The sequence below is a fragment of the Gammaproteobacteria bacterium genome (genome assembly GCA_013003425.1).
GTDB lineage: Bacteria > Pseudomonadota > Gammaproteobacteria > Steroidobacterales > JABDKV01 > JABDJB01.
Genome location: JABDJB010000088.1, coordinates 1 through 53,912 on the forward strand (window position 1 = coordinate 1; position 53,912 = coordinate 53,912).

The window sequence follows — 53,912 nt, forward strand, 5'->3', positions numbered from 1 at the left end:
CCGGTCCGGCGCCAGATCTGCACGCATGATTCCCCTGCACGACGACAACCCATCCGCCATCCGGCCGCTGTTCACCTACCTGTTCATCGGTGGCTGCGCGCTGACCTTCCTGTGGCAGCTGAGCCTCGGCGCCGGCGGCCAGCAGGCAGTGTTTGCCTTCGGCGTGATCCCGGCCACGCTGCTTGGCGATGCGGTGCTGAGCCCGGACATAGCGGTAATACCGGCTGAGCTGACGGTCATCACGTCGATGTTCCTGCATGGCGGCTGGGCCCACTTCCTGGGCAACATGCTCTACCTGTGGGTGTTTGGCGACAATGTAGAAGACAGCATGGGCCACGTTCGCTTCGTTTTGTTCTACCTGCTGTGCGGCACGGCGGCAGCTCTGGCCCAGGCGATACCGGAACCGGACTCCACCATTCCCATGATCGGCGCCAGCGGCGCGATTTCGGGCGTGCTCGGTGCCTACCTGCTGCTCTATCCCCACGCACGTGTTCTGGTTGGCGTGCCGCTGGGTTTCTACCTGCACACGATGCGCCTGCCCGCCGGCTGGATACTGGGCCTGTGGTTCGGCATGCAGCTGCTCAGCGAACTGATGAGTCCGCCTGGATCGGCCGGCGTCGCCTTCCGCGCGCACCTCGGTGGCTTTGTTGCCGGCGCCGCATTGATCCCGTTGTTCCGGCAACGCGGCTTTCCGTTATTACAACCCCGGGTGCGCTGATGCGCCTGGCGACCCTGGCGCTGCTGCTGCTGCTCACAGTCACCAGCCAGGCGCAGACTCCTTCGCAGGCAATCGAACAAACGCTGCAACTCAATCGCCAGGCGCTGTCAGCGCAACAGCAGATTGACCGGCTGTATGAACAACGCCGGCAGGCTACCGAAGAACTCAACCTGGTAAAGCAGACCGGGTCGGCCGGCGCGTTGCAGCAACAGCAGCTGCAGCAACAACTGTCCTTGCTGCGTGACGGACTCACGGCTGTCGAGGATCAGATAGCGGCGGTTAATGAAACACAAACAGGTTTGCTGCGCTTGTTGACGGCAATGGTGGGGGCGCTGGAACAATTTGTCGCTCTGGATCTTCCATTCGATCAGGACCAGCGCCGTGCGCGTCTCGTTGACCTGCGCGTGGCACTGCGCAGCGCCAGCCTGAGTGTTACTGAAAAATACCAGGCCGTTGTCGCTGCGTACCTCGATGAAATCAGGCTGGGCTCGACGAATGCGGTTTCACAACAGCTGATTTCCGGACCACGCGGAAGCCGGCAGGTCGAGGTACTGCGGCTGGGCCGCGCCGGACTCTGGTATGTCACGCCCGATGACAGGGATGCCGGCTACTGGGACCCGCGACAGGGACGCTGGATCGAGGGCAGTGCAGACCCGGGCCAGGTGCGTGCCGGCATTCGGGTTATTCGACAAACTGCCTCGCCGCGACCTGTCACCCTGCCGCTGCGGCTGGAAGACTCATGAAGCCGGCGCTCCTTGTATTGCTGATCCTTGCGTCATCGGTATCCGTTGCCTGGCAGGCTCCCGATGTGTCCGCGCTTTCAGGTAACCAGCAGGCACGCGATGCCGACCGGCTGGAGCAGCAACGCGCGCGACTGGCCGCTACTCGGGCACAGCTGCGCGCGGCAAAGCAGCAGGCCAGCCGCGACGAGCGGCAAACGCGCGAACTGGAGTCGCAGCTGGCAGAGCTGACTGCAACGCTGGAACAAAGACGCGCCGCGCTGGTGCAACAAACCGTCGCGGTCCGCGATGTTTACACGACGGCGCGGCAGACAGCCGGCGACCTGATTGGCATCCTGCGTGCCATTCCGACCCGGCCGCCCCCGCTTGAAACTGACCTGACGCAGCTGGCCACGAGCACCACGGCGCTAGATCTGGACGCGCTGGCCGGCCTGTGGGAAGCACTGCACGTCGCGCTCACCAGCTCGGCAACGCAATCACAGGCTGAGCTACCGGTGCAGACTGCGCCCGGTGAGTTGCAGACACTCGCGATTACACGAGTCGGCCATGTTCTGGGAATCGCGCCGGATGACATGGTCGAATACGACCGCCTGGCCGGTGTTTACCGGACGATATCGGACAGGCCCGATCGTCGCAGTACCGCGAGCACAGCGCGTGACGCAACGGTGCCGGTAACCTTCCTGCTGGCAACGCAATCCACCCTGCCCGATCATTCAGTACTCACCGCGGTGCGCTCATCGGGACCGATCGGCCTGGTCATCGTGCTGCTGGGCCTGCTGGGCCTTGTTGTACTGGCGCTGCGTCTTTTACGCCTGCAGTTCATTCTGCGGTCAGAACGTGTCGGTGGTGCCGGCAGCGCCAGCCAGCGCCTGCGCGCGGCGCTGCGAGCGCACCAGGATGAAGACCCCGAAAGCGTTGCCGGCTGGCTCAATGCCCGGGTACGGCGCGAGGCGCGTCACACCCAATGGGGCCACGGCATGCTGACCGTCATCATCGGCGTCGCACCGCTGCTGGGCCTGCTGGGAACCGTTACCGGCATGATCGTGACGTTTCATTCGTTGCGCATTTACGGCAGCGGTGACCCGGTGCTGATGGCTGACGGCGTCTCGCAGGCGCTCAGTACAACACTGCTCGGGCTGGCGGTGGCGATTCCGCTGTTACTCGGGCAGCGCTGGCTGCTGGCGCTGGCCAACAGCCACATTCACAAGCTCGACAGTACGGTCCCGGCTTTGATAGCCGAGCGTCACGGCGTCTGATCATGCAACGGCGGATCACATCAATATTGCTGGCCGCGCTGATCACGGTGATCCTTTTTCACCTGATGCAGCTGTTGATCGATGCCGGCACAACCCGCCCGCCAGCGGCGCAACCGGTAACCATGCTCGAGCGCGTCGTTGCGGTGGAGGAACCGCCACCTCCACCACCACCGCCGGTCACAAAGCAGACGGCGCCACGCCAGCTGACGCCACGGCAGGCCAGCACGCCGGCAATCTCAATCGCGCCACTGGAGTTTCCGACACCGGCAGCACAGGTGCCTCAGCTTGACCTGGCAATTGCAGTGTCCGGCCGGCTGCAGTCACCCGGCCTGGTCGCCGGCGTTGCCGGTGGCAACGCACTGGGCGCGTTCGCCGCCGGAGCCGAGGGGTTCGATGGCAAGGACCTGGTGCCGATCAGCAGCGCGCGACCACGCTACCCGCGTTCTGCTGCCGCGCGCGAAATCGAAGGTTGGGTCGAACTGATATTTGTTATAACCGGCGAGGGTCGCGTCGAGAACATCCGCATACTCGATGCCCGCCCGCGCGGCATATTCGAGGATGCCGCCGTCGCCGCCATGTCACGCTGGCTTTATCCACCCTACCGCGTCGACGGCAAACCTGTGGCACGCGAAGCGACCCAGCTGTTTCGTTTTCGACTTGAAGATATTCAGGACATTTATCTCTGGGATGATTAGCCGACTGTTAATTATCATCGTGTTGCTGAGCTGCCAGGCAGCGGCAGCACAGACCAGGTCCAGCGGCCGGGTGTCGACCGAGGGCCCGTACCAGTCGAAGGTACGGCTGTTGCAGGAAAAACCGGCCGAACAGGCTGATGCGCAACAGCTGCTGCAGGCAGGCGGCCTGGACAACTATGGCCGCGCCTTGTTGTTACGCCAACTGGCACAACGCGGTATCGCCGCGGGTGATACAGCCGCAGCGATAACCCGTTTCGAACAGGCACTGGCGCTGGATGGCCTGTCTCCCCTGGCAACAACCCAGATGCAGCTCAACCTGGGTCAGCTTTATGCGCTGACCGGCCGGCACGACGATGCCATCCCGCTGCTGCAGGCCGCCACCCGTGGTGACGACGCAGATGCCGAAGTGATCATGACACTCGCCGCGAGCCTGCTTGCCACCGATAACCCGCGTGCCGCCGCGCAGGCCGCGGCCCGTGCTGTTGCAACGGGCGATGCGCCCGAGCAATGGCTGCGCTTTGCAGTTCACGCGTTTTACAAAGCCGGGCAGCCCGGTGCCGCGGCACCGTTGCAACTGCGCCTGCTCGACCGGCAACCCGATGAAGTTGCCGAATGGGTGCAGCTTGCCGCCCTTTATCGCGCCGCCGGAGACAACGCTCGCGCGCTGGCGACCCTGCAGACCGCGGCACTGACGGGGCTGATAACGGAACAGGATGACTGGCTGCGCCTGATTCAGCTGCACCTCGACTATGGAACACCGGACCTGGCAGCCCAGTGGCTCATCCCGCTGGTGCAGCAGCAACCCGATTCACAGCATTGGCACTGGCTGGCACAGGTATTGCTGCGCGCCGGCGACGATCGGGGCGCACTCGATGCGCTGCGTGCCCGCGCACAGGTTGCCGACGATCCCGCAGCATGGCTGGAGTTTGCTGAACTGGCCGCTGTACTCGGTATCGACGACATGGCGCTCGACGCGCTGCGTCGGGCGTCATCACCGGGTGCCGAAGGCGCGGTGCGTGGTCGCGCGCTGTTATTGCTGGGCCAGTTACTGATTGCGCAAGGCAAAACCGCTGCAGCAAAACGAGCGTTCACTTCGGCGAGTGAATTTGGTGGCGTGTATCGCAGTGCCACCGAGTGGCTCGACTACCTTGCCGCCCGTCAGCCCACACTTGATACCCGACAAGGCGAGACAGCAACGGAAGTTGCCGAGACGATTGCGGACACCACCGATCCTGTAACTGTAACCACACCAGTCGACGTAAAAACGGTGCCAAGGCTGCGTGTGTATACGACCGTACGCACCACTACCGCCAACAGGCTCACCGAGACTGCGCTCGAAATGGTTGACAGGCTGGCGCGAATTACGCGGCGCGAACGGATTGAGTGGACCGGGCCGCTGCATGTCACCGTAACCGGCGACATAAGTGCGCCGGCCAACGCAATCGACGTTGGTGTCGCGGCGCCCATTCGGCGCACAACGCCAGCCAGGGCCGAGTTTGGTACCGGCACCCTGGATCAGTTCAGGTGCGTATGGCGGCGCTACAAAGGCCCCTGGAACGGTTTGCCCGATGCCTGGCAGCAGCTGCACCGCGACGCACTTGCGGCTGGTTACGGCCCCAGTGGTGAGGCGCGGCAAATCGTACTGCACCGTGGCAGCGACCGCAGTGATGCAATCATCGAGCTGCAAATAGGCATTCTGTAAACAAACGCATTGACGCCGGCAGGCACTACAAGCAACATCTGCGGCTGGCTTGCCGTGATTAGACAGATGTTCAAAAAGACAAACCTGATACTGATAGCAGTGGTGCTGGCTGGCGGATGCGCCACCGGCGGCAGCGGTACTTCATCAGCAGCAGCGGATGATGCCAACCCGGCAGCGACCGGTGCGGCGGAACTGCCACCGGAAAAACGGCCCTATGCCGGGCCGACCAAGATCGTGCCATCGAAGCCTGACATGGCTGCACTCAGTTTTGGCCGCGGCCTTGCCGCCAACGACGAGATAACAGTGACGTTTCGGTTCAGCGTTACGGAATACGCCAGCGGAACGATTGAAGGCTGGTTTGAGCACAGCGCCGATCTCGCTGCGGGTACCATCGATATCCGCGCCGAGGTCACCTGCGCCGTACTCGACAGCAGCGCGCAGCGTGCGTGGGTTGGCGGTAAAGTCGTTCGTAACGGATCGACAAACCCGCTTTATGCCGGCGCACCGGGCGCGGATATCTGGTTTAGCGCCGCCGCCCCGGTAGCCGAAATCGGTAATGGTGCGATCACGATGCCGGTGTTGCGCGACAAGGAGCTGGGCTCTGCCAGCGAGTTCTGCAGCCGCAAGCCATGGGACTCTGATGGCATGCTGACGGTTCGCCAGGGCGCGCTCGGCGTGTTTACCGAGGATCAGGCCACCCGATAGCCCTCGGACGCGGTCAACTGCGAGTACAAAGCCGCAATACGGGCGGTGACCGGACCGACTAAACCATCTCCGTAGTGCGTGTCATCGATACGCACCACCCCGACAACCTCGCCCATCGTGCCGGTGCAGAAAACCTCATCAGCGCCAGCAATCTCAGCCGCACTCACATCGCGCACCTCGTGCGGGATATCATGAAGAGCACACAACTCGAGCACTGCCGAACGGGTCACGCCCTCCGGACAGGAGTCAGTAGTCGACGTCAGCACCACCCCGTTGCTGACTACAAATACATTGGTGGCGTTGGTCTCGGCAAGGTACCCGCGCACGTCCAGCATCAACGCATCGTCCGCGCCGGCGTGATTGGCCTCGATCTTGGCCAGGATTGAATTGAGCTGATTGCATGAGTGAATTTTCTGGTCAAGACACTGCGGTGGAATGCGCCGTGTCCTCGCGGTAACAAAGAACAAGCCATCCTGGTCATAAACCGGAGACTTGTGCTCGGCCAGGATGATCAGCGTTGTGCCCGCATTGTTGACACGCGGATCCAGCCCGCTGGTGTACTTGATACCACGGCTGACGGTCAGCCTGATGTGCACGCCATCGCTCATGTTGTTGGCCGCCAGCGTGCGGCAAATCTGCTCGATTAACCACTCGCGCGAAGGATAGCCCTCATATTCCAGCGCCGCTGCTGATGCAGCCAGGCGGTCCAGGTGCTGTTCGAGGCGAAAGATACGACCACCGTAAAGGCGCAGCCCCTCCCACACGGCATCACCATTTTGTACCGCAGAGTCGAACGGGCTGATCGCGGCAGCCGCCCGCGTCACCAGTTCGCCATTGACGTTGACAATGATGTCCTCGTTACGGGAGTCGTTTTGTTGCAGCATCAGGTAGCCTCCAGCCTGTATTGCGCCATCACTTCATAGTGCTCCTCGCACTGCGCCAGCACATCGTTCTTTACCGGCGGAATTTCCGGTTCGGCTTGCCGGTACGGCGCAAAACCGGTTGAGCGTTCAACCGATGCATACCAGAAACGTGCCCAGACGCCGTCGCTGTCACGCGGTCCGGCGGGCCAGTGCAGCATTTTCTCGCTGAAGTCGACCGCCAGTGCCCGGCAAAGAGTGGCCAGCGTCCCCGCCGGGTCACGCAGCACATCGGCCGAGTCAATCACCGGCGGCACAACCCCGGTGGCGGCACGGACATGCTCGAACAGGCGGCGCTGCTGCGGCAGACCGGTCTCGTCGATACCGGCATCGGGTAGCACGCGCAGCAATGACGCCAGCATGTTGCGCGGACGGCGGATAAGGAAACAGTTTTGCACGCTATCGAGCCAGTCGAGCGAGACACTGTCGTCCAGGTGATGTGTCATCTGCTTCTGGTACTGGATTGTGATGCCATCCGGCAACGGAGATGCCAGCTGGCTGATCACCGTGCGCCAGTCGCATGACAGCGCTGCCATCACCTCATCGCGGCCGGGATGGTCGTGTCCGGATTGCGCCAGGTAGCAGGCATAAAACGGCTCGTCGACCACAATGGTGTCACTGCGGTTTTCCCAGGCCCGCATCATGGCGGTCGAGATATTGCGTGGCCCCGACCACATGGCGATCCGCTTTGGCGCGGCTGCGTGCTTCATGTTCTGCCTCCCGGCAGGCATGATGGCGCGAATCATGCGCCATGCAAACCTGTTGTCAGCCATCCTGCTGCTGCACGCCACGACGGCCGCGGCAGACCAGCTCGAAACCCTGGTGGTGACGGCCACCCGGGCGCCGGTGCCGCTGGCTGAAGCCGGTCTCGCACTGGCACACATCGACGCCAACACAATCGCCGCGGGCATGCACCAGCATCTGGGCGAACTGGCCTTCCATGCGCCCGGCACATGGATCAGCCGCGGCAGCGGTCAGGAACAGCTGACCGCTATTCGCTCGCCGGTACTGACCGGCGCCGGCTCATGCGGTGCATTCCTGTTCATGGAAGACGGGATACCGATTCGTCCGGCCGGTTTTTGCAACGTCAACCAGGCGTTCGAGCTCAACACCGGCCAGGCGCAGGCTATTGAGGTCGCGCGCGGGCCGGCCAGCGCCGTCTGGGGCGCCAATGCACTGCACGGCGCAATCAACGTGCGGATGGATACGGCGCGGCCTGACTCTTTGACGCTCGGCGCGGGGCCTGACGATTATTTCCGCACACGGCTGGAACACGCTTTGCACGGCAACGCCATGCTGTTGCTGAATGCCGAGCACGATGGCGGCTTTCGCGATGACTCAGGCTACGACCAGGCGAAGCTCAACTTCTTTGCCGGCGGCGGTGAGCTGCCGCGTCTGCGCCTGGCTGCCACCCGCCTGCAGCAGGAAACTGCCGGCTTTATAACTGGCGCAGAAGCCTGGCGAAATGAAACGCTGCGCACTACGAACCCCAACCCGGAGGCATTTCGCGACGCCGATGCGCAGCGCCTCAGCATGAGCTGGGACGGGAGCTGGCCGGTCAGCATTTATGCCCGCAATTCACGGATGCAGTTTCTGCAGCACTTCCTGCCGGGTCAGCCGCTGGAACAGAACGGACAGCGCAGCGCGGGCGTGACGGTTCAGCGTGTCTATTCCGCCGGCCAGTGGCAGGTCCGGGCCGGCGGTGATGCCGAGTACGCCCGCGGCTGGCTGCGGCAATCGCAGGGGGCAGCGACAGACGGGTCGGACTTTCTGCGTGAGACACGCCCGAGCGGAACCCACTACGATTACGACGCCGACTCATTCCTGGCGGCGCTATGGCTGGACGCAACCCGTGCACTGACCGCCAGCATGAATCTGCGCCTGGCGTTGCGCGCCGAGACGCTTGGCTACCGCTACGACAATCACGCCGCCGACGGCAACCTGCGCGACGATGGCAGCGCGTGCGGGTTCGGCGGCTGCCTCTACAACCGCCCGGCCGACCGAAACGACCGTTTTTTCAATGCGGCGCCGCGGCTGGCGCTCAGCGTTCGCCCCGCCGACCACCTGGTGTGGTGGCTGCAGGCCGGGCGCGGGTTTCGTCCACCCCAGGCCACGGAACTGTACCGCTTGCAGCGCGGCCAGGACACTGCAGAAATTGACAGCGAAGTAATCGATAACTTCGAAGCAGGACTGCGGGTCTCGGGCCGGCGGACGTCACTGGAGCTGACCGGTTACGCCAGCCGCAAGAAGAACTACATCCTGCGCGATGCAGACGGCTTCAACATCAGTGACGGGCGCAGCCGGCATCACGGCATCGAAGCGGCATTTGGCGCAGTGCTGCACCCGCGTCTCCGGCTCGATGCCGACCTGAGCAACAATCTTCACCGCTATGATTTCGACAGCGCCGCCGCACGCGGTGAAGTCATTCGCAGCGGCGCGCAAATCGATACGGCGCCACAACACATTGCGACGACGCGGCTGCGCTGGCAGTACCAGCCCGGTGGCGCATTGACGCTGGAGTGGCTGCATCTGGGCAGCTACAGCATGGATGCGGCCGGGTCACGTCGCTACCCCGGTCATGATCTGCTAAACGTCTATGCGCAGCAGGAGCTGGGAAACAACTGGATGCTGCGCGCCCGCCTGGTCAACGCCGGCGACACGCTATACGCCGAGCGCGCTGATTTTGCCTTTGGCACCGAGCGCTATTTCCCCGGTCGCCGGCGCAGCCTGTACCTCGACCTGCACTGGCGGAGCGAATAAGAAAGGGGCGGACCGCGCGGGCCCGCCCCAGGGGCAGCGGGGAACACTGCCAGAGAGAATCAGTCCTGTTGCGCGACCTGGGTGGCATCGTTGCCGGCATCGAACAGCCGTACCCGCACCATCCGTTCAAAAGCATAAGCATCAAGGTCGCCCGCACCGGAAACCGACGTTCCTTCACCATGAGCATGAAGCGCAATTCGCTCGGCGGCGATGCCGGCAGCAATCAGCGCATCACGCACTGCCTCTGCCCGGTGACGGGACAGGTCTTCGTTGTAACTGGCATCACCGCGCGGGTCTGCGTAGCCGTCCAGCCGGACAGTCATATCGGGCAACTTTTCCAGCAGTTCGGCCAGCCTCTGCAGCCGCGCTTTCGCGCTGTCTGACAGTTTGCTCTTGCCGGTCGGATAGAGCACTTCCATCTGCAGCCCTTCCACCGCGGCACGCTCGAGCAACAAACCGGACATTTCCTCACCCAGCTGCGCCAGTTCGGCACGGGTGTCGAACAGGCTGCGATTCAGGCGTGCAACGCGGGTGCGGGCCTGTTCGAGTTCGCCACTGGTTGCCGCGAGGTTGCTTTTCAGCCCGGGCACCTGGCCGGCGCGCTTTACGTTGTCGGCATAATGGGCACCAACGGCCGCACCGATAATCGCACCCACCGGACCGGCGGCTACGGCACCGACGACCATGCCGCTGCTGATGCCGATATTTTGCGCTGTCGTCTGTGAGACCTCTGCCTGTGCAGCAGGCAGGGCCATGCCCAGCAGGGCTATTGCTAAAAGTTTCTTCATTTGACACCTCTGTCGGGTTAGCGAAATTGCTTACGGCATCAATTTCAGCGTGACAAAGAGGCAGAACGGCACCCCAATCGTGGCCGGCCGGCGACAGATTGTGTGCAAATCTGGCGGAAGGCGATCAGCTCTCGTTGCGCTGCCGGCGCATCTCCTGCAGCGACCAGACGCGGATCAGGCCCTCCTGGGCCGTCGATGCGACCAGCCGGCCGTCGCGTGCGTAGACCTGCCCACGTGCCAGGCCACGGGCACCCGAAGCGCTGGGGCTGTCACAGTCGTACAGCAACCAGTCGTCGATGCGTGCATGGCGATGAAACCACATGGCGTGATCGAGGCTGGCCAGCTGTACATTGCCTTTGGGAAAAGAAATGCCATGCGGCATGGTCGCGGTTCCGATGAGACCGTAGTCAGACACGTACGACAGCAGCGTCGTATGCAGTCCGTGCTCATCAGCAACCGCCGCGGTGGTGCGAAACCAGAATTGCTGGCGCGGCGGCGCCTTTTCCTCGGTCAGAAAAGCCGGTGTCTGCACCGGGCGGAATTCGAACGGTCGCTGTCGCGACATGAAACGACTCAGCTTGTCCGGCACTTCGCCTTCCGGATGGTAGGAGCTGGCATCGGCAAGTTCCTCCGGGCCCGGCACATCGGGCATCTCGTCCTGGTGTTCGAATCCCTCTTCGGGCAGCTGGAATGATGCCGCCAGATGAAAAATCTGCTGGCCATGCTGAATCGCGACCACGCGGCGGCTGGTAAAGGTGCGTCCGTCACGACTGCGATCGACGTCGTACACAATCGGTGCATTGACGTCGCCGGCACGCAGGAAATAGGCATGCAGCGAATGTACCCGGCGTCCCTCCACTGTTTGCTGCGCGGCCGACAGCGCCTGACCCAGCACCTGGCCACCAAAAACGCGCGGGCTGCCAATATCGCGGCTTTGACCGCGGAACAGGTTTTTTTCCAGCCGCTCCAGTCGCAGCAGCTTTATCAGGTCTTCGAGTGCACCGGTCATTGCAGGCCTCGTACAGTTACTCGCCCAGGAACCCTACTGATTGTCGACCTGCGCGGCGGTGCCGTCCAGCGCCATGGTCATTTCGCGCGACCATTCGTCGTAGCGACGGCGCAGTGTGTGATTGTTTCGAGGACAGAATTGCTGCCGTTTTCCTGCCGGCCACCCGCCTGGTTGCCCGGCGGAAAGAAACGCCAGCCCGCGTGCCGTTGCCTCTGCCTCGTCCGGCCGCATGACCGCGAGCCCGGAAAGGTCCGCGAGCGCCTGGCACAGGTCATCGTGACCGGCCAGCCCGCCGCTGACCAGGGCGACATCCAGCGTCGTGCGCTGCTGCAATATCTCGATGTTTTTCTGCAGCAGAAACAGGATGCTCTCGACTACTGCCGCCAGCTTCTGCCGTTGACTCCCGCTGCCGATAAAACGACTGGTGAAGTGCTCGCGCCAGAAAGGTGAGCCGAGCCCGGACACGCCATTGAGAAAAAGCGGCAACTCGTCTGCACCGATTTGCCGGGCTGCCGTCGCTATCTCCGGCTGTGTTGCGCCCAATGACGCCAGCGCTGCCCCGGCACCGTTGACAGTTCCCTCCTGCACATAAAGCACGGAGCTGCCGTCACTCCAGGCAACGCTGTGCAGCAGCGGTGCTGCGCTCATGCCGGCAACCTGAGCCAGCACAAATGCACCGGTTCCGATATTGACGTAGGCGGTGCCCTGGGCTATCGCTCCGCCGGCGAAAATGGCTGCGTTCTGGTCGCCGGTGCAGACCCGCAGCGGTACCGCAGTGCTGCGCAGCACCCCGAATTCGTGCTGGCTGGGTACACAGCGTGGCAGCAGGCCACGCGAAATTCCGAACGCCGCCAGCAACTCATCTGACCAGTCGAGACTACGCCGGTCCCACAGCAAGGTGCGCGAAGCATTGGCAGGATCAGCGCAGGCGGGATGCTGCTGCAGCAAGTGAAACAGCAGAAAGCTCGACAGCGGCCCGATCATCAGCGTGCCGCTGCGCTGTGCCTGTCTGACGGCGGGGATATTGTCTATACACCAGCGCATCTTGCTGGCACCGTAATGCGGTGAACGCACCAGACCGGTTATCTCGCTGACGGTGTCATCCGGTGGCGCATATTCTGCCAGCAGCTTTGCAGCACGCCGGTCCTGCCACGAAATAACCGGAGTCAGCGCGACACCGCTGTTGCGATCCCAGCAGACAATCGATGAGCGCTGGGTTGCCAGGCCGGCGCCGGTTATTACAGCGCCACGACTTTCGGCATCGCGCAATGCATCGACGATGACCCGATGCATTGAATTGAGCACCTCGGATGCATCGTGTTCGACCCGCCCATCCGGACCACGCTGCGTTGCGACCGCGACGCGCGCCAGGAATACCTGTGTTCCTTCCGTAGTGAAGGTTACTGCCCGGGTCGACCCGCCGCCCTGGTCGATGGCGAGAATCAATTCGTCAGCCGGCATGATCTGCTGGCGGTGCCAGGGTCAATTCACGTGTCGACGCACGCCGCCGTCGCTCCGGCAATACCGGCCGCAATTTTTCAATGACTTTCTCGGCAGTCGCACGATATGCGGTCAGCTTGCCACCATAGATGCTCAGCACGCGCGGGTGTCGCGCGTTGTCGGCGTGCAAAATGGTCTCGCGCGGACGATGGAACGCATGACCTTTGCCCGCGGGTAACACCCGCAACCCGGCGGTGGCGCCGGTAATTTTCGTTGCTACCTTGCCACGCAACGCCGGGAAATAGTGCTCGACCACCGACGCCAGGTAACTGCGTTCCCGCGGATAGGTGACAACATCATCGGGATGACCGCGAAACGGAATTTCCGTGGTGCCGACCAGCGTATCGTCGTCACGCGGCATTACGAATACCGCACGTCCGTCACGCGGGCTTTCCAGGTAGTAAATGCCACGCTCGAAGCGATGGCTGATTACGATATGACTGCCCTGCACCAGCGCCACGGGAAAAAGCGACTGCACCGGCTCGACCATTTCCAGCACTTCGTTTGCCCACGGGCCGGCGGCGTTGATCAACACTGCAGCGTGTGCTTCAACCTCGGAATCGTCCAGCCGGTAGCGCAGGGTCACACCCGCATCGCCAATGGTCGCACCGTTGAAATGCGCCGGCATCGCAAGCTCCGCACCAAGATCCTGCGCCGAAGCCATCACCGCCCGGGTCAGCAGGCGGTCGTCAGTCTGCGCATCGGAATACTTCAACACTGCCTTGAGGTCATCGGTACGCAGGCCATCGAGCCGGTCCCAGCGATTTCGGCCCACTGACGTAAACCGGGTACCGGGCCCGAACCGGCCCAGCACCGCGTAGAGACCGAGCCCGATACGTACCAGCCACGGCGGCCGCCGGGTCTGCGTGAATACCGGAATATAAAAGTCGCGCAACCGCACCAGGTCGGGCGCCAGCCGCAGCAACAGGGCGCGTTCTCGCAGGCATTCGGCGACCAGGCCGAACTGCCAGGTCTCGAGGTAACGCAAACCGCCATGTATCAGCTTGCTTGAGCTGCTCGAAGTGCCGGCTGCAAGATCGGTCTTTTCCAGCAGCAACGTCGAATAGCCAGCGGCCGCTGCAGCCTGCGCAATGCCGGTGCCATGGATGCCGCCGCCGACTACAGCTACGTCGAAACTACGGCTCATCCGTGCAGCTCATGCTGCAAGCGACAGGCGTGCATGCTTTCAATCAGTGTTGCCCCGCGCACGCCGAGCTGGCGCGCGTGCCCCGCCTCGGTAACTTCGTAGATCACCCATTGCCATGCGCCGGGCCACAGCGCGCCCGGTTCAGCTGCAAGCCTGAGGTGATTGCAAAAGACAAATTCGGGCCGCAGTGATGCAACCTGCTCGCGCGTTTGCCGACTGACCTCTTGCAACACCCAGCCTATTGGCAGGTCGGACATTTGGCGCGCCTGTTCCAGCACCATGCGGTCGAACGAGATGAGTACGCATTCCTGCCGCGCACCGGCCAGCAGCGGCAAGACTGCCGCGAGCATGCGCCGGCGGCCGAAGGCGCGCAGGCTGTGCCGCTTCAACTCGATAAACAATCTCAGCCCTGGCGTGTCGAGCTGCTCCAGTGCATCACGCAGCAGCGGCACAGTCTCGCCGGTAAATCGGTCACCAAACTGCTGCATCTGCCCGACCGGCACCTTGCATACCTCCGACGCGACGGCGGCCGTGACCAGTCGATCGATCCCGGCGGTACGCAACAGGGACTCGTCGTGCAGCAGTACCGGCACCCGGTCAGCCGTCAGCTGTACGTCCATTTCAATGCTGCGCACACCACAGTCGGCTGCAGCACGCAGCGCAGCGAGAGTATTTTCAGGAAAGGCGGCCGCGGCGCCGCGGTGGGCCACCAGCGCGGGTACGACTCCAGATTCAGCAGATCCGACCATGCCGCCCGCAAACTAACATATCGACAGGCGCCAGACTGCGATCATCGCCGCAATCGCGGTATATTTGCTATTTATTATCATATGGTTAAGTGACTATTATAAACGTGATTCTACGACCCGTCGCTCGCCTCACAGTCAACTAGACTTGAAGCAACATGGCCACCAGCGGCAACCACGTGCAACACCGCAATCTCGTATCTCACGGCCTCCTGGCAGCACATTGCGAAGAACCCGACTGGGTGCTTCTCGACTGCCGCTACTCGCTGGCCGATCCGGCCGCCGGCCGCGCTCGATGGGAGCAGGGTCATATTCCCGGCGCCGTGCATGCCGACCTGGAAAACGAACTGTCTGCACCGGCGTCACCTCGTGGCCGGCATCCGCTGCCCGACCCGGTGGAACTGGCGGGGCATTTTTCCGACTGGGGTATCAGCATGGAAACCCAGGTCGTGGCCTATGACGACAGCCATGGCGCGTTTGCAGCGCGCGCCTGGTGGCTGCTGCGCTGGCTCGGCCATGATGCGGTTGCCGTGCTCGATGGCGGACTGCAGGCCTGGCGGCGGGCCGGCCTGCCGTTGACCAATGCCGTTCCCGATCGCAAGCCGGCTCACTTCGAGATCCGGCTGCGTGACCAGCTACGGGTCGATGCCGACGAAGTTGCACAAGCACTGAAAAGCGATGGATGTGTACTGGACGCGCGAGCTGCGGAAAGATTCCTTGGCGAGCAGGAGCCGCTCGATCGCCGCGCCGGGCACATCCCCGGCGCGCACAACTACCCTTTCACGGCCAACCTCGACCGTGACGGCCGCTTCCTGTCGCCCTCTGAACTGCGCGTTTGTTTTGACGCCGCGCGCCAGTCCACATCACCGAAAAAGATCATCTGCATGTGTGGTTCGGGCGTGACTGCCTGCCACAACCTTCTGGCGCTGGAGATAGCTCAGCTGCCCGGGGCACGACTGTTCCCGGGCTCGTGGAGTGAATGGTGCGCCGACCCGCAGCGACCGATCGCCAGCGGCCCGGACACGAATTGAATCAGTCGCTGCGCTGCGTGATTTCTATCAGGTGATAGCCAAACTGGGTCTTGACCGGTCCGTGCACCGCACCCACTTCACCGCTGAATACAATCTGGTCAAACTCCGGCACCATCTGGCCACGGCCGAACTGCCCGAGGTCACCACCACGCTGGCCGGATGGACACTGCGAATGCTGGCGGGCCATCTCGGCGAAGTCCGCGCCGCTTTCGATCTGTGTTTTCAGGTCGGAACAGGTAGATTCGTCTGCCACCAGGATGTGACGGGCGCTGGCTGTGCTCATTTGGCTTTCCTGCGTTGAAACCGAACCGATATGCTAAGCGTTTTCGGCCGGCTGCGCACTTGTTAAAACAGGCTGCGCTGCTCCGGTTGCCCTGCCTCCCGCAACAGCAGATTTGCGGCGAGACCGGATGTCCGCTGCGAAACCCGCTGGATTGCCTGGACCAGCGCCGTGCTGCTACCAAATACATTGACGCTGTTGCGCGCCCTGGTCACGGCGGTGTACGCCAGCTCACGCCCCAGCAGCTCGTTGTCCTGGCCGGGAACGACCAGCGCCACATCGTCGAACTCCGACCCCTGCGACTTGTGCACGGTCATAGCGTAGACGGTGACGTGCTCCGGCAGCCGCGGTGGCGACAGCAGCCGGACACCATCGGCCGAAGCGAAAACCACCCTGCTCTCCTCGCCAAGCCTGAGTGTCACACCGACGTCGCCATTGAACAGCTGTTGCTGGTAGTCGTTGCGGGTAATCATGACAGGCCGTCCGGCGTACCAGGTATCGCGCGTATCGGCCAATCCGGATTCGGCCAGTGACTGCTCGGCCAGTGCATTCATGCCGGCCACACCGGTAGACCCATGGCGCACGGCGCACAGCAGACGGAATTTTTCGAAACAGGCCAACGCCTCGGCGGGATCGGTGCTGGCGTCGATGGCTGACATGTAGCTACGCAGGTGGCTCAGCAGCCATGGCAGAACAGCATCCCGGACTGCCCGGGCGGTATCGGCTTCATGTAGCTGGACCGACGCCTGAGCCGGGTCGCGCAGCAGCTCAAGCGCCCTGGCCGAATCGCCGGCACGAACAGAATCGGCCAGCTGGCCAATGCCGCTGTCGGCTGAAAACCTGAAGCTGTGATCAAGAACGACCACGTTATCCTGCAGCGCGTGGCGCTGCTGCTCCTGAGCTGCAATCCCGATACCGACGCCAGCCAGCTGCTGCTGCAGGCGGGTGGAGTAAATATCGTTGCCGGAACAGATGTCGCCCAGCACTGAACCGGGTTCCACCGAGGCCAGCTGGTCTTTATCACCAAGCAATATCAGCCGGCTGTCATCAGCCAGCGCCTCAAGCAATTGCGCCATCAGCGCCACACCGACCATCGACGCCTCATCGACCACCACCACGTCGTACGGCAGCCGATTGTCCGCACCATAGCGGCTGTGCCCCGGATAAAGCTGCAGCAGACGATGCAGGGTCGCCGCCTCGTGTGGCAACTGTTCGCGCAATCCCTCGGTCGGCAGACCTGATTTCGCCTCACGCACCGCATCGCCGACGCGCATCGCCGCTTTGCCGGTTGGCGCAGCCAATGCAATGCGCAATCCCGGCTGCAGCCGGAGCAACAGCGCCAGTATTTTTACTACCGCCGTGGTTTTGCCGGTACCCGGTCCGCCGGTAACCACCGTCAGGCCGCGCATGGCGGCAATGGCTGCAGCAAGTTTCTGCCGCTTCGCACGCGGATCAGCAAAGAGTCTGTCGAGCTCACTGCTGAACAACTCTGTGTCGTGAGCTTTGATGTTTATGGCTGCGCGTTGTAACAGCGCATCAGCCACGCGGCGTTCGTAATCCCAATAGCGGTAAAGATACAAACGATCATCGTTGTCGAAAACCAGCGGCCGGTATTCGCCCGGGCGGCCAACTATCGCGCTGGCGTGCAACATTGTGCGTATCGCTGCGGTGTCACCGGAAAGACCAGCAATATCCAGCGCGATGTGTCCGGCGGCCGTACTTCTGACCAGCTCTTTTACGGTCTCCGACAATTCATCGCTGCCTGCAGCCCGGCACAGCAACTGCGACAAATGGCGGACGAGAAACTCTGCGCGATCAGCGTTATTCACCCGGGTCACCACAGAAAAGTTTTTCCAGGGTTTTCATCAAGTCTGCACCGGGGCGGTCGTGATAAACACCAGATTCCGGTCCGCTGTCCGGGCGCATCCCGCGCAGGAACAGGTAATAGACACCGCCAAAGTGTTGCCGGTAGTCGTAGTTCGCCACACAACGACGCAGATGACGGTTCAGCGCTACGCTGTAAATGAGGTACTGCAGGTAGTAGTCGTGCCTGGCGATCTCGCCGGCCAGCGCCGGCTGGCTGTAGTCCCGCTGCGCATTACCGAGCCAGTTCGATTTGTGGTCGGCCAGGTAATAGCGGCCATCCGCCTCGAAAACCAGGTCGATATAGCCGTGCATGAAACCACCGGCGACGCGGAAATTGAGCTGCTCCAGTCGTCGTTCGATTGGCCCGCCGGTGGCAAAATCACCAAGCGCGTCGGCGAGACCTGCTGCCCGCAGCGGCTTAAGCGGAAAATAGAATTCCATCTCGGTAACCCGCCGGGCATCCTCGACATCGCGCAGGCGCAGCGACCCGCCGCCATCGAGCGGCGTTGCGAGCACATCGAGCGCCATCTGCTGCAACACCGGCGCCAACTGCTCATCGAAACCATGTTCTGCCAGCGATTGCTGTGCCATCGCCAGAACCTGCGGTGGCGCGTCGCGGAACGATATGTTCTCCAGCAGGTGATGCATGCAGCGGCCGGCCCGGGCGCCGCGCGGAAAAGCGTAAATACCCTCCGGCTCCCGCGCATCAACCTGACCGGGGGAATGCACGGCATCGTAGTCATGCGGCTGCTCAACGGCATCGCGGGTCAGTGCGCTGAAGCTTGCTACGCGCCAGCCGCCAGGAACATCGTGGCTCAGGCTGCGAGCTTGCAGCACGCTGCCGGAAGCGACTCCCTGGTCCAGTCGGCGGCTGCTGATTTCAGGCAGCGCTTCGACGATAACGCCCGGCGCGGCCAGCAGCTGCAGGCGCGCCAGCAGCTCCTCGTCAGTCGCTGGCAGGCTGGTGCCCGCCGGGTCGCCGCGACCGTGCAACAGCCAGGTCAGCCCGGCCTCATTGGCAGTGTTGATACGACCCCAGACTACCGTGCAGGAAACCTCTGCCCGGGTCATTGCTACATAGGCCAGTCGCACGCGTTCGGCAAGATCCTCGACTGTCGCCCGGGCAAAACTCGAATCCTGCTCATCGCTGCCAAGGTCCAGAACCGGACGGTTATCGTTATCGTGAAATTCGATAACCGGGTTGCCACGCTTGCGGGTACGGGCGTTCCACAGGTACGGGCAGTAAACGACAGGAAACTGCAGCCCCTTGCTCAGGTGGATGGTAATAATGTTTACCAGGTTTTCATCGCTTTCCAGGCGCAGCAGCATCGACTCATCGTCAATACCCAACGTGCGCTGCTGTACCCGCATCCATTCCAGGACCTTGTCCAGCCTGCCGTGACGCAATGCAGATTCGCGCTGCAGCAGCTCAGCAAGATGCATCAGGTTGGCATAAGTCCGCTGGCCGTTTGGCCACTGCAACACGCGCTGCTCGACTGAAAAGTCGCGGCACAGGCGACGAAACATGCGGGCAAAACCATGCTGTCGCCACAGCTGCGGATAAAGCGAAAACCGGTCGAGCAATTCCTGCCATTGCTGCTCGTTACCGTCGAGCGCAACAATTTTCCCGGCGGTATATCCCAGCATCCGGGTAGCCAGCGCAGCCCGTACCAGCGCGTGATGCGCCGGCTCGACGACTGCCCGCAGGATCACGAACAGCTCATCCGCTTCCAGCGTACCGAAGACGTTTTCGGTGCTGCGTTGCATGCTGTCGACACCGCGCGTGGCCAGCGCGTCACGCACAAAGGCACCCTGCTCATTGGTATTGACCAGCACCGCGATATCCCGCGGACGCAGCTGATGGCCGTCACCAAAACCGGCCTTAGCAGCGAGTGTCTGCTCCAGCACGCGCACTATGTCGCTGGCAACGGCGGCCGCAATTTCAAGCTCGGCCGCCGGCTTGCCGAGGCGCTTTCCGTCGCCGGCCGGCACGTGCCACCAGCGCAAGGCCGGCTGGGCCACGCCATCGAAAGATAACCCGGGCTTTTTCTTTGCTGCAGCCGAAGGGCTGAAACCGATGCTATCGATCACAAAGGGATTAGCTGCAGCGGAAAATACGGCGTTGATGCCGGCGACCAGCTCGGGCGTCGAACGATAGTTGCGGTCCAGACGGTAGCGGCGGTCAGCGTGCTCACGCGCGTCGAGATAGGCATGCACATCGGCCCCACGGAACGCGTAGATCGCCTGCTTCGGATCGCCAACAAAGAACACGGGCAATTCATCCCTGGCGAACAGGGTCGCAAAAATTGCGAACTGCAGCGGGTCGGTATCCTGGAACTCGTCAATCAGAGCGGCTGCATATTGCCGGTGTGCCGCCTGCACCAGGCTGTCACGCCGTGGCGAATGCAGCGCCACATAAACGTCGCGCAACAAATCATCAAAATGACGCACGCGTCGGTCACGCTTGCGCCGTGGCAACTCTGTCTCGGCATAAGCGAGCAACCGGGCGCGAAAATCTGCCAGCCGCCGGCGCTGCTGCGCTGCCAGGCGCGCCGCAAGCTGCAGCACCTCGTCGAGCCGCTCGAAGCAGTTGTGCTGCGGCACATCGAAGCCTTTTTTTGTTTTGCCGGCAAGGGCCGATGCTGCCAGCGGCGCCAGCTTTTCCAGTCCGGCGGTTGGCCGGTCACCCCCGGACCACGTATTGGCTGCAGCCAGCAGCTCTGCGAGCTTTTTCTGCAGTGTCTTGTACAGGCCGGGGTGCCCGTTGAGCACCGCACAGATTTCGTCGTGGCCCTGACGCCAGTGTTGCTGCAGCTCGCCGGCTGCAACGAGCAATCTCTGCTCGATATCGTCGTCTTCAAAGTCGGCAGCCAGCACCCGGTGCAGCGGCGGACGCCCGAGATACTTGCCGAGCTGGCGCATCAGCCTGGCCGGACTGGCCCGATCCACGAGCACCTGCACCCATTCCGGGGTGCTGTCGCGCGCCTCGGCATGCCAGAAATCCTCGACTACCTGTCGCCGTAGCCCATCGTCGTCAGTGACCAGGGTGGCATCCAGTGGCAGACCGGCTTCAAAAGCGGCATCAGTCAGCAGGCGCTGGCAAAAAGCATGAATGGTGTAGATCGCCGCCTGGTCGAATGACTGCAGCGCCCTGGTGATGCAGCGAATGGCTGCATCACGATCGGTAATCGACTCCATGAATACCTGGTCGTCGTCATCAGCGTCACCGGTTTCGAGCGAGGTCCGTAAATGCTGCAGGCGGGACCGTATACGCTCGCGTAACTCGGCCGTGGCCGCCTCGGTAAAACTGACGACCAGTATCTGGTCGACGGTCAACTCGGCTTCCAGCAGCAACCGCAGATAGACCGCGACGATGTTATAAGTCTTGCCGGTGCCCGCATTGGCCTCCACCAGGCTGATGCCCTGCAGCGGCACGGTCATCACATCCAGGGCCTGGTAGCGGCTCACTGCTGTTCCTCCAGGTGGTCACGCAACGGCCGGTAAACAAGTTCTGCCAGTTCGGCGAACAGCGCCCAGTCGACGCCCCCGGCGAAAACCCGGTGGCGGTAGGGATCGGTGTTCTCGGTTCTTTTGTGATAATCACCTTCGAATTTTTTGCGTGCCTCGGCAAGGGCGCTTTCGGCGTCTTTTGTTTCGCGTGCGACCGCGTATTCCCAGCCTGATTCCGGAAAGAACGGCACTGCCTCTGACATGCCACGCTGATACAGCTGCAGTAGCGTATGCAGCAGCTCCCGGGGTTCTGCAACCGGTGCAAACCGTAAAGACATGTCATTGGCGCGCCAGTGCGACACGCTGGCAACGCCGCCCGGACGCTCGACGTTCAATATCAGGTGACGCAGCCACAACGCCAGGCAGTCACGACCCCGGGTTCGCCCGTAGCGCCAGGCAAAAAGGCCGTCCGGGTACAGGCCCTCCAGCCTGCCGCCAAGCCGGATGCCGGCGAAATCCCGGGTGAAATCGTGTACTGCGGGGGCTCCCGGTGGCAGGAATTCGACCAACGCCTGTTCCAGCCGCTCCCCCTGCTCCAGCAGCTTTTGCATGACCAGCCTGCCGGCCGGGCCCGACGGAGCCGGCGCCAGTTCCTGCAAAATTTCGCCGATGCGTTGTGGCTCAACCCCCGCGCGGGCCAGCCTGAGGTAACGATCGCCCAGGCTCCATGCAGCGAGCGGATCGAGGCTGATTGCGTCATCCGTGGCAATCGGATCGGCTTCCCCGTCATAACTGATACGCATCCGCTGCTTCAGCAGCGCCTTTGTCGGGTTGTGAAAAAAACCGAGCAGCGCAGGCAGCGTAATGCTGACAGCTTCCTCCGGCGACGCTAACGGCCGCTGCATGAACGGCTCTACCTCCACACGGCCGGATGCCGGCAGGATATCTGCGTAACTGAAAAACTCGGCCGCGGATTCATCAAAATAACGCGGACTGAACGGCTGTACCCGGTGCGTCGTGGTAATCGCGCGGGCAGCGTCCACACCATCGGGGTGCGCAAAGCTGCGGTCGCAATAATCGAGCAATTCGCTGACCAGCACTGAGGGCGGCAGCGGGGTGTCGTCGCGAACACTGCGACCAACGTAGCTGATGTAAAAAACCTCGCGCGCATTTAACAGGCATTCGAGAAACGCCTGGCGGTCGTCGTCGCGCCGCGACCGGTCGCCGCGACGCGGACTGCGCGCGATGAGATCAAAACCCGGCGGCCGCTCAATACGGGGGAAGGCGTTATCGTTCATACCGAGCAGGCAAATTACCCGGAAAGGAACGGTACGCATGGGCACCAGGCCGGCAAAGGTAACGCCATGCCCGAGATAGCCGCGACCGGACGTTGCGCTGTCTAGCTCACGCAGTACCCAGTCGAGCGCAACCTCGAAGTCGATTAACCCGCTATGACCGGCAACCTGTGCGTGCTGCGACAGCACAGCGATCGCATTACGCAGCAGCTGTGCTTCCTGCTCCTGCTCTTCACCAACATCGATGAACTGCTCAAACTGCTGCTGCAACCATTGCGACCAATCCGCCACGCTACGTTGCGTCGCCATCTGGACGTGCATGCGCCGCAGCCGTTCGAGGTATTCCGCCACGCTGCCCAGGGCACCGGCATCCGAACCGGCAGCAGCATCGCTGGGCAAGATGCCGGCGAACGTACCGGTGGATTCGCCGGGCAGGGCCACACCCAGCAACAGCCGGTCGAGCCCGTGCCGCCAGCTGTGACGCCCGTCGCTACGACCGAATCCGCTGCGTTGTGCTGCGTCCAGGCCCCAGCGCACACCAACGTCTCGAACCCAGTCATGCACCTGACCCAGATCGGTCTCGGACAGACCGAAGCGTCGCCGCACCGGCGGCGTCTCGAGCACCGCCAGCACCGCATTGGCGTCGAAGCGTTCCTGCGGCAGGTCGAACAACCCAAGAAAAGTATCGATGAGCACAGCCTTGCGACGGCGCTGGTCAGTTACGCTGAACGGAATACGCCCGGCCGTGGCAAAAACCGCATCAATCAACGGCGCGTAGGCATCAATGTCAGGCGTCATTACCAGAATGTCGGAAGCAGAAAGGCCGGTATCGGCATCGAACAATGCCAGCAGCTGGTCGTGCAGCACCTCGAGTTCACGTGTAATGCTGTGACAAACATGCACCTGGATCGAGCGATCACCAGGTGTCATTGCTACCGTCGCCGTCTCGTTTGCGCCCGGATCGACGAGGTTGAGAATCTGCGACTGCACTGCCCGCAACACGGTTGCATCACCCGGGTCGGAAAAATCTTCCAGGATTACCGCGCTACCCAGCTCCTCGATCTGGTCGGGCAAGTCGCGTCCCTGACCACCCCACGAGGCGAGCAATGCATTACCACTTTCAAGGTATTGCAGCTTCTCATCAGCCACGCCTGCCAGGCGGCCGAAGTCGCGTGCGGGAACGATATGCGCCCAGTGCTCGCGGCAGGGATTGGGTAACAGCACATTTACCTCGATGTGTTTTGCCAGCAGCTGCAGCACATCCAGGTAGGCTGGTGATAACAAAGAAATACCGAACATTGTTACCCGCTTCGGCATCTCGCCGCGTATCTGTCCGGGCGGCAGTGCTTCAAGGCGACGGCGCAGCTCCATCCAGTCCGGCTGCTCGGTCTCGGCGGCAAGCCGGCGCCATAATTCGGGTTGCCAGCCACTGCCTTCGCCGCAGCGCCACTGCTCGATCCAGTCCGGGCGAAAAACCAGGTACTGGTCAAACTGCCGGGCCAGCCGTTCTGCCAGTTCGAATCGCTGCCGGTCATCAGCGCGACACCAGTGGCGGATCTCCTGCAGGGCGTTGTCGTCGGCCGCTTCATGTAACAGCCGATGCAGACGCCACGCCATGACGCCTGGATCATACGGTGAGCTTTCCGGCACCGCGGGCAGCAGCCGGTGATAAACGCGCCAGACGAAGCTGCCCGGCAACGTAAAATCGAGATTAGCGCTCACCCCGTGCTGTGCCGCAAGCTGCAGCCACAGCCACCGCGCCAGGCCCTGGTTCGGGACAATCACTGTTTCCGGCTGCAACGGATCGCTTTGCTGCAGTATCCCGCTCAGCCGGTCGGCGAGCAGCTCCAGCCGGTTGCTGTAGACAACGTTCAGCACAGGTTGAGTCTACCTGATCACTGCCCTGCGACCCGGCCAGAAAAAAGGCCGGCGCAGAGGCCGGCCTCGAGCGATGTTTTGTGCCTGACTAGCGAATTGCTGTGCGCAGCAGGTCGAATACAGGATCCGGCCGCGCCGCGGGCTGGGTCGGCGGCGTGCTCAGGAAGTAGGCAAGAGATTCGACAAAATCGACGGCACAATCGAGCGCGCCGGGGCCTGCCTCGCATTGCGACGTAAACAGCTCCTGCCAGTTACTGCATGCTGTAACGATGCCCTGCATGATGCCTGCTGCCGATCCGGGCGCCTGGAGCTCAGCCGATAGCGCCTGCACCGTCAGCTGGCCCGCGGTGATGCGGCAGTCGTTTCCGGCCAGGTCAACAGTTATCGGGTCATTGTCCTCCGGATAAGCCTCGTAGTGACAGAAGTACTCGTAGAAAGGCTCACCCGCAGCCATCCCCAGCGCATCTGCCGTATAGCGGCCCAGCATGATTGGCACGTCCTGCCCGTTGAACTGTATTGCGCTGGCCTGGGCTGCCAGCTCGGGGTCAACCGGGCCGCCGCCGGAAACCGACGGGTTGAGCATGGCATCACCCCAGATCTCGATTGCCTGCGCGACAAGCGCAGTGTTTTCCAGCCCGAACGAGGACCCGGCGCTGGCCGGAGCACACACGCCGTCACAGATATCCGGTGTCCAGGCACCGGTAGTAAGATCTGACTCGATCGAGCAACCGGCACCAAATACGCCGTCGGGCTTGATATCACGCCATGCACAAATGTCTTCGGTAGCGAAATTGCCGGGACCGTAGTTACAGAACAGGCTGCCTCCGCCGCCGTTGCAGTCAAAAGAAAAATAGCAGTCGCAGGGCGGCTGGCCGGGGTCCGCACCGGTCGGGCCCGGCGCGGCAAGATACAGCTGGCGCATGATGCCGACATCCTGCAGGTCGACAAACGCGTCGCCGTTGAGATCTGCATCGGGATCTGGCGTTAGAAAACGAACCCGCATGATGCCCAAATCGAGTGCGTTAACCGTAAAGTCGTTATTAAAATCGGCATCGCACATATTGCCGTTATAATCGCCGTCCGTATCGCGCTGCAGCGGGTTGGCAACCAGCGTGCAGTTGTCCTTGTTATCGTCAAAGCCATCGCCGTCACTGTCCCAGACGTCCTGCGCCAGCGCGGCTGTCGAAAAAAGAAACAGGCAGGCAACGGCAAGCGTTTTCTTCGTCATGATGCTCATGACTGACCCCCGGTGTAGTTATATTAATTGGCAGGCTATTCAGTGTATCCAGCTGGCGGCGCACACGCAATCGAGGGTTTAACGATAACTGGCTGTTACGTGGCGTTTCTGCCGCTCTTTAACGAAACCGGCGCCTTATGTCCTGACCCGGGCCGTGTGTCATTTATCTCGCGGCCGGATTTTCTCCAGCTCATCAACGGTCCGCGGCCAGTCATCTTTAAGCAGTCGCGACAAGGAGCGATCGGCGAGAATTCGTCCACCAGTCTGGCAGCCTGGACAGTAATTGGTTTCGCTGCCGGCATAACGTATGCGCTGCACCGTCGCGTCGCAGTCGGGACACGGTTTACCGTATCGTCCATGAACTGCCATGCCGTCGCGAAATGCCGTAATCCGGCGCGGAAATCGTTCGCCGCTGTCGAGGCGCAGGCGGCTGATCCACGCCTGCAACACATGCACGACAGATTGGTGCAGCTGGCGCACCTGCTGATCGCTGAGCTTCTTCGACTGCGCAAACGGTGACAATCGTGCGTGGTGCAGTATTTCATCCGAGTACGCATTGCCGATACCGGAAAATATTCGCGGGTCGGTGAGTGACCGCTTCAGCGTGTGATTACGCTGCCGCAGCCGGTCAGCAAACTGCTCGAAGCTGGTGTCGAGTACCTCCAGGCCGCCGGGATCATGCTGCGGCAGCTCACGACTGCTGACAACATACAGCGATGCACGCCTTTTGCTGCCCGCCTCGGTAACCCGCAGATTGCCGTTGCTAAAAACAAGGTCGGCCAGCACATTGCGCCCGGCACCTGCCGGTCGCTTTGCTGACCACTGCAGGCGACCGGCGATCATCAGGTGAATCACCAGCCAGCAATCCGGCTGCAACCCGATGGCAATGCGCTTACCCAAACGTTGCAAATCGCAAACAACACGGCCGGTTAGATCGTCCGTTATTACACTGCGAAGAAAGAACGGGTTATGCACAAACACTTCAAGCAATTCCGCACCACAGATGCGCTTCTGCAACGATTCGAGATAAAGGGTTATGTCAGGTAGTTCCGGCACTGTTAAGTTGGCGTTGCGCTTTCGCCTGAATGCACTACACTATCGTGGATCGAGTTGTGCGTCCGGGGGATAAGAGACGTCACTCGCATAAAATAATAATTAATCGGAGCGGTTGGATGAGAGACAAGAAAAGCGCACCGCCTGCGGCGCAAATTTGCGATGAGTGTTTCAAAAAGCAGTGCAAGCCGTCGTTTGCCAGCGATGAATTTTATTGCGAGCACCAGCTGGTGTGGGCAATCCGGCGGCCCGACGGTGGCTGGCTGCTAAGCACCGAGGTTTCGCCGGCCGATCACCAGGCCCTGGTCGAAGATGCGCGCCGCCTGCAAACCATTGACGAGGCACCTGCTGCCGATATCGCTGCTCCCAGCGTGCATTAGGCTGTATTTTAGCGCTTTTACCATATTTATCAGTGTGTTTTTGACGCTTGGTAACAAGCTGTAGTCTAATTGTGCCCACAATAACCGGCGGCCTGTGTAAGTCGCTGACCAGCGTATATCCATCTATCGGGCGCATAACGCCCTCCCATACACTGAGGTTAATCATGCGGGTATCCCACAGACTCTTTCTGTACGTGGCGCTTTTGGCTATGGGCGGCACGGCCATGGCCGGGCCGGATCATGTCGACGCCATGCGTGCGACGACTTCGGGCCAGCTGACAGTCGCCATGCGGTCGGATGGTGACACTGCTCGTTTCGTTCGCAGCACCGGTGACCTCGCGCCACACCTGCGCCGGGCCAGTGCCGATACCAAGGTCCGCGGATTTCTCGACCAGCACGGCAGTCTGCTCGGGATAGACAACCCGCGGCAGCTGCGGCTGTTGCGCTCACGCGCCGATAACTTCGGCACAACAACCTTCAGTTATGAGCAAACCGTAAACGGTGTTCCCGTTTTTGGTGCGCGTATCAACGCAAACCTTGATGCAGCAAACGCGCTGCGCAGTGTAAACGGCGATTTTGAACCGGGCCTCATGCTTAACACCCGGCCGCAGCTGCGTGCAGCGCAGGCGCGCCGCATCGCATTAAAGCGTGTTGCCGCATCACGCCCTGCCCCCGGTCTGAGCGCGCAGCAACCGCAGCTTTATATTTATCGCCAGCCGCTGCGTGCCAGCGCGGATGGCCCGGCGGTCCTGGCCTGGCAGGTCGAGGTCGGCAACGATAACGATGTGCGTGAATTCGTAATGGTCAATGCTGTCAATGGAAAAATTGTTGACCAGTACACCGGCATTCATGAGGCACTCAACCGGCGCGTTTACAATGGTGGCTTTTCCGCGCAGCTGCTGGTGTGGTCCGAAGGCGATCCCACACCTTACGGTGACCCCGCCATCGACGACCTGATCGGGTACACCGAAGACACCTATTATCTTTTTGCCAACCTTACCGGGAACAACTTCCTCAGCTGGGACGGCGCCGGCAGCATCATGAATGCGGTGAACAACGACCCCGGTATCACCTGCCCCAATGCAACCTGGAATGGCGTCTCGATCAATTTCTGCAGCGGCACAACCAGCGATGACGTGGTCGGTCACGAGTGGGCCCATGGTTACACCCAAAGCACCCACGGACTGATCTACCGCTGGCAGTCAGGCGCTCTGAACGAATCGTATTCGGATATCTTCGGCGAGGCCGTTGACCAGCTAAATGCTGCCGGTGCCGACACACCTGCAGCACTGCGCAGCGTCGGTTCGTGCTCGACTTTCGGCGGTACAGCACCGCCCGGGTTCGAAGTGCTTACACCGGCATCGATCGCCGGCGGCTACAGCGTAGCCGGCGCAGCGTTTAACCCGGCCACGGCAGATGTAACCGCAGATGTGGTCGCCGCCGAAGACGGCGTCGGCGCCAGCACTGATGGCTGTGAAAGCCTGACCAATTCGCTATCGGGTGCGATCGCACTGATCGATCGCGGCTCCTGTGACTTCACTGCCAAAGTGCTCAATGCTCAGGCAGCAGGTGCTATCGGCGTAGTCATTGCCAATAACGCCGGCAATGATCTTGTTTTCATGGGTGGCAGCGCACCAGGCATCACCATTCCGTCGGTATTCGTAAGCCAGACCGATGGCGAATCATTGCGTGGCGCTGCGGGCCTGACTGCCCGTCTCAACCTGGGTGGTGCCGGCGAGAATTCATTACGCTGGCTGATGGGTGAGGATGCCAGTGGCTTTGGCGGTGCCATACGTGACCTGTGGAATCCGCAGTGTTACGGCGACCCGGGTAGAGTCAGCGACGGCGAGTATTTCTGTAACGGTGAAGTCGACGGTGGCGGCGTCCACACAAACTCGGGCGTGCCGAACCATGCGTTTGCCCTGCTGGTCGACGGTGGCACCTATAACGGCTACACGATAAACAGCATCGGCATGAATAAAGCGCTCAATATCTATTGGCGCGCCGCGAGTGTCTACCAGACACCAACCACTGACTTTGCCGATCACGCCGATTCCCTGGAGGCATCGTGTGCTGACCTCATCGGCAGTTCACTCACCAACCTCGGCACCCAGGCTCAGGGTGGCGGCGAATCGGGTCTTGCCATTACCGCAGCCGACTGCACGGCAGTGGCGGCTGCGATTGCCGCGACCGAACTGCGGCTTGAACCGGTACAGTGCAATTTCAACAAGCTGCTGGATACCGATGCCCCGGACCTGTGCACCCAGGGCAGCAGCGCCCAGACCATCTTCGCCGAGGATTTTGAAGCCGGACTCAACAACTGGACGGCCGGCACCCGTGAAATACTGAATCCTGCAACCTTCAGCGGCCCGGACTGGACTACCAGCAGCGACCTGCCGACAGGCCGCAGCGGCACCGCCGCCTACGGCCCCAACCTGGTGCTCGGTAACTGCAGTAATGACATCGAGTCGGGCATCATTTACCTGGAAAGCCCCGCAATAAACCTGCCGGCTGGAATCGATGCGGCACGGATGGCCTTTGACCATTCGGTTGCGACCGAGGCCGACTATGACGGCGCCAACATCAAGGTCAGCGTCAACGGCGGGCCGTGGCAGTTGCTGCCGGCCAGCGCGTTCACCTTCAATGCCTACAACGGCAGCCTGGTCAGCAGTGACAATCCGATGGCCGGCGAACCGGCCTTCAATGGCACCGATGAGGGCTCGTTGTCCAGTGGCTGGGGCCAGTCACAGGTTAACTTTTCAGGTGTAGCCGCGGCAGGCGATTCAGTTCGACTGCGTTTCGAAGTGGGCATGGACGGCTGTAACGGCCTGCTGGGCTGGTTTATTGACGACGTGCAGCTGTACTCGTGTGCGGCGGCAGCCGACGATGACAATGACGGGTTGCCTAATTCGGCCGACAACTGCACTGCTGTCAGCAATCCAAACCAGGTCGATTCCGACGGCGATGGCTACGGAAACTTCTGCGATGCCGACCTCGACAACACCGGTCTGGTCGACCTGGCGGACCTGGCACTGTTCCGCACCTACTTCCTCACCACGCCGTCGAGCGGCAACTGGACCCCTGCTGCCGACCTCAACAGCGACGGCACTGTCGACTTGCTCGATCTCGGTCTTGTAAGACAGCAGTTCCTCAGCGCCCCCGGACCCAGCGGCGTACTGTAATCACCTGAGCTCCCTCCCGCACCACGCGGGAGGGAGTAATCATCGCGCCTCGAGATCGATCCGCACGCGGATGCGATCACCGGGCTTTTCCCTGACGCGACGTGTATAGGTCTTGCCGGCATAGACGTAGCGCACCTGCCAGGCCTCAATCTGTTGCTGCTGCTTGTAACGGGTCTCGGTACGACACACCGGCCGGCGACGCCGATCATCCGCACGAATCAGTTCGCCGATCGTAGCTGCAGGCTGCTGACGACGAACGTCGCCGGGCGGCACGCTGTCCTGCGGTCTATCGCACACCTCTTTATTTACCGGCAGCCGTTTCTCACCAAGCACGGGCCGGGCCTCTATGACGCGGGCGTAATCGACGTAGCTTTCACTCGCCCCCGCCGGCACTGCCAGCAGCAATGCGACAAGCATAAGTAAATAGTTGCGCATCAGCCACGCCGCCTGATTCTAAAGCCGGCGTTGCGCAAGCGTGACTGGGCGCGCCGCAGATCGGCCTTGCCGTTGTATAGCAGCATAACGCGAAACCTGCCCGCCTCTTCACGAAACCACTCCAGCCGCAGCGCCGGTTCTGCCGACTGCAGCTGATCGACAAAAGCCTGGGCACGGTACGGCGCACCAAAAGTAATCAGCGCCATTTTGGCCTCCACGTCGTAATCGGCACCGGCTGCGGGCGGCAGCGCGGACGGCCCCCTGCCCAGCACGTAATCAAGGTGACGGTGTATATAAGCGCTGTACCAGGCAGCGCCATCCGGGATGCGTTGCCCGGCGTTTATGCGGTGCGGTCCATAGTTGTACGCCGCCAGTGCAAGATGAATGTTGCCGTCATAGCGATTAAGCATCTCGCGCAGGTAACGTGCACCGGCATCAATGTTGGTGCACGGTTCATACAGCTTTGAAAGCTGGTGAATACCAAGGTGACGAGCGGTTGTTGGCCAGAGTATCTGCATCAGCCCGTGCGCGTTGGCATGAGAACGGGCGCGCACGTTGAAATCGCTCTCGCCACGCGCCACTGCAAGCAACAGATTGAATGGCACATCGTGCGCGATGGCCGCGCTGCGAAAACAGGTCTCGTGCGGAAACTTCAGCGCTGGCGCTGCCTGCGTATCGTTACTGGCATAGTCGTGCCACGCCTGCTGGCTCGCCACCGCTATCTTGAACGGCAACAGCAGCAGCACAGCCAGTACCGGCCAACGCGTCACCGGCTGCCCCCGGTAATAGTCAGACCGGTGGCCTCTTCGATTGCGGCAACGTGTGCCAGCCGTTGCTCTTCCGATGCATAGCCAACGGCAACCCGGTACCGCGCCCGATCAGTGCGAATGACGCGATAATCCAGGCCGGTTATGCGTTCCAGCCGGCGCGCAAAAGCATTGGCCGACAGTTCGCTGTGAAACGGATCCCAAACGGGAAACCATTCGATGTCGCTGGCGATCGCCGGATTTCCCGGCGCGGTCGTTACCGGAACATCCGTCTGTCCCGCCGATGCTGCAGGTTCTGCTTCCGCCAGTTCCGATGGCGCGGCTGGCGCAGGATCAACTGCAGACGGCGCCGGCGGTCCGGCCTGTTCGGTGCTGTCACGCGCAACCTGCAACCACTCCTCTACCAGCGCGACTTCATCCGCGACTTCTTCAGATGGCATCTCCTCAGGACCCGGCGCGTCTGCCAGCGCTTTGGCGGCTGCCAGAGGTGCCGGGCCAGGCTGACCGTCAGGCGGTGTGGGCACGACGGCACCGGCCAAAGCCGCGCCGTCACGGTCGTGCGGCGACGCAAGCGGCACCGGCTGACCAAGCATATATACGAGCATGGCGAATACCGCCGCGCTACCCAGAAAAAATCCCAGAGTTCTGTTCATGGTTTTGCTCCATTACTCAGCTGTCCGGCAAAAGCGGCAGGCTGGTGATAAACCCGGACGCTGCGCCAGGCGACGTCATCGCCAGAATCGCCGACTGCCTCGTCGAGACTGGCGAGCCAGCCTGGCTGTGCCCGGTATCCGGACGCGTCATCACAAGCGTCAGGAAGATGCGACAGGACACGCTGCAGCCGTGCAGCCGCACGTGCCGTTGCGGCGGCGAGCACATAAAAGCTCTCACTGCCGCCGGGGCCGTCGTGTCGCAACATGGTCGCGCCGTCAGTGCAGGACGACGGCTGCATACGCACGAGACGTGAATCGTACTGGTGGCGGACAACAAATACGGTTGCCCCCGGGCGGGCGGAAAATTGCAGCCCGTAACAGTCGCCCGGGTCGGTTTCCGGTTGATCACCCAGGTCCTCAGCTTCCTGCGGCGTCAGCGTGGCGCAGCTGTCGGCGGCTGCAGCATGCACTCGCAAGTCCGATAACAACGTTACGGCGCGTGGCGCGATCGGTGCCGGCGCGTCTGCACGCACAGTCGGCTTGCGCGCATGGCCGGCGGTCGAACGCAACAACGGCCGCGTTGCATAGGCGCTCGATGTTACCGAGCCAGGATCAGCGTTATCCGCAGTGTTTAGAATCGCCCACACCTGGTACAGGTTGTTATCTACCTTGTGCACCCGGGTGGTCAGCTGCAGCTGTCCGGCCGCGGCGACCGGAATCTGGTGACTACCGGCAAGGTTGCCGGCGATCAACGCCGCCGCGGTTCCGCCAACGGGTTGCACGGCAAGTTCGTCGTCGCCGCTGCGCTTCAACTGGCAGGCAAGCTCGCCGGCCAGGTGTGCCGCCAGCAGGTCCGACTGGTCAGCTGTATAAGGTGCGATACGCAGGCCACGGGCAGTGGCAGCAGTCTCCGTTCGGCGCACTGCTGCGCGTTGCGCGGCGCTAAGCTCGCCCCGCCACTGGTAACTGAAGCCGCTGACCCAGCGTTGCTCGACAATGTCGTAAATTCGTATCTGCACATTGCCGTTGCGCCCGCTGACGGCGGCGGCCTCTATCGCAACAAAGTAACCGTCACGCGACCGGCTTGCGCAATCCTCGGGGCCCTCGGCCATCGCGATGCGCAGACCCTGGTTTTGCATCAGTGCGGCATGAAGTGCATTACGAGTAGCAACGCTGAGGCCATCCGGCTGCGCCGCGACATCGGATCCGTCCAGAACTGCAATGCGGACGGTTTCACCTTTAAAACGCGGGTGTTCGCTCAGCGTTTGCGACAGCTGTGGAACAGCCTCATCGGCCAGCCAGCCGTCGAGACTGCGGTCAGGAAATCGGGCCCAGCTGTTTGCCATGGCTGTGGCCGCCAGCAGGCTGGAAAAAAGCAGTACCAGCCCACGCATCAGCTGCTTCCCGCCAGTGCCAGCGCACCTTCAGCCGTGATTACCAGGCTGCCCTGGAAATTCGTCTGCACGAAGCGACGCAGCTGCAGGGTCGTTGCTGCCGGCAGGGTAACGCCCCAGGTCATGTCCCGTGCGGCGTGACCGTGCTGTGCCTGGAAGCTGCCCCTGACCTCTGACGGCACGGTGTCGTAGACCATCTGGTGATACTGCGCCGGGGCCGCCGCGGATTCGAAACGCACGACACCACCGGTCACCGCCATCTGGTAAAACGCCGCATCTTCAATAGCAAACAGACTGACAAGGCCACGCTCCACCAGGCTGCGCAGCACGGTGTCCGACTCGAATTGCAATGACAGGCCCTGGCGCGCTGGTGCCGCTGTTGCCGCAGGAACCGCCGGTGGCGCTTCGCTTCGCGACGCTGCCGGCTGACTGACTGGCTGCGGTACCGGCAATGGCCTGGCCGCGACCAATCTCGCCGTCTCACGCTGCACTGGTGGGGCCGGCTCAACGACACGTGTTACAGGCGCAGGGGCTGCAGTTTTAGTCTCTCGTACGGGTTCGGGTGCTTTGACAACGCGTGGCAACGGTTGCTTCACGCGGACTACAGGTTCGGGCAGACGTTGCTCGGGGGCCTGGCTGGCCGGAACTGGTTCCGGGCTGAGCGGCATGCTTTGCACGATGGCAAAAATTGCGACCAGGCAAAACGCCAGTATGGCCATGAATCGCATGACATCGGTCTGCAGCTCGGAATTTTCCAGATCCGCCGTAGCCGCGTATGACATCTGCCAGGGCATCATGCTTCCGGTTTCTCTGTCAGGTCTTCGAGGTGACGGTTCATGGCATCGAGACTGTCGCGTATTGCCTGCGCATCCTCACGACCGTGGCGGGTATAGCTACGCTTGAGTTCTGCGCCAATGGTGATCGTCTTGATCACCCGCATCAGGTACCCGCCCATGCCGCCGACTATCGTCGTCGACAGCGCCACCAGGATGCCGCCATCGACCATGCGTTCCAGCAGCGCAAAGGCGCCCGCCTGCAGCGTCGCCTGCGGGTCACCGAGCGCATGCAGCAATGCATTGCGCATGCCGATCGCAGTCCAGATAACGCCAACGCCAAAGAACAGGCTGGTCCAGATATCGGCCATGTGGTCCATCTGCGCGATACGGTCGGGTGAGTCGTGACGCAAGACGCGGCGACGCAGCTCAGCGAGAGTCTGCATGAACAACACCAGGATAATGACGAACAACGGCAGCGCCAGGCCGAGGTTTTCGTCCAGCCAGCTGAACCACGCCGGCGGGTGCATGCCGGACAGTCCCCGCAGCTCGACCAGGTCGCTGCGTGCCGTGACATACAGCAGCATCAACCCGCCGAGCGCGGCACTGGCGGCGCCGCTGGCAACGCCGCTCAGGAACCGGTTGTCACGTCCCGCCGGCATCGCTCAGTTGGCGGCGCAGGCGGTGCAGGTTGCGGCCAGCACCAGCTCGGTTTCTTTCAGCAGCTGGTCAGCACGGTAGTAGCTGTCGCGGTCGAGCGCGACGCGCAACAGGCCCTGCTCCTTGTCGCTGAGCTCCTCTTCCATTCGCGTCAGCACTTCAGCCTGCCGCGGACAGGTATAGGAGCAGTTGTTGTAGTCGCCGGCCAGCGACATGAACTTCACGTTGAAATAGCGGTTGTAATAAGCCTGCGCCTGGCGCTGGCTGAGCAACCCGGAATCGGTGGACCATTCCAGAAATTCGCTGAAGGTCTGCTTGTGACGAGGTTTCGGGTCACCCTCCGCCACCGTAAGCAGCCGGTCGAAATACGCGTCGTAAAGCGCTTCACAGCCGTTGGTGAGCTGCGCCTTGCTGACTTCGATTGCTACACGCAGGTTCTTCCCATCCGGCAGCGAACAATCCGGCTGCGGTGTCGTTGCACAGCCGGTTGCCAGTAGCAGCAACGCGGCGGGCAGGATTGCGATTTTTAATAACTTCATGGTCATCTCCATTACATCTCGAGCGGACTGCTGTAGGCCTGCTGCACATCGCCCGGGGGTGGTCCTGCAATTGGCGCTGCTGCCTCAAAATCGCCGAACAGGATGGATTTGACGCCCGCGACAACTTCCTGCATCTCGGGCGTGATAACGCCAAAGGACTGGTTGAGTTGTTCGAGCAGTGTTGCCCGGCTGATTTCTTCCTGTGTGCGGGCGATCAACACCGCGGCTTCATCCATGTCGAGGTAGATGTCGGCCGCCACCACGGTCAGCGACTGCTCGGCTCCGGCGCCGCCACCGCTGGCGACCAGGCTGTAGTACTGACGAAAACGTTCACTCAGACGCAGCCCGGAACGACCGCGCATCGCCGGCTGCGCTTTCGCCGCTGCGGCTGGCGTTTTGCCCAGCAGGTTTTCCTGCAGGTCCCAGGGCGTCATCTTCTTGCCCACTTCGGTGCGCAGCCGCTTTTCCAGGCTGTTGCGGGTGCTCATCACCGCGCGCTCCATGTCCGGCAGCCCTTCGCTCATGACATTGAGCATCTCCAGGTAGGTTGCACCCAGCTGTCTGGCAATCTGGTCACAGCCCGGGTCGCCTTCGGCACCGTCGCACTTTGCTTCTACAAACAGCTGCTGTTGCTGATCGAGCTTGGCGATGATGCTGTTCAGCCCGCTCTCCATTTCTTCGGCAACCTGCCCGGTATGGCGGATGTCTTCGAGCACGGTGGTCGGGAACAGTCGAATGGTGGGGCCTGTAGCAGCCGTCGTCGCCGCAGATACCATTACCGGAGCCAGTAAAAACAGGCTCGCAAACAGCAGACTGACGGGGCGGCGGCGAAAGGACGATTGCTTCGTCATGGAATTTCTCCTTCCGGCGGATTTTGTCGGGGCGTGCAAAAGCAGTGCACCGACGATGCCTTCGAAGGTATGTCGCAATCGCTGAACCAAACCTGAATGTTGGTTAAGTTAACGCCGTGGCCAGGCTGAACACACCTCTGAATGACATCAATAAAGGCACTTAAGGTGCTGTTTAAGTAAGGTATTAAGTGGCGGCTGCCCGGCTGCAGGACGGACCGCCAGGGGCCCGTCGCGCCGTTCGCAGGCGCACGGCAGATTTATCCCGGTGTGGTGTCGCTACGCGTTGGCGAGTTCGCGTACGACGTCGACAAAAAAGTCGATGTCGGCCGGGCGCGTGCGCCAGTTGACGATAGCCGGACGTAAGGCGACGCGCCCTTCAAACAGTGTGGTGCCGGCAAGCGCCCTGCCGTCGGCAATGATTGCCTCACCAAGCTTCCGATTCAGCTCGTCGAGCTCGTCAGCGGTTTTTCCACCCGGATTGAATCGGAAGCACACTATGTTCAGCGGCACTTCCGCAAGCCGCTCCAGCTCCGGGGCAGCATCGACGCGATCGGCCAGCTGCTGTGCCAGGTCAAGATGAGTCTCGACCATTTCACGAACACCACGGCGGCCGTACGCGCGCAACGTTGCCCAGACCGACAGGGCCCGTGCCCGGCGCGAACTCTCCGGGCCGATCGCACCGATAGTCGGGCGTGGATCGTCAGACTTTGGCAGGTAGTCGGCACGATAGGTGAAAGCGCGTGCCAGCAGCTGCGCATCCCGCACAAAGGAGAACCCGCAGTCGTACGGCACGTTGAGCCATTTGTGCCCGTCGACCGTAACCGAGTCGGCCCGTTCGGCACCAGCGCACAGCTGTGCGGCACGGGGTGTCACCCGGGCAAACAGCCCGAACGCACCATCGACATGCAGCCAGGCATTGTGCTTTTCAGCCAGGTCGGCCATGGCTTCGATCGGGTCGAAATCGCCCATGTTCACTTCGCCGGCATTGGCGATGATGATCGCGGGCTTTCCGCGTAATCCCAGAAGCGCGCTTTCCAGCGCCGCCGCATCGAGACGACCGGCCGGGTCGCGCGCAAAAGTGCGTATGGCACTGCGGCCAATGCCAAGCATGGAAGCTACCTTCAGCGAACTGGCGTGAACGTAGCCACTGCTGAATACCGGCACCCGGGGCATACCATGCATCCCCTCCTCTGATACGTCGACGTCGTGCTGCTCACCCCACCACTGCCGTGCGGCAGCCATGCCGACATAGTTCGCCATGGTGGCCCCGGTGGTCATGATGCCGGTATGTGCGCGTGGCAGGTCGAACAAGTCCTTCAACCAGTCCAATGCGAGCAGTTCCAACTGCACGCCAAGCGGCGATGACACCCAGGTGTAGGCAATCTGGTCCAACGCGCTTGCAAGCCAGTCGGCACCGAGCGCCGCCGGTGTTGCTCCACCGGTGACAAAATGGAAATAACGCGGCCCCGAGGTTGCGGCCGCTGCATCGGGAGCTTCGGCGATCAGCTCTGACAGCGCCGCAATGGCCCCGTCACCGGTTTCGGGCAGTGCGCGCAGGAAGGTGGCTGTCGCCGCATCGGCACGCTGGCTGATAACCGGCCGCTCGTCGACGCCGGCTATGTATTCCTTTGCGGCGTCACTGACTCTCTTTATTACTTCAGCGAGTTCGCTTCGCAGCGGGTTGCTGTTGCTCATTGTTCCCTGATCTCCGCCCGCGAACCACCACTGTGCTGCAGCAACTCTGCAGCAGTTGTGGCGAATACATCAAATGCGCCGCCAGCTGCCGCCCATATCCTGTCGAACCCGAACAGGTCCTCATCCACAAATGTCCTGATCGGCCGGGCGTGGGCAAACGGCGGGATGCCACCGATCGCATAGCCCGTTTGGCGGCGAACAAAATCGGCATCTGCTTTTTCAATGCCCTCGCCGGCCAAGGCTGCGAGTCTGGCCACGTCGACGCGATTGCTGCCGCTGGCAATCACCAGCACCGGCAGATCGCTGTCCGCCAGCCTGAACACGATCGACTTGGCGATTTCGGCAATCGAGCAACCCACTGCAGCCGCGGCCTCACCAGCCGTTCGTGTCGACGCCGGCAGTCGCTGTGTGGGTGTTGCAATGCCGCGCTGCGCCAGGGCTGCGGCAAACCGCGCCGTGCCGGTGTCTGCTGTTGCTGCCATAGCCGGCAGTATAGCCGCCAACGCCTGCCGGCAAAGGCAGAACAACGCTTTGCAAATGCTGACACCGCGATGGTTGCCGCCGCCAAGTCATTTCCGGTACGGTTGCGGCTTCCTCCAGACCGGGACCGCCCATGATCCGCTTTGCACTGATCGTCTTTGTCGCTTTGTCGGCAGCTGCCTGCGCCAGGCCACCTGCAACCGCCCCGGCTGAAACCAGTGTCGAACCGGTTTCAGACCAGGACAAAACCCTGTATGCGCTTGGCATTGCCATTGCCGACAGCCTGGAGCAATACAACCTCAGCGAAACCGAACTGGAAATGGTTCAGGCCGGCCTGGCTGACCGGCTTGGCGGTGGGGAGACTGCTGTCGACCTGGGTGATTACCATGCAAAGATCAGCGCCCTGGCTCGCGACCGTGCCGCGACGGTTGCACAAAAAGAGAAGGACGCCTCGGCAGCGTTTGTCGAGCAGATGGCCGCACAGCCGGGTGCACAAAAATTTGATTCCGGGCTTGTTGTAATTGAAATGCAGCCGGGTGATGGACCAAGCCCGAAGGCCGAGGACACGGTGCAGGTTCATTACCATGGCATGCTTCGCGACGGTACCGTATTCGACAGTTCGGTCGAGCGCGGCTCGCCGGCAACGTTTCCGCTGACACGCGTTATCTCCTGCTGGACCGAGGGTGTGCAGAAGATCAAGGTCGGCGGCAAGGCAAAACTCGTATGCCCGTCTGACATCGCCTATGGCGATCGCGGCTCGCCCCCACGCATCCCGCCCGGCGCGGCGCTGGTGTTTGAGGTCGAGCTGCTCGAAATTCAGTAAGTCAAACAAGAGGACTGAAAAATGGGGATTATTTCCTGGATACTCATGGGTCTCATCGCTGGCGCGCTGGGCAAGTTCATCATGCCGGGCGACGATCCGGGCGGCATTTTCGTCACCATACTGATTGGTATTGCCGGCGCATTCGTTGGTGGCTTTATTGCATCCGCACTCGGCTTTGGTTCGGTCACAGGCTTTGATATCCGCAGCCTGCTGATTGCCATCGGTGGCGCAGTGCTGTTGCTGTTCGGCTACCGTCAGCTGAAAAAAGGCAAGTCGTAATACTCGCGCGGTTCGGGTGGAATATATTCCGCCGGACCTCGCCGATTCAGGCATCGCGCGCTCACCGGCGTCCGCCGGTGAGCGGCGTAGCAGTATCGCGTGGCGTTACACGGGACAGGGCCGATGAGCGAAAACCCGCTATTAGAACTGAAGGCGCTTGGCCAGAGCATCTGGCTGGACTATATCGAACGGGATCTGCTGGGCGGTGGCGGACTGGCGCGGCTGATCGAAGATGACGGCATCGCCGGTGTCACCTCCAACCCAAGTATCTTCCATCAGGCGATCACCAGCACCGGGCAATACGACAAGGAAATCTCGACGCTGGCAGACAGCGGCGCCGTTGCGACGACGATCTACAACGAACTGGTTATCAGCGACATCCGCCAGGCGGCCGATATCCTGCATCCGGTCTACACCACCACGGCTGGACAGGACGGATATGTCAGCCTGGAAGTCTCGCCACACCTGGCCAATGAAACCGATGCCAGCCTCGAACAGGCAAGGAGCCTGTGGCAACAGGTTGACCGGCAGAACCTGATGATCAAGATCCCCGGCACGCCCGAGGGCTTGCCGGCTATCGAGCAGCTGGTTTACGAAGGCATAAACGTCAACGTGACCTTGTTGTTCAGCGTAACGCGCTACGCTGAAGTCGCGCGCGCCTACCTCCGCGGACTGCAGCGCAGACTCGACGCCGGGCTGCCGCTGGACAGCGTTGCGTCGGTCGCCAGCTTTTTCCTGAGTCGCATCGATTCGGCAATCGACAAACAACTGCCGCAGGACCATGAGTTACGCGGTTCGATTGCCATCGCCAGCGCCCGCAGTGCTTACATTACCTATCAGAAAATCTGTGCCAGCGATGAATGGCACACGCTTGCGGCCGCAGGCGCCCGCCCTCAGCGCCTGCTGTGGGCAAGCACCAGCACAAAGAATCCGGCTTACAGCGATACTTTGTATGTCGATGAACTGATCGGTCCGGAAACCGTCAACACGGTGCCACCAAAAACACTCGACGCCTATCGTGATCACGGCAAGCCTGCGGTGCGCGTAACCGACGGCGCCACGCAGGCGCTACAGGCAATTGCAGCTTTACCGGATCATGGCATCGACCTGGAGACCGTAACGACGATGCTCGAGAGTGATGGCGTCAACAAGTTCATCGCTTCATTCGACTCACTCATGCAGGCGCTTGAAAGCGAGCGCGTGCGGCTCAAGTCAGCATGATTGACCGCCAGGTTATCGATATTCTCGCCTGCCCGGCCAGTCACCGACCGCTGCGGCCGCTTCCGGCTGCGCGCCTGCACCGCCTCAACGAGCTGATAAAGTCCGGCCAGGCAACCTATCTTGGTGGTGAGAAAATCACCGAACCACTGGATGCCGCCCTGGTGACTGACAATGATGCGGTGATTTACCGGATCGATGACGACATCCCGGTGCTGCTGGTAGAATGCGGGATCTCCGGCCGCCTGGCCATCGACCCATAGCTGCCGCACTGCAATAAGCCGATGGCCCGGCCTCCGGTAGAATGGGCACGCAAATCCGACAAATCCTGGGGGAAAAGATGGAAATCCGCAGATGGCCGATCGAGGCGCTCCGCATCTATACGGGAATTTTTTTCGCGTATCACGGATTCGGTAAGCTGACCCGCGAAACCGGGTTCAATATCACCGGCTTCCTCGAAGCGATGAAAGACAAGAGCTTCGGTTTTTATCAACCCCTGATCGAATCGGTTTTTCTGCCGAACGCGGGATTGTTCTCCGGCCTGGTCGCCTGGGGCGAGCTGCTCGTGGGCGTCGCTCTGGTGCTGGGCGTCGCGGTGCGTTACGCATCGATTGCCGGTGCATTCATGCTCGCCAATTTCTGGTTTGCCAAGGGCCAGAGTATTTTTGACGGCCAGAACCACGATGCTATCTGGGTAGCTATATTCCTGGTGCTGGCGCTTGTTCCCGCCGGAAAGTTCCTGGGACTGGACCAGAAGCTGGCCGACAGGTTCTCTTTCCTGCGCTGAACGCGACGCCGGCGCGGCGCGTTTACTGGCAATCGTTTGGCGTACCGCCGGGCCCCGGGACACTGAGGAACTGGCTGCGCAACAGGGCGAGGTCCGGCAATTCGACAACCCCGTTGTCGTCGAAATCGGCATCCGGGTTCCACGCGGGCGATGCAGGTGTCGTAAGGAACACCGTGCGCATGACAGCAAGATCCTGGAGGTCAACCAGGCAGTTGCCCGACCCGTCGATGTCGGCATCGCAGGCATTGCCGATCCCATCAGTGTCGGTGTCGGCCTGGCTTGGGTTGGCCCTCTCCGGGCAGTTGTCTGCCCCATCCAGCACGCCGTCCGAATCGGTATCGCCGGGCGTTGGGCAATCAAACCCGGTGCTGCCCAGCAGATAGATGTCATCGATCGCCCACCACCAGTCAAACGGCCCGCCGACGTAACGAAACCTGAGTTCCAGGTCCGCGCCCGCCCACTGTGTAATGTCGATTACAACCGTGCCGCTCTCGTCAGCACCAGCATAGCCGGCAACATTAAGCCAGCCGCCCAGGGTGGCGGTGGAACGCACATCCACCGACGCCGATTCAATACCGCCCTGTGAATACCAGTTGAAATCATGAGTGAACTGCAGCACGACGCGCTGATAGCCGCTTGCATCGATGACCGGCGTCCGTAACTCTTCATCCATCAGGCCGTCGTGCAGGTCTGAATCGACGATCGCGAATGGCGGCACGAACGGTAAAGACCGGCTGCCGGGATTATCCACAGACCAGGTTTGCGCCGGCCCGGATCCCGTACCCTGGTCTACCACGCTCCAGTCAGCCGGGATGCCGCTGTCGAAATCCTCGAACAACAGGGTGTCGAAGTTTTCTGTGCCTACATTCACAGCGACCTGCAGTTCACCGGGAAACTGCCCCTGATCGCTCGCCAGCGGATTCATCTCGATCGAGATCAGATCACCACACTGTGCCGCGTTATCAATACTGAAATTTACCGTGGGGCCGTCGGCCGTGGCACCGGCCGCAACGTTGCCGAAGACGGCAGTATTAGTGGAAAGGGTTACAGGCGCTTCATTGTCGGCTGCCAGCTCGATAGTCCCCTGAGCATTGGTAATCGCACCACTGCAATTTGCATTCAGCAACCGCGGTATGAATGACCAGGTCTCGCCGGCTTCAGGTACACCGTTGCCGTTACCGATCGTCTCGGTCAGCGGACCGGGCGCCGCCGGCAGCAGCTCGTCCTGCTCACTGCACAGGTATGGCGCGAGCAGCGGCTGCAGGTCGGTCATCAACATGCCACGGTTACGTTGCTCGGGTACCGCGCAGCCGCCGCAATGATGCAGGCCGACCAGGCGGTCGTCGGATTCACGAAAAATGGGCGAGCCGGAACTGCCACTTTCGGTATCTAGTGTATTCCAGTAACGCAGCACGGTGCCGTCGACATCAGTATCACTACCGTGAGTGATCTCATGCGGGCGACCATCCGGATGCTGCACGATGTACAAGGCTTCACCGTCAACCAGCGGCGTTGTGTCGGGCTGGATATAGCCAAATTCGGCCGTTGGCTCACCGATAACCGAAGCCAGGCTGAAATCCAGCTCGCCGGGAACGGCATCACAATCCACCAGCGGCTGGGATACCAGCAGCTCGTCACAGCGGAAACTGACCCAATCCTGGGTCAGCGGGGACCCGTCATTACAGCCGGTCCGATAGTGGCGGAAGATAAACTCAGTATTGGTGCATTGCGCCTGACTGGTCAGGCAGTGGTTGTTGGTGAGTATGTGGTTGGCTGGCGAAATATTTGAGCCCGAGCAGTAAATCGCCGTCTCGACGTTACCACCCACACTCATGACACCGACCGATGCCTGCACGTTCGCCCACTTCTCCGCATCGCCCTGGTAGCAAATAACGTCCTCGAAATCCGGCGCCCCGCACAGGCTGCGAGTGGTGCCGCTGTCAGCGGCGCGCATTACAGGATTACCGGCGATTACTTTATCGACGCTAAACGGGTCCTGCTTGTAGGCGCCGCGAAAAACCAGCTCAAGCACAGCGCTGTCTCCCGGAACCGACAATGTCCAGAACGACCCGCGCTCTTTTGGCCCGCGACTGGTAAAGGACTCGATGACCCGGCCCTTGTGCGTGCGTAGCACGAGGCGGTCAGCCATTTTCAGATTGACGTTAACCAGGTGAATCTTGATGAAAGAAGCGCCCGGCAACAGCACGGTTTGCGACCAGACGCGATCTTCACCCTGGCGGCGGGATGTTTTGAGGTCCGGCTGAATCGAATAGGGCTGCGCCGTGCCGACCACCTGGCTGTTGCCGCCGGCCAGCTGCTTGCCGCCAGCGGCCAGCCCGGTGTTGACCACCAGCAGCGCAGCCAGCAGGGTCAGGACCCGCCCGTATTTCAAACTGTAAGAGATATGAGACATAAGCTTATGTCTTGTATGGTTTTTTATTATAGATGTAAGGCATCAGGATAGGCGGCTCCGCGACCGGGGTCAATCGCCCTGCGCCAAGCGCCTGATTCGACGCCGTTATTCAATTCAATTCGGCCGGGCTGTGTCTATACTACCGCCCTTTATTCAAGCGGACCGAAACCCCGATGAAGAATTCTCTCATATTGATGCTATGCGTCGCGCTGGCCGGGCCGGCAGCGGCCGCCAGCGACGACTGGGTAGAACGCAGCAACGCCAATGCAGAGCTGCTGCTCGATGTCCTGGCCAGCTTTGCCCCCGAAGGCGCCGCGGCGCTGGGGGTGGACGGGCTCGACGAGCAGATCAGCGACCTGCGACCCGGTCTCTACGAGCGCACCCGGAAAGCCAACGCGGAAGTCCGGCGTAAACTGGAAGAACGTCTGAAAAAAGAACAGGACCCGCTGGTACGGCAGGACCTGGAAATCCTCATCAAGGCCGTTGACGACAACCAGCGCACCACCCGGCTGCAGCACGAAAACCTGCTGCCCTACTACAACGTCACACAGAACATTTTCCAGGGCCTGCGCGCCCTGATTGATCCGCAGGTACCGGCCGAACGCTATCCCGCGGCTGTCGCGCGACTGCGCAAGTACGCCGGTCTCGAACGCGGCTATGAACCGGTTACCGAACTGGCCAAAGACCGCACCGCTGAGCGCTTTGATATCGACGGACTGGTCGGACCATTCCGCGGCGAGGTGGAACAGGATCTTGAGCGTGCTGAAACTTTTATCACCGGCATGCGTGAGCTGCTCGCCAACAGCGGCATTGATGGCTGGAAGAAACCGTATGCCAGGCTTGAAAGCCAGCTGAACAAATACAACAAATGGGTGCGAACCGAAATCCTGCCGCGTGCCCGCGAAGACTTCCGCCTGCCGCCGGCACTCTATGAAGACGCGCTACGCAACTGGGGCGTGTACGACTCGCCACAGGACCTGATTCGCGCCGCAACACAGGGCTACATGGATATCCGCAACGAGATGGAGGCGCTGGCGCCTATCGTGGCCGAGAAAAAAGACTTCGAGCACAGCGACTACCGCGACGTAATCCGGCGACTCAAGCAGGAGCGCATTCCGGGCAACGAGTTGCTCGAGTTTTACTATGCCAGACTGCAGGATATCGAAGACTTTATCCGCGCCAATGACCTGATAACGTTGCCACAGCGCGATGCCGGCATACGCATTGCTTCGGCCGCCGAGACTGCAGCACAGCCATCGGCGCATCTTGATATCCCGCGTCTGATCGGCAACACCGGCGAGTATCCCGAGTTTGTATTGCCGCAGCTGCAGAAGGATGACGACGGTAACTGGATTGGCAGTGACGACAATTTCGCCGCTGGCACATGGACGCTTACCGCACACGAGGCACGCCCCGGCCACGAACTTCAGTTTTCAGCCATGATTGAAAACGGAGTTTCCATCGCGCGCGCCCTGTTTGCCTTCAATAGTGCCAACGTTGAGGGTTGGGCGCTGTATGCCGAAGCGATTGCCAAGCCCTACATGCCGGTCGAGGGTCAGCTGATCTCGCTGCAGTATCGACTGGCACGTGCGGCACGGATGTTTCTGGATCCGATGCTGAATCTTGGCCTGATATCACCGCAGGAAGCAAAACGGCTGTTGCTGGAAGACGTGGTGCTGGGTGAAAGCTGGGCGCAAAATGAAATAGAGCGCTACACCTACAGGATACCCGGCCAGGCAACCGCTTATTATTATGGCTATATGAACATGCAGTCGCTGCGCACCCGCACCGAGCTGGCTCTGCGCGACAAGTTCAGTGCCCGGGCGTTTCACGATTTCGTGCTGGCGCAAGGGCTGCTGCCGCCGGATCTGCTCGAGAAAGCAGTGATGGAAACGTTTGTTCCGCAGCAGCAGGAGCTGGCAGCGTCCCTGCGCTGACGGGCTTGCCTGTACCAAACACGACAAAATCAACAGGACGCAACAATGACGGACAAGAAGACATACCCGGTAGACACAGCATTTGCCGCTGCAGCGCATATTGATGCCGAGCGCTACGAAACCATGTATCGCCAGTCGGTGGACGATCCGGAAGAATTCTGGGCAGAACACGGCAAACGCATTGACTGGATAAAGCCATACAACAAAATCAGATCCGTCTCGTACGACCCGGCGAACGTGTCGATAAAGTGGTACTACGACGGCACCCTGAATGCCTGCGTCAACTGCGTTGACCGCCACCTGGAAAAACGGGGTGACCAGCCCGCCATTATCTGGGAGGGCGACGACCCGGCAGATGACGAGACAATCACCTATCGGCAGCTGCACGAAAAAGTATGCCGATTGGCAAACGCCATGAAAGATCTCGGTATCGGCAAAGGCGACAACGTAACGATCTATATGCCGATGATTCCCGAAGCCGCTGTCGCGATGCTGGCCTGTGCCCGTATCGGTGCGCCCCACTCCGTCGTGTTTGGCGGTTTTTCGCCTGACGCTCTCGCCGGGCGCATCGAAGACTGTGATTCGAAACTGGTGATTACTGCTGATGAAGGAATTCGCGGCGGCAAGAAGATCCCGCTGAAGAAAAACGTCGACCAGGCATTGGCCAACCCTGCGGTAACCACAGTGCAAAACGCCCTCGTCGTACGTCGAACGGGCGCTGACATCCACTGGGAGAGTGGCCGTGACGTCTGGTACCACGATGCTGTGGAATCGGCGGCGGCAGATTGCCCGGCCGAAGAGATGGGCGCGGAGGATCCGCTGTTCATCCTCTATACGTCAGGTTCGACCGGCAAGCCGAAGGGCGTCCTGCATACCACCGGTGGCTACATGGTGTATGCATCCATGACACACGAGTATGTATTTGACTACCAGGACGGCGACGTCTACTGGTGTACCGCCGACGTAGGCTGGGTCACCGGGCACAGCTATATCGTTTACGGTCCGCTGGCGAATGGTGCAATCACGCTGATGTTCGAGGGCGTGCCGAATTACCCTGATGCCTCGCGCTTCGGCCAGGTAGTGGACAAGCACAATGTAAAGCAGCTCTACACGGCGCCTACCGCGATTCGCGCCCTGATGCAGCTCGGTGAAGGCGTCATGGGCAACACCCGTCGCGACAGCCTCAAACTGCTTGGCAGCGTTGGCGAACCGATCAACCCCGAGGCGTGGGAGTGGTACTACCGCGTTATCGGTAACAGCAAGTGTCCGATTGTCGACACCTGGTGGCAGACCGAAACCGGCGGGATACTTATTACACCGCTGCCCGGCGCCATGCCGCTGAAGCCAGGCTCCGCTTCGAAACCGTTTTTCGGCATAAAGCCGGCCATCGTTGACGCAAAAGGCAACGAGCTGGAGGGTGCCGCCGAGGGCGTCCTGGCAATCACGGACAGCTGGCCAGGCCAGATGCGCACACTTTACGGCGATCACGAACGCTTCGTTGCAACCTATTTCAGTGACCTGCCGGGCAAGTATTTTGCCGGTGACGGCGCCAGCCGTGATGAAGACGGCTACTACTGGATTACCGGCCGGGTGGATGACGTGCTGAATGTCTCGGGACATCGCATGGGTACGGCCGAGCTGGAATCGGCACTCGTGGCGCACCCGGTCGTGGCAGAGGCTGCTGTGGTTGGATTTCCACACAAGATCAAAGGCCAGGGTATCTATGCCTACGTCACCGTGCAGCAAGGGGTTACCAGCAACGACGAGCTGGCCAATGAGCTGCGTCAGTGGGTACGCAAGGAAATCGGCCCGATCGCCAAGCCGGATGTGATCCAGTTTGCTCCGGGTCTGCCAAAGACACGCTCCGGAAAAATTATGCGGCGCATCCTGCGCAAGATCGCGGAGAACGACTATGGCGAGCTGGGTGACACTTCGACACTGGCTGATCCTTCAGTGGTCGAGGATCTCATCGCCAATCGCGTTTCCTGAACGACGAATCACCCTGGCAATGACGGCAGTGCTGTGGTCGTCCTGCACCGGGCCGGCCCCGTCCTGTGACGGCCTCGACCTGTTTGGCCAGGTTGGCTGCTACGCCGATCTTGCCGTTTCGCGTCATGATGTCGAAGCCTGTTCCGGCGCTGTCCACGACGGCGTGCGTAACCAGTGTTATGCGGTTGCCGCCGGGCGTCTCGACCAGCTCGATGCGTGTGATCGCATCGAACCACTCAGCCCGGAGCATATCGAGCTGCGCGATGTCTGTATCAGCGATATCGCGCTGCTCAGGAGAAATGCTGCGCTGTGCGGGCGACTGGACACGCGGACACTGCAGGACACCTGCTTGTTCAGGATTTATCAGATAACCGGCGAGACAGCGCTATGTGCTGACATTGCCGACAATGGGCTGCGCAACCTCTGTGACGATACACAAGTCATCATTAAGTAGTTTCGACTGAGTCGCCAGGCCGCCGGGCGGCGAATACACACCCGGTTTTTTTCCCAACGCGTGCGTGCCACAATCTGCCGATGCCTCGCGTACTGTGTGTTACTGATTTCAGCGACCGGGCCGAGGCCGCCTGCCTCGCCGGCCTGCCCGGTCAGGGCTTCGAAATCTCCGTTATGTGCCCGCGTCAGGCACCGTCCTGGCAGACCTTTGCCGCAGCCGGCCTGCATACGATTGACCTGCGTATAAAAGGCAATATCGATCGCCACGCCATCCAGGCAATACGCGAAGAACTGCAGCGTGTTAATTACGACATCGTCCACACGTTCAACAACCGTGCCATTACCAACGCATTGCTGGCCACTCGTAACATTGACATACGCATCGTTGCGTATCGGGGCATCGTGGGGAATGTCAGTTTTCTCGACCCCATGTCGTGGCTGCGTTACCTGCATCCGCGGGTTGACCGGATCGTGTGCGTTGCCAATGCAGTGCGCGACTATTTCCTGGACATGGGCTTACCCGGCCTGCGCGTAGACCGGCAAAAACCGGTGACAATATACAAGGGCCACGACCTGGACTGGTACCGGGATGAGCCCGCTGACCTCGCCCTCCTCGGCATTCCCGCCAGCGCTTTCGTCATTTGCTGCGTGGCAAATGACCGACCGCGCAAGGGGCTGCCGGTACTGATTGATGCGTTGGACCAGCTGCCGGCTGCAGTTGACACCTGGTTGCTGCTGGTCGGGAAAATGGACAGCCCTCGCCTGCAGAAAAAAATTGCCGCCAGCCCGCGGCGTAACCGCATTGTCATGGCCGGCTATCGCGAAGATGCACCAACGCTGGCGGCTGCCAGCGACTGCCTGGTTTTGCCGGCGCTGCGTCGTGAGGGTCTACCAAAGGTAGTTATCGAAGCCATGGCCTACGCCACCGTTCCAATCGTTACTGATTCCGGCGGCAGCCCCGAGCTGGTGGTTGATGGCGAAAGCGGCCTTGTCGTGCCACCCGGGGAAGCGGCCGCTATTGCTGCAGCGATAGAAAAGCTGCACGACGATACTGATCTTTGCCGCACTATGGGCAAGGCGGCACAGGCACGCATCCGCAAAAGCTTTCGCGTCGAAGACACCATTATGCAAACAGCTGCGCTGTACCGCGAACTGCTTGCCTGACGCAGCTCCGTATCCGGTAAGTCCATGCGTGCCGACATGACGCTTTTCATAATGGTTCATATGCGCAAATCGTGATGCAATTAACTGCAATACATCGCGCATTCGTGTTGAATACGCATCAAGGTGTTCCCGTCCAACAGCGGACTCCTTAATCTCGGTACCTGAAACAGGGCAAACTCATCGCAAGGTGAGGACGCAAAGCCACCGGTCCGTAACAACGGACAGCGGAGCTGCCAGGTTACAGTGTCGAAGACCTCATTCCGGTCGACGGCCGACTCCGGTGCAGAGATTGACCTGGATCAGCGCTTGTTTGCGCTGACCCACAGGTTGCCCTGCGCCGGACGGAAGCGTCGAAACATGCTCGCGAGAGCACGATATGGAAGTCAAGACAGGAATTCGACATGTACAAAGGAACTATTTCAGCGCTCGTTCTGGGCGCTCTACTTGGCCTGAGCGGCTGCGGCAGCTCAGGTTCCGGAGACGCAACGCAGCAGCAGGTCTCGCAGGATCCGCTGCCGCCACAGAGCAGCGGTGAATCGCTGGTTTTGTCCGGGCAGGTTACTGACATGCCCATCCCCAACGCGACTGTCATCGTCACGGTCGATGGACAGGCTTTCCAGGCCGCGCTGCCAACTGATGCCAATGGCAACTACGAGGTGGAGATCTTTTCCGATAACCCGGATGCGCTGGTGCTGATGGAGGCCTTCGATCCGAATGGCACCGTGCGATTCACGGCACTGCTGGACGATTTTTCCGGCTTCCAGGCCGAAGCCGATGAGACTGGCCGTGTCGCTGACAAGGACATCACCAATGTCACTACCGCGCACTACATCCTGGCAACACGTGCCACGTCAGACCAGTCAATCGACGACGCCGATGAGCTGACCGACAGCTCGGCGCTGGTAAGTGCCGGCGCGGCGCTGGAGTTATCGGCAGCTATCAAGCTGGTGGTCGAAAGTATTGCCGGCGTTACGTTGCCGCCTGAGTTCGACGATACGCAGGACCTGGCCGAGGCCATTGTCGATGGCAACAGCACATTCCTGGAGGACGTGGCAGCCGTAAATTCCACGGCTCTCGATACCGCCGTTGACCTGGTGCTCAACGATGGCAATGCCACGATCGCCTGGCAGGCGGAGCGTGTACCCGGCGTCTACCTGGCACGTGAAGGGCTGTCGATATACGCGTTTTTCGCCGACGGCACCGGACTGACCACCTCTTACGACCGCGATGGCGTAACTGGCCTGCAGTGGGCAGTCAACGACGCCGGCAAGCTGTTGGTCAGCTATATGAACAACAGCGCGGAAAATGACATCGTCACGCTGCTCAACCATACCGGCAACGTCCTCAGCATCATGGTCGAGGAGCGTGACGCTGACACGACCGTCAATGACGACCCGACCACGGTATTGTTCTTCCCGTTTGCCGATGGCTTCACCATCGAAAACGCACCGGGCAGCTACACCACAATGGGCGAGCCGGGTCACCTGAAGGTGCTCCTGCCCGACCACACCGGATACGACCTCGACCTGGTGACCGGCGCACAGAATGAACCGTTCTTCTGGGAAGTCAGCAGTGAAGGCGTCATGTGGATCACCGATGCCAGCGGTGAGCGCAACACCACTCAGGCGCGTGTACTTGGCGGTGCTGCTGACGGCGGCCTGCACCTGCTGGTCACAGAGCTGGGTCCGGACGGCCTGGTGTCCTATATGAATGTCATCACGGTACGTAAGGTCGACACGATTGCCAGTGCGCCATCTGACGTCGACGCGCCTGACCTGACCCTGGCCGGCAACTCGTATGCCTTCATCGACGGCACCGAGATCGACGTATTCCAGTTCCGTGCCGACGGCGAAGTGCGCCAGGTTGGCCAGCATGTCCGCGACGATGGTACCAGCGAGCTGGTTGACCGCCGCGGCGACTGGAACATGGTCGATGACCAGACCATTCGTATCTGGATGGATGACCAGGACGAAGCGGAAGACGCACGCGTTCTGGACGGACTGGGCCAGGATGAAATGCTGGTGCAGACGCCGGAAGACATCGCCGAAGGCACCGAGCGCCTGGTCACCCGGATCATACCGCTCGAGCTCGACAGCCTTGCCGGCGGGTACTACCTGCTGGATGAAAACGGCGCCATGCAGAACGAGTTCGTGGAAATCCGCACTGATTTCACCGGCTACCGCATGGTCGACGGTGTAATCCAGGACGAATTCGACTGGTCCGTGGATGAGCGCGGCAACATGGTCGTGACACCGCGTTCGGACAGCGCCCTCAATGCCCGCACCCTGACGCTGCGACTGCTTGCCGGTGGCGCACCTGGCACTACCATACGCGTGGTAATGGAGAACCGGGTCAACGGCATACTCACCGCCGATGACAGTGGGCGCGCCATGACCGTAGTGCAGCTGCTGCGCGAAGGTTGATCCTCCCCGTTTAGCCTGTTTTGGCCGCCTTCGGGCGGCCATTTTTTTTCCGCCAGTTGCCGTACAATCAGGAGCACACTCAGCGGAGACAACTGCCAATGGAAATTCGCGCGCTCGATGAAACCGATCTGCCACAGCTGGCGACACTTTTCGACCAATATCGCGTTTTCTATTGCCAGACCACAGACGTGGATGCTGCCCGCACCTTTCTGCAACAGCGCCTGAGCCGTGGCGATTCAGCCATCCTCGGTGCCATCGTGCATGACGTGCTGGTTGGTTTTGTCCAGCTTTATCCGTCATACACCTCGGTAGGCCTCGGCCGCATCTGGATTCTGAACGATCTTTATGTTTCGGCTGATGCACGCCAACGCGGTGTCGGCGCGGCGCTGATGGGTGCTGCACGGGAATACGCCGAAATCACCGGCGCGCGCGCGCTTGAACTGGCCACCGCCACTGACAACAGTGCGGCGCAGGCGCTGTACGAGAAGCTCGGATGGCAACGCGACGACCAGTTCTACCATTACTCGCTGGATCTCGGCCGCTGAGCTGCCAGTGGCCGGGGCTGTTGCATCTGTCCCGCTGTCTGCTGTAACTGCCTGTCGGCCCTCCGGCATCACCTGGTGCCTGCGATGGCTTTTGCTGGCGGCGGTCTCGGTAGCATCGGCATGCAACGACCGCCCGGCCGGCACCGTAACGGCACCAACGCCCGCCGCTCTGGCCGCTCACAGCGATGAGTTTCGCCGCTCGATAATTACCGTACGTGACGGTGTCTGGGTGGCAGTGGGCTATGGCCTGGCCAACTCAATACTTGTTGAGGGCGATGACGGGCTCATTGTTATCGACACCATGGCCAGCCTCGACAGCGCCCGCGCTGTCGCGCGCGAGTTTCGGTTACTTTCACCAAAACCGTTAAAGGCAATAATCTATACACATAACCATGCCGACCACGTGTTTGGCGCACAGGCATTTATCGACGAGCTTGCCAGCCCCGGGACAGCGGTGCGGGTTCTCGCGCATGAGACCACCGAGGCCCTGGTTTATCGCGTTGTAAACGTGTTCCGACCGATTCTCACGGCGCGCTCGTTTCGCATGTTTGGCACGCATCTGAACGAAGCGGAACTGGTCAACGCCGGGATTGGCAAAGAGCTGGAAGTTACCGCCGACAGTGCCTTCGGATTTGTACCGCCGACAGAGACTTTTCGCGATTCACTGGAAACCGGGATTGCCGGAATTCGTTTCGAGCTGATTCACGCTCCGGGAGAAACTGACGACCAGCTGTTTGTCTGGCTGCCTGACCTGAAACTGCTGGCGCCCGGCGACAATATCTACAAGACGTTCCCGAACCTCTATACCATTCGTGGCACGCCGTACCGTTCGCTGCGCGACTGGTCTGCCAGCCTGGATCGCATGCGCGAACTCCCGGTCGAATACCTGGTGCCAAGCCATACCCGGCCGCTGCAGGGACAGGAAGAAATCAACGGCACGCTGACTGATTACCGCGACGCAATCAGTTTTGTCCGCGACCAGACGATACGCCGGATCAACCAGGGCATGACCCCGGAACAGATCGTCGCCACCGTACAGTTGCCACCACACCTGGCAACATCACCATGGCTGCAGGAGTTTTACGGCAAAGTGTCCTGGTCAGCTCGCTCTGTGATGGCGGGCAACCTGGGCTGGTTCGATGGCAATCCCGCTACGTTGCAGCCGCTCGCGCCGGCGCAGCGTGCGCAGAAAATCGCCATGCTGGCAGGCGGTGATGAGGCGCTGGAACAGGCGGCACACCAGGCGCTGGCCGATGGCGAAACACAGTGGGCACTGGAACTCAGCGACCTGCTGCT

General features: G+C 61.2%; 46 protein-coding genes and 1 riboswitch. Of the genes, 22 read left to right on the forward strand and 24 right to left on the reverse strand.

What is annotated here, in order from left to right:
* Positions 1-25 precede the first annotated feature (25 nt).
* From HKN06_12230 to HKN06_12255, 6 genes are all read left to right on the forward strand, one after another.
* Positions 26-718, forward strand: a complete 693-nt coding sequence (locus HKN06_12230) for a rhomboid family intramembrane serine protease (GenBank protein NNF62076.1) — start codon at positions 26-28, stop codon at positions 716-718.
* Positions 718-1,461 carry a DUF3450 domain-containing protein gene (locus HKN06_12235; GenBank protein NNF62077.1) on the forward strand — a complete coding sequence of 248 codons (744 nt, stop codon included), beginning with the start codon at positions 718-720 and terminating at the stop codon, positions 1,459-1,461. Before HKN06_12230 ends, HKN06_12235 begins: the two co-directional genes overlap by 1 nt.
* A complete protein-coding gene (locus HKN06_12240) occupies positions 1,458-2,714 on the forward strand; it encodes a hypothetical protein (protein ID NNF62078.1) in 1,257 nt (418 codons plus the stop codon). The genes HKN06_12235 and HKN06_12240 overlap by 4 nt, the downstream gene beginning before the upstream one ends.
* A gap of 2 nt (positions 2,715-2,716) precedes the next feature.
* Positions 2,717-3,409, forward strand: a complete 693-nt coding sequence (locus HKN06_12245; GenBank protein ID NNF62079.1) for an energy transducer TonB — start codon at positions 2,717-2,719, stop codon at positions 3,407-3,409.
* The gene (locus tag HKN06_12250) at positions 3,402-5,111 is read left to right on the forward strand and encodes a tetratricopeptide repeat protein (GenBank protein NNF62080.1); all 1,710 of its coding nucleotides are present in this window, start codon (positions 3,402-3,404) and stop codon (positions 5,109-5,111) included. Before HKN06_12245 ends, HKN06_12250 begins: the two co-directional genes overlap by 8 nt.
* A gap of 66 nt (positions 5,112-5,177) precedes the next feature.
* Entirely contained in the window at positions 5,178-5,816 is a 639-nt protein-coding gene (locus HKN06_12255; protein ID NNF62081.1) for a hypothetical protein, read from the forward strand.
* Here the strand turns inward: HKN06_12255 and HKN06_12260 are convergent.
* Positions 5,801-6,700: an aminotransferase IV gene (locus tag HKN06_12260; GenBank protein ID NNF62082.1), complete on the reverse strand. Its 900-nt coding sequence runs from the start codon at positions 6,698-6,700 to the stop codon at positions 5,801-5,803. The genes HKN06_12255 and HKN06_12260 overlap by 16 nt on opposite strands.
* The gene (locus tag HKN06_12265; GenBank protein ID NNF62083.1) at positions 6,700-7,413 is read right to left on the reverse strand and encodes an HAD family hydrolase; all 714 of its coding nucleotides are present in this window, start codon (positions 7,411-7,413) and stop codon (positions 6,700-6,702) included. Before HKN06_12265 ends, HKN06_12260 begins: the two co-directional genes overlap by 1 nt.
* Positions 7,414-7,480: 67 nt before the next feature.
* Between HKN06_12265 and HKN06_12270 the strand changes: the two genes are divergently transcribed.
* Complete coding sequence (locus HKN06_12270; protein ID NNF62084.1) at positions 7,481-9,496, forward strand: TonB-dependent receptor; 2,016 nt, start codon at positions 7,481-7,483, stop codon at positions 9,494-9,496.
* Between the two features lie 59 nt (positions 9,497-9,555).
* On the opposite strand, the gene HKN06_12275 is transcribed toward HKN06_12270, so the two are convergent.
* From HKN06_12275 to HKN06_12295, 5 genes are all read right to left on the reverse strand, one after another.
* The gene (locus HKN06_12275; GenBank protein ID NNF62085.1) at positions 9,556-10,284 is read right to left on the reverse strand and encodes an OmpA family protein; all 729 of its coding nucleotides are present in this window, start codon (positions 10,282-10,284) and stop codon (positions 9,556-9,558) included.
* Positions 10,285-10,408: 124 nt separating this feature from the next.
* Positions 10,409-11,293, reverse strand: a complete 885-nt coding sequence (gene tesB / locus HKN06_12280; protein NNF62086.1) for an acyl-CoA thioesterase II — start codon at positions 11,291-11,293, stop codon at positions 10,409-10,411.
* 33 nt (positions 11,294-11,326) lie between these two features.
* A complete protein-coding gene (locus HKN06_12285) occupies positions 11,327-12,754 on the reverse strand; it encodes a hypothetical protein (GenBank protein NNF62087.1) in 1,428 nt (475 codons plus the stop codon).
* Positions 12,744-13,940 (reverse strand): FAD-dependent oxidoreductase, encoded by a 1,197-nt coding sequence (locus tag HKN06_12290; protein ID NNF62088.1) that lies wholly within the window; start codon positions 13,938-13,940, stop codon positions 12,744-12,746. The genes HKN06_12285 and HKN06_12290 overlap by 11 nt, the downstream gene beginning before the upstream one ends.
* Complete coding sequence (locus HKN06_12295; GenBank protein NNF62089.1) at positions 13,937-14,689, reverse strand: glycerophosphodiester phosphodiesterase; 753 nt, start codon at positions 14,687-14,689, stop codon at positions 13,937-13,939. The genes HKN06_12290 and HKN06_12295 overlap by 4 nt, the downstream gene beginning before the upstream one ends.
* 155 nt (positions 14,690-14,844) lie before the next feature.
* On the opposite strand from HKN06_12295, the gene HKN06_12300 reads away from it, so the two are divergent.
* Positions 14,845-15,717: a sulfurtransferase gene (locus tag HKN06_12300; protein ID NNF62090.1), complete on the forward strand. Its 873-nt coding sequence runs from the start codon at positions 14,845-14,847 to the stop codon at positions 15,715-15,717.
* A gap of 1 nt (position 15,718) precedes the next feature.
* Here HKN06_12300 and HKN06_12305 read toward each other — a convergent pair whose 3' ends face one another.
* The 6 genes from HKN06_12305 to HKN06_12330 form a co-directional block, all read right to left on the reverse strand.
* Positions 15,719-16,000 carry a peptidylprolyl isomerase gene (locus HKN06_12305; GenBank protein ID NNF62091.1) on the reverse strand — a complete coding sequence of 94 codons (282 nt, stop codon included), beginning with the start codon at positions 15,998-16,000 and terminating at the stop codon, positions 15,719-15,721.
* Between the two features lie 62 nt (positions 16,001-16,062).
* The gene (gene recD, locus HKN06_12310) at positions 16,063-17,826 is read right to left on the reverse strand and encodes an exodeoxyribonuclease V subunit alpha (protein ID NNF62092.1); all 1,764 of its coding nucleotides are present in this window, start codon (positions 17,824-17,826) and stop codon (positions 16,063-16,065) included.
* Positions 17,819-21,331 carry an exodeoxyribonuclease V subunit beta gene (gene recB / locus HKN06_12315; protein ID NNF62093.1) on the reverse strand — a complete coding sequence of 1,171 codons (3,513 nt, stop codon included), beginning with the start codon at positions 21,329-21,331 and terminating at the stop codon, positions 17,819-17,821. Before recB ends, recD begins: the two co-directional genes overlap by 8 nt.
* The gene (gene recC, locus HKN06_12320) at positions 21,328-24,486 is read right to left on the reverse strand and encodes an exodeoxyribonuclease V subunit gamma (GenBank protein NNF62094.1); all 3,159 of its coding nucleotides are present in this window, start codon (positions 24,484-24,486) and stop codon (positions 21,328-21,330) included. Before recC ends, recB begins: the two co-directional genes overlap by 4 nt.
* An 88-nt stretch (positions 24,487-24,574) precedes the next feature.
* Entirely contained in the window at positions 24,575-25,723 is a 1,149-nt protein-coding gene (locus tag HKN06_12325; GenBank protein ID NNF62095.1) for a hypothetical protein, read from the reverse strand.
* Between the two features lie 159 nt (positions 25,724-25,882).
* Positions 25,883-26,779: a formamidopyrimidine-DNA glycosylase gene (locus tag HKN06_12330; GenBank protein ID NNF62096.1), complete on the reverse strand. Its 897-nt coding sequence runs from the start codon at positions 26,777-26,779 to the stop codon at positions 25,883-25,885.
* 116 nt (positions 26,780-26,895) lie between these two features.
* Here HKN06_12330 and HKN06_12335 point away from each other — a divergent pair, with 116 nt between their 5' ends.
* Both HKN06_12335 and HKN06_12340 read left to right on the forward strand, forming a co-directional pair.
* Positions 26,896-27,156 (forward strand): hypothetical protein, encoded by a 261-nt coding sequence (locus HKN06_12335; protein ID NNF62097.1) that lies wholly within the window; start codon positions 26,896-26,898, stop codon positions 27,154-27,156.
* A 164-nt stretch (positions 27,157-27,320) separates the two neighbouring features.
* Positions 27,321-30,338 (forward strand): hypothetical protein, encoded by a 3,018-nt coding sequence (locus tag HKN06_12340; GenBank protein NNF62098.1) that lies wholly within the window; start codon positions 27,321-27,323, stop codon positions 30,336-30,338.
* Between the two features lie 39 nt (positions 30,339-30,377).
* On the opposite strand, the gene HKN06_12345 is transcribed toward HKN06_12340, so the two are convergent.
* The 10 genes from HKN06_12345 to HKN06_12390 all read right to left on the reverse strand — a co-directional run bounded on the left by HKN06_12345 (position 30,378) and on the right by HKN06_12390 (position 38,587).
* Entirely contained in the window at positions 30,378-30,773 is a 396-nt protein-coding gene (locus tag HKN06_12345) for a hypothetical protein (GenBank protein NNF62099.1), read from the reverse strand.
* Entirely contained in the window at positions 30,773-31,543 is a 771-nt protein-coding gene (locus HKN06_12350) for a lytic transglycosylase domain-containing protein (GenBank protein NNF62100.1), read from the reverse strand. The genes HKN06_12345 and HKN06_12350 overlap by 1 nt, the downstream gene beginning before the upstream one ends.
* Entirely contained in the window at positions 31,540-32,193 is a 654-nt protein-coding gene (locus tag HKN06_12355) for a hypothetical protein (GenBank protein ID NNF62101.1), read from the reverse strand. Before HKN06_12355 ends, HKN06_12350 begins: the two co-directional genes overlap by 4 nt.
* A complete protein-coding gene (locus HKN06_12360) occupies positions 32,190-33,587 on the reverse strand; it encodes a hypothetical protein (protein NNF62102.1) in 1,398 nt (465 codons plus the stop codon). The genes HKN06_12355 and HKN06_12360 overlap by 4 nt, the downstream gene beginning before the upstream one ends.
* A complete protein-coding gene (locus HKN06_12365; protein NNF62103.1) occupies positions 33,587-34,384 on the reverse strand; it encodes a hypothetical protein in 798 nt (265 codons plus the stop codon). The genes HKN06_12360 and HKN06_12365 overlap by 1 nt, the downstream gene beginning before the upstream one ends.
* The gene (locus HKN06_12370; GenBank protein ID NNF62104.1) at positions 34,381-35,022 is read right to left on the reverse strand and encodes a hypothetical protein; all 642 of its coding nucleotides are present in this window, start codon (positions 35,020-35,022) and stop codon (positions 34,381-34,383) included. Before HKN06_12370 ends, HKN06_12365 begins: the two co-directional genes overlap by 4 nt.
* A 3-nt stretch (positions 35,023-35,025) precedes the next feature.
* Positions 35,026-35,559: a hypothetical protein gene (locus tag HKN06_12375; protein ID NNF62105.1), complete on the reverse strand. Its 534-nt coding sequence runs from the start codon at positions 35,557-35,559 to the stop codon at positions 35,026-35,028.
* 11 nt (positions 35,560-35,570) lie between these two features.
* On the reverse strand, positions 35,571-36,410 hold the full coding sequence (locus HKN06_12380) for a hypothetical protein (GenBank protein NNF62106.1): 840 nt from the start codon (positions 36,408-36,410) through the stop codon (positions 35,571-35,573).
* A 276-nt stretch (positions 36,411-36,686) separates the two neighbouring features.
* Positions 36,687-38,105 (reverse strand): aminotransferase class V-fold PLP-dependent enzyme, encoded by a 1,419-nt coding sequence (locus tag HKN06_12385; protein ID NNF62107.1) that lies wholly within the window; start codon positions 38,103-38,105, stop codon positions 36,687-36,689.
* A complete protein-coding gene (locus tag HKN06_12390) occupies positions 38,102-38,587 on the reverse strand; it encodes a YbaK/EbsC family protein (protein ID NNF62108.1) in 486 nt (161 codons plus the stop codon). Before HKN06_12390 ends, HKN06_12385 begins: the two co-directional genes overlap by 4 nt.
* 131 nt (positions 38,588-38,718) lie before the next feature.
* Here HKN06_12390 and HKN06_12395 point away from each other — a divergent pair, with 131 nt between their 5' ends.
* The 5 genes from HKN06_12395 (at position 38,719) to HKN06_12415 (ending at position 41,692) form a co-directional block, all read left to right on the forward strand.
* A complete protein-coding gene (locus tag HKN06_12395) occupies positions 38,719-39,408 on the forward strand; it encodes an FKBP-type peptidyl-prolyl cis-trans isomerase (protein ID NNF62109.1) in 690 nt (229 codons plus the stop codon).
* Positions 39,409-39,429: 21 nt separating this feature from the next.
* On the forward strand, positions 39,430-39,687 hold the full coding sequence (locus tag HKN06_12400) for a GlsB/YeaQ/YmgE family stress response membrane protein (protein NNF62110.1): 258 nt from the start codon (positions 39,430-39,432) through the stop codon (positions 39,685-39,687).
* Positions 39,688-39,810: 123 nt separating this feature from the next.
* Positions 39,811-40,908: a transaldolase gene (gene tal, locus HKN06_12405; protein NNF62111.1), complete on the forward strand. Its 1,098-nt coding sequence runs from the start codon at positions 39,811-39,813 to the stop codon at positions 40,906-40,908.
* On the forward strand, positions 40,908-41,168 hold the full coding sequence (locus HKN06_12410; GenBank protein ID NNF62112.1) for a Trm112 family protein: 261 nt from the start codon (positions 40,908-40,910) through the stop codon (positions 41,166-41,168). Before tal ends, HKN06_12410 begins: the two co-directional genes overlap by 1 nt.
* Positions 41,169-41,245: 77 nt before the next feature.
* Positions 41,246-41,692, forward strand: coding sequence for a DoxX family protein (locus HKN06_12415; GenBank protein ID NNF62113.1), 447 nt, complete (start codon positions 41,246-41,248; stop codon positions 41,690-41,692).
* Between the two features lie 22 nt (positions 41,693-41,714).
* Here the strand turns inward: HKN06_12415 and HKN06_12420 are convergent, their stop codons facing one another.
* A complete protein-coding gene (locus HKN06_12420) occupies positions 41,715-44,105 on the reverse strand; it encodes a hypothetical protein (protein NNF62114.1) in 2,391 nt (796 codons plus the stop codon).
* Between the two features lie 173 nt (positions 44,106-44,278).
* Between HKN06_12420 and HKN06_12425 the strand changes: the two genes are divergently transcribed.
* The 7 genes from HKN06_12425 to HKN06_12455 form a co-directional block, all read left to right on the forward strand.
* On the forward strand, positions 44,279-46,042 hold the full coding sequence (locus HKN06_12425) for a DUF885 domain-containing protein (GenBank protein ID NNF62115.1): 1,764 nt from the start codon (positions 44,279-44,281) through the stop codon (positions 46,040-46,042).
* A 45-nt stretch (positions 46,043-46,087) separates the two neighbouring features.
* Positions 46,088-48,031, forward strand: a complete 1,944-nt coding sequence (acs, locus tag HKN06_12430; protein NNF62116.1) for an acetate--CoA ligase — start codon at positions 46,088-46,090, stop codon at positions 48,029-48,031.
* 19 nt (positions 48,032-48,050) lie between these two features.
* A complete protein-coding gene (locus HKN06_12435; GenBank protein ID NNF62117.1) occupies positions 48,051-48,485 on the forward strand; it encodes a hypothetical protein in 435 nt (144 codons plus the stop codon).
* An 80-nt stretch (positions 48,486-48,565) separates the two neighbouring features.
* A complete protein-coding gene (locus HKN06_12440) occupies positions 48,566-49,648 on the forward strand; it encodes a glycosyltransferase family 4 protein (protein NNF62118.1) in 1,083 nt (360 codons plus the stop codon).
* 160 nt (positions 49,649-49,808) lie between these two features.
* Positions 49,809-49,886, forward strand: a riboswitch (cyclic di-GMP riboswitch).
* Positions 49,887-50,049: 163 nt separating this feature from the next.
* On the forward strand, positions 50,050-52,071 hold the full coding sequence (locus HKN06_12445; protein ID NNF62119.1) for a hypothetical protein: 2,022 nt from the start codon (positions 50,050-50,052) through the stop codon (positions 52,069-52,071).
* Positions 52,072-52,169: 98 nt separating this feature from the next.
* Positions 52,170-52,616: a GNAT family N-acetyltransferase gene (locus HKN06_12450; protein ID NNF62120.1), complete on the forward strand. Its 447-nt coding sequence runs from the start codon at positions 52,170-52,172 to the stop codon at positions 52,614-52,616.
* 91 nt (positions 52,617-52,707) lie between these two features.
* On the forward strand, positions 52,708-53,912 hold a 1,205-nt coding region (locus tag HKN06_12455), incomplete at its 3' end, for an alkyl/aryl-sulfatase (protein NNF62121.1).

What these genes read in the sequence shown, in the direction of transcription:
- HKN06_12230 (NNF62076.1), top strand. Translation starts at nt 26, where the DNA reads ATGATTCCCCTGCACGACGACAACCCATCCGCCATCCGGCCGCTGTTC.
- HKN06_12235 (NNF62077.1), top strand. Translation starts at nt 718, where the DNA reads ATGCGCCTGGCGACCCTGGCGCTGCTGCTGCTGCTCACAGTCACCAGC.
- HKN06_12240 (NNF62078.1), top strand. Translation starts at nt 1,458, where the DNA reads ATGAAGCCGGCGCTCCTTGTATTGCTGATCCTTGCGTCATCGGTATCC.
- HKN06_12245 (NNF62079.1), top strand. Translation starts at nt 2,717, where the DNA reads ATGCAACGGCGGATCACATCAATATTGCTGGCCGCGCTGATCACGGTG.
- HKN06_12250 (NNF62080.1), top strand. Translation starts at nt 3,402, where the DNA reads ATGATTAGCCGACTGTTAATTATCATCGTGTTGCTGAGCTGCCAGGCA.
- HKN06_12255 (NNF62081.1), top strand. Translation starts at nt 5,178, where the DNA reads ATGTTCAAAAAGACAAACCTGATACTGATAGCAGTGGTGCTGGCTGGC.
- HKN06_12260 (NNF62082.1), bottom strand. Translation starts at nt 6,700, where the DNA reads ATGCTGCAACAAAACGACTCCCGTAACGAGGACATCATTGTCAACGTC.
- HKN06_12265 (NNF62083.1), bottom strand. Translation starts at nt 7,413, where the DNA reads ATGTGGTCGGGGCCACGCAATATCTCGACCGCCATGATGCGGGCCTGG.
- HKN06_12270 (NNF62084.1), top strand. Translation starts at nt 7,481, where the DNA reads ATGCGCCATGCAAACCTGTTGTCAGCCATCCTGCTGCTGCACGCCACG.
- HKN06_12275 (NNF62085.1), bottom strand. Translation starts at nt 10,284, where the DNA reads ATGAAGAAACTTTTAGCAATAGCCCTGCTGGGCATGGCCCTGCCTGCT.
- tesB (NNF62086.1), bottom strand. Translation starts at nt 11,293, where the DNA reads ATGACCGGTGCACTCGAAGACCTGATAAAGCTGCTGCGACTGGAGCGG.
- HKN06_12285 (NNF62087.1), bottom strand. Translation starts at nt 12,754, where the DNA reads ATGCCGGCTGACGAATTGATTCTCGCCATCGACCAGGGCGGCGGGTCG.
- HKN06_12290 (NNF62088.1), bottom strand. Translation starts at nt 13,940, where the DNA reads ATGAGCCGTAGTTTCGACGTAGCTGTAGTCGGCGGCGGCATCCATGGC.
- HKN06_12295 (NNF62089.1), bottom strand. Translation starts at nt 14,689, where the DNA reads ATGGTCGGATCTGCTGAATCTGGAGTCGTACCCGCGCTGGTGGCCCAC.
- HKN06_12300 (NNF62090.1), top strand. Translation starts at nt 14,845, where the DNA reads ATGGCCACCAGCGGCAACCACGTGCAACACCGCAATCTCGTATCTCAC.
- HKN06_12305 (NNF62091.1), bottom strand. Translation starts at nt 16,000, where the DNA reads ATGAGCACAGCCAGCGCCCGTCACATCCTGGTGGCAGACGAATCTACC.
- HKN06_12325 (NNF62095.1), bottom strand. Translation starts at nt 25,723, where the DNA reads ATGAGCATCATGACGAAGAAAACGCTTGCCGTTGCCTGCCTGTTTCTT.
- HKN06_12335 (NNF62097.1), top strand. Translation starts at nt 26,896, where the DNA reads ATGAGAGACAAGAAAAGCGCACCGCCTGCGGCGCAAATTTGCGATGAG.
- HKN06_12340 (NNF62098.1), top strand. Translation starts at nt 27,321, where the DNA reads ATGCGGGTATCCCACAGACTCTTTCTGTACGTGGCGCTTTTGGCTATG.
- HKN06_12345 (NNF62099.1), bottom strand. Translation starts at nt 30,773, where the DNA reads ATGCGCAACTATTTACTTATGCTTGTCGCATTGCTGCTGGCAGTGCCG.
- HKN06_12355 (NNF62101.1), bottom strand. Translation starts at nt 32,193, where the DNA reads ATGAACAGAACTCTGGGATTTTTTCTGGGTAGCGCGGCGGTATTCGCC.
- HKN06_12360 (NNF62102.1), bottom strand. Translation starts at nt 33,587, where the DNA reads ATGCGTGGGCTGGTACTGCTTTTTTCCAGCCTGCTGGCGGCCACAGCC.
- HKN06_12365 (NNF62103.1), bottom strand. Translation starts at nt 34,384, where the DNA reads ATGATGCCCTGGCAGATGTCATACGCGGCTACGGCGGATCTGGAAAAT.
- HKN06_12370 (NNF62104.1), bottom strand. Translation starts at nt 35,022, where the DNA reads ATGCCGGCGGGACGTGACAACCGGTTCCTGAGCGGCGTTGCCAGCGGC.
- HKN06_12375 (NNF62105.1), bottom strand. Translation starts at nt 35,559, where the DNA reads ATGAAGTTATTAAAAATCGCAATCCTGCCCGCCGCGTTGCTGCTACTG.
- HKN06_12380 (NNF62106.1), bottom strand. Translation starts at nt 36,410, where the DNA reads ATGACGAAGCAATCGTCCTTTCGCCGCCGCCCCGTCAGTCTGCTGTTT.
- HKN06_12385 (NNF62107.1), bottom strand. Translation starts at nt 38,105, where the DNA reads ATGAGCAACAGCAACCCGCTGCGAAGCGAACTCGCTGAAGTAATAAAG.
- HKN06_12390 (NNF62108.1), bottom strand. Translation starts at nt 38,587, where the DNA reads ATGGCAGCAACAGCAGACACCGGCACGGCGCGGTTTGCCGCAGCCCTG.
- HKN06_12395 (NNF62109.1), top strand. Translation starts at nt 38,719, where the DNA reads ATGATCCGCTTTGCACTGATCGTCTTTGTCGCTTTGTCGGCAGCTGCC.
- HKN06_12400 (NNF62110.1), top strand. Translation starts at nt 39,430, where the DNA reads ATGGGGATTATTTCCTGGATACTCATGGGTCTCATCGCTGGCGCGCTG.
- tal (NNF62111.1), top strand. Translation starts at nt 39,811, where the DNA reads ATGAGCGAAAACCCGCTATTAGAACTGAAGGCGCTTGGCCAGAGCATC.
- HKN06_12415 (NNF62113.1), top strand. Translation starts at nt 41,246, where the DNA reads ATGGAAATCCGCAGATGGCCGATCGAGGCGCTCCGCATCTATACGGGA.
- HKN06_12420 (NNF62114.1), bottom strand. Translation starts at nt 44,105, where the DNA reads ATGTCTCATATCTCTTACAGTTTGAAATACGGGCGGGTCCTGACCCTG.
- HKN06_12425 (NNF62115.1), top strand. Translation starts at nt 44,279, where the DNA reads ATGAAGAATTCTCTCATATTGATGCTATGCGTCGCGCTGGCCGGGCCG.
- acs (NNF62116.1), top strand. Translation starts at nt 46,088, where the DNA reads ATGACGGACAAGAAGACATACCCGGTAGACACAGCATTTGCCGCTGCA.
- HKN06_12435 (NNF62117.1), top strand. Translation starts at nt 48,051, where the DNA reads ATGACGGCAGTGCTGTGGTCGTCCTGCACCGGGCCGGCCCCGTCCTGT.
- HKN06_12440 (NNF62118.1), top strand. Translation starts at nt 48,566, where the DNA reads ATGCCTCGCGTACTGTGTGTTACTGATTTCAGCGACCGGGCCGAGGCC.
- HKN06_12445 (NNF62119.1), top strand. Translation starts at nt 50,050, where the DNA reads ATGTACAAAGGAACTATTTCAGCGCTCGTTCTGGGCGCTCTACTTGGC.
- HKN06_12450 (NNF62120.1), top strand. Translation starts at nt 52,170, where the DNA reads ATGGAAATTCGCGCGCTCGATGAAACCGATCTGCCACAGCTGGCGACA.